Source organism: Gordonia hankookensis (assembly GCF_014673215.1).
Classification (GTDB): Bacteria; Actinomycetota; Actinomycetes; order Mycobacteriales; family Mycobacteriaceae; genus Gordonia; species Gordonia hankookensis.
Window position 1 is genome coordinate 863,314 of sequence record NZ_JACWMS010000001.1, and the last position, 57,671, is coordinate 920,984.

Sequence of the window (57,671 nt, forward strand, 5' to 3'; positions counted from 1 at the left end):
TGAGCAATGCTCCTGCCCGTCCGACGAGTGCCATCCGCCGGATTGCTCCTTCGCCTACACCTCGGGGATGGGTCTGCACAGCATCCCGGAGCTCGCCGTCTACGGGCTCGACGCCTGGACCAGCCGGGAGTTGCTCAACGAGCTCGGTGACATCTTCCACACCTACGACTGGCGGGACGCGGTCGATCGAGGTGTCGAGATCATGGTGAGCTCCCTCGACGTCCCGGTCCGCGTCATCGAGATGATCGACAAGGACGATCTGGTCGTGACGGGCGAGTTGTTCCCGGACGCGCCGGCACTGCAGGCGGTCTGGGCGGATGACTTCGGGAAATACCCGTGGGACGAGGGCTATGCGCTCACCGAACTCGATCAGAAGCTGACAGGCGTTGCCGGCACGGGCGCAGATCGGGTCCGGGCACAGCGGGTGATCAACCGCGGGGCCGGCCCCAATCGGGCGCAGCGCAGAGCAGCCTTGCGCAGGCGCTGAACGCACGAACGGCCCCACCTCTCGCCTGAGAGGTGGGGCCGTTCGAACTGCGTTGTGCCGCTGGTGGTCTCGATACGCCCTTCGCTACCGCTCCGGGCCACTCGATCAGCAGCGAAAAGTCACCAGCTGGACTTCTGCACGCCCGGGAGCTCACCGGCGTGTGCCATCTCACGCAGGCACACACGGCAGAGGCCGAACTTGCGGAACACCGAGTGCGGACGGCCGCAACGGTTGCACCGGGTGTAGCCCCGCACGGCGAACTTGGGCTTTTTGTTGGCCTTGTTGACCAGAGCCTTCTTTGCCATGTCAGTTGTCCTTCACGGAGTTGTCTTTGAACGGGAAGCCCAGCGCGCGAAGCAGTGCGCGGCCTTCGTCGTCGGTGGTGGCCGAGGTGACGACAGTGATGTCCATACCCCGCGGCCGATCGATGTTGTCGATGTTGATCTCGTGGAACATCGACTGCTCGTTCAGGCCGAACGTGTAGTTGCCGTTGCCGTCGAACTGACGATCCGACAGTCCGCGGAAGTCGCGGATACGCGGGAGGGCGATGGACACGAGTCGGTCCAGGAACTCCCACATCCGGTCACCGCGCAGCGTGGCACGGGCACCGATCGGCATGCCCTCACGCAGCTTGAACTGCGCGATGGACTTGCGGGCGCGACGGATCTCCGGCCGCTGACCCGTGATCAGGGCGAGGTCGGAGACCGCGCCGTTGATCAGCTTGGCGTCGCGGGCGGCGTCGCCGACACCCATGTTCACCACGACCTTGACCACGCCGGGGATCTGCATGACGTTGTCGTAGGTGAATTCCTTGTTGAGCGCGTCCTTGATTTCCTCGCGGTAGCGCGTCTTCAGCCGAGGCTGGACATTCTCAGTAGTGGTCATGTCAGATGTCCTTCCCGTTCTTGCGGGAAATCCGGACCTTCTTGCCGGTCTCCGCATCCTCGCGGTAGCCCACGCGGGTCGGAGTTCCGTCGGAGTCGACGACCATCACGTTCGAGACGTGGATCGAGGCCTCCTGGGTCACGATGCCGCCGGAGGCTGCACCACGCTCGTTCGCCGAGGCGGCGGTGTGCTTCTTGATTCGGTTCACGCCCTCGACCAGGACCCGCTGCTCCTTCGGGAAGGCCTGGATGACCTTGCCCTTGGCGCCCTTGTCCTTGCCCGAGATGACGATCACGGTGTCACCCTTGTGCACCTTCATGTCAGATCACCTCCGGTGCCAGCGACACGATCTTCATGAACTTCTTCTCACGCAGCTCACGGCCGACCGGGCCGAAGATGCGGGTACCACGGGGGTCGCTCTCACCCTTGAGGATGACGGCGGCGTTCTCGTCGAAGCGGATGTAGCTTCCGTCCGCACGACGGCGCTCCTTGGAGGTGCGCACGATGACCGCCTTGACGACCTCACCCTTTTTGACGTTGCCGCCCGGGATGGCGTCTTTGACAGTGGCGACGATCACGTCACCAATGCCGGCGTAGCGCCGCGAGGAACCGCCCAACACGCGGATGCACAGAATTTCCTTTGCACCGGTGTTGTCGGCGACCCGCAGGCGAGATTCCTGCTGAATCACTCGTCAATCTCCTTGACCTGGATGTTGATGTCCGCCGGATTGCCGACCCGACGCACACGGTCTGTCACCACCGGACACGCGCCTGCCTGGGGTTTTGCGTCCAACATGGCGTCAGAGCGGCCATCCCAGTGGGTTCACGAGCCGATTCGCGACACATCTGTGCCGCAGGCAACCCCACAAGTGTAGGGGAAACCGCAGGTCGGAACCAAATCTCGGCCGATCCGGTCGTTCTCCCAACGATATCGCGGTTGCCGTCGCCGAGATTTCGGTTGCCGTCGGCGAAATGTCCGTTTCTCGTCGACGCGATGCCGCGACGATCCACGCCGGCCTCGATCCGGACCAATCTGCGACGCCCGCTCACGCGAAACACCGATAGACGGCCGACGCACCGGCAACCCGCCGGGCCAACAGCCGACCAGAGGGAGGACCGCGTGACCACCGACAACGCCATCCGGACCGACATCGGTCACATCGCCCCCCAGGGCGCGATTCCGATGACCGCCGCACAACGCGGCATCTTCTACGCCCAGCAACTCGATCCCGAGGTGCCCATGTCGGTGGCGGCGTTCGCGGAGTTCCGCGACGACGTCGACGCCGATGTGATGGAGCGCGCGGTCGCCGCCACGGCGCACGAGACCGAGTCGGGACGCCTGCGGCTGATCGCCACCGACGACGGCGAGCCGGTGACCCTGGTCGACGACGACCGGACGATCATCCTCGGCCGCCGGGACTTCTCCGACGCCGACGACCCACGGGCCGCGGCGATGGCCTGGATCGACGATCACCGCTCACATGCCACCGACCTCTACAACGACGAGCTGCTGCAGACCTACCTGCTGCGCCTCGGCGACAAACACCACATCTGGTACTGCTGGGGCCATCACCTCGCCTTCGACGGCTACGCCGCGATGTACATGATGATGCGCGTCGCCCAGCATTACACCGCGATCGTCGGCGACGGTGAGGTGCCGCCAGCCCAGATCGCGTCGATGGCACAGATCGCCGGCTTCGACCGCGAGTACCGCTCGTCCGAGGCCTTCGCCGATGACCGGCGTTACTGGGCCGACCACCTTCTCGACGACGCAGGCGCCCTCCCCGAGATCACCTCGCTCTCGACGGCGACCGCGGCGGCGGCTCCCACCGCAACGGTGCGGGCGCACACCCTCCCCCAGCCCCTCGTCGAGCGCATCCGCGAGATCGCCCGCGATCACAGCGTCCGGCCAGCCTCGGTGATCACCGCGGCGGTGGCCGTCTACCTCGCGCGTTTCGCCGATCGCGACGAGGCGATGCTGAGCCTGCCGGTCGCCGCCCGCGACCGCGACATCCTGCGGACGTCGGCAGGCCTGACGTCCAACGTCGTGCCGGTGCGCGCCCGCATCGACGGATCCGGCGAGCAACAGGTCACCCTCGGCGATTTCCTGCGCACGGTGAATGCCGACGTCAAACAGGCTGTGCGCCACCAGAAGTTCCGCCACGAAGACATCACCGGCGACGTACTCGGATCGCCCGGCGGACGTCGCGGCTTCTTCGGGCCGATGGTCAACGTCATGCTGTTCTTCGAGCACATCGACTTCGGCACGCTTCGCGGCGAGCTCAACGTGCTCTCCACCGGGCCCGTCGAGGACGCGTCGATCAACGTCTACGACGGTTTCACGGGCGGCATGCGTCTCGACCTCGAGGCCAATCCGAATGTCTATTCGCCCGAGGAGATCGAGCGCCATCACGACCGGATCGTGTCCTTCGTCGAGCGGTTCGTGCTGGCCGATCCGGGCCGAGAAGTCACCTCGATCCCGTTGCTCGCCGACGACGAGGGACCCGTCGCCCGCCGATTCGCGACCGGTGACGCCGTCGACCTCGGCGACACCACCCTGGTGGATCTGCTCGCCGACTCGTTCGGGAGGCACGCCGCGCAGACCGCGATCATCGACGTCGACGGCGGGACCCTCGACCACTCGGAGTTCGCCGCCCGCGCCCAATCGGTGGCCGAGGGCCTGCGCGCCCGCGGGATCGGGCCCGAATCGGTGGTGGGCGTGGGGCTCCCGCGCAGCGTCGATCAGATCGTCGCGTTGCACGGGGTGACCCTCGCCGGTGGGGCATTCCTGCCGATCGATCCTGCCGAACCGGCGGCACGTCTGCAGCACATCCTCGACACGGCGCGGCCCGCCGTGGTGATCACCCCGGACGGCGCCGCCCTGCCCGACCACGAGGTCGACACCGTCGGACTCGACGAGCTCCGGACCGATTCCCGTCCCGGCCGCGGTCGCCACGCGGTGCACACCCCTCGCGCCGCGCAACTGCACGCCGATCATCCCGCATACGTGCTGTTCACCTCGGGCTCCACCGGAAAGCCCAAGGGCGTCATCATCAGTCACCGGTCAATAGTCAACCGGTTGTCGTGGATGCAATCCCGATACGGCCTCGACAGCACCGATCGCGTGCTGCAGAAGACACCGGCCACCTTCGACGTATCCGTCTGGGAGTTCTACTGGCCCATGATCACCGGGGCGACGATGGTGATCCCGAGCCCGGACGGCCATCGCGACCCGTGGTATCTGCGCGACGTGATCGCACGGCACGCGGTCACCACCACCCACTTCGTCCCGTCGATGCTCTCGGCCTTCGCCGCCGCACACGGCGGGGACGACGGAGTGGTCGACGATCTGCGGTCACTGCGCCGGATCGTCACGAGCGGCGAGGCACTCACCCCGGAAACCGTCGCGGCGATCGGACGTCTCACCGACGCCCCGGTCCACAATCTGTACGGCCCCACCGAGGCGGCCGTCGACGTGACCTTCCACGACCACTGCGCTTCCGATGCCGGCGCGGTACCCATCGGCGCGCCGGTCTGGAACACGACAGTCCAGGTCCTCGACCACCGCCTGGCACCCCAGCCCATCGGCGCGATCGGTGAGCTCTATCTGGGCGGGATCCAGCTCGCCCGCGGCTACCGCAACCGCCCCGATCTGACGGCCGGGCGGTTCGTGGCCGATCCGTACGGCACCGGCACTCGTCTCTATCGCACGGGCGATCTGGTCCGCCGCCGCGCCGACGGCGAGCTGGAGTACCTGGGCCGCAGTGACTCTCAGGTGAAGATCCGCGGACAGCGAGTGGAACTCGGCGAGATCGAGGCCGCGTTGAGCAGCCTGGCCGGCGTCCGCGCCGCTGGCGTGGTCGTCCGAGACGACGTGGTCGCCGACTCGGCGGCGGTCGTCGGCTATGTCAGCGGCGACGATCTGTCTGACCGCACCCTGCGGACCGAACTCGCCGACCGTCTCCCCGAGCACATGGTCCCGACGACGATCGTCGTGCTCGACGAGCTGCCCACGACCGCCAACGGCAAGCTCGACCGGCGCGCGCTGCCCGCACCGCCCCGGCCCGACTCCGCCGAACATGTGACACCGAAGGGGCCGATCGGCGAGCTCGTCGCCGACACGGTCGCCGCGGTGCTCGGCGCCGCCGACGTCTCGATGTCGGACAACTTCTTCACGCTCGGCGGCAACTCGCTGTCGGCGACCCGCGTGGCGGCCCGACTCTCCCGCTCCATCGGACGACGGATCGATCTGCGCACCGTGTTCGACAGTGCGGACCTCACCGGCATCGCCGACGCCATCGCCGCGCTCGGAGTCGACGCGCAGACCCTGCGCTCCGGTGCCGTCCGCCACGATCCGGCCCCCGAGAGCGTCGACGGGCCCATCCCGCTCTCACCCGCCCAGTACCGACTGTGGCTGGCCGCCCGCCTCGACCCGGAAGCCGCTGCCACCTACAACATCCCGTTCACGGTGCGACTGGTCGGCGAGCTGGACGTCGATGCACTGCAGGCGGCATTGAACGATGTCGTCGGACGCCACGAGCCGCTGCGGACGACCGTGTCCGAGCGCGAGGGCATCGCCTGCGCCGAGGTCGCCGACGCATCGGAAGCCCATGTCACACTGGATGTCTTCGACGCGACCGCAGGCGACCGGGCCGAGATCACGAGTGCACGCGAGTATGCCGCGGCGCCGTTCGAACTCGTGCGGTCCCTGCCCATCCGGGCCCGCCTCGTCCGGACCGGCGACGACGACCACCGGCTGACCGTCGTCATCCACCACATCGCCGCGGACGGATGGTCCCTCGCGCCGCTCGCTGCCGACCTGGCCGCCGCCTACCGCGCACGTCGCGACGGGTCCGAGCCCGACTGGCCAGCCCTGCCGCTGACCTACTCACAGGTGAGCGCGGCACGCCACGCATGGCTGACGGATTCGGGTCCCGACTCGCCCGTCGAGGCGGATCTCGAGTACTGGACCGAGCGCCTCTCCCACTCCCCGCGGGAGACCGAGCTCCCGTTCGATCGTCCCCGGCCGCGCACTCCCGATTCTGCGGGTGCCACCCTGCACGCCGGGATCTCGGCACCCCGCCATCGCGGATTGCGAACGCTGGCCGCCGACAACGACGCCACCACCTTCATGGTGCTGCACGCCGCGGTCGCCGCACTGTTGCGCACGCTGTCCACCTCGTCCGACATCGCGGTCGGCACCCCGGTCTCCGGTCGTGGCGACGCCGAGATCGACGGTCTGGTCGGCATGTTCGTCAACACGGTGGTCCTGCGCACCGAGGTGAACAAGGGAGCGGGCTTCACCGACCTCCTCGCCGACGTCCGCGGTCGCGACCTGGAAGCCTTCGCCCACGCGGACCTTCCGTTCGACCGCCTGGTCACCGACCTGAACCCGGATCGGTCCGGCAACATCCATCCGTTCTTCCAGGTCTCGGTCGCCGTCGAGGACAGCTCGGCGATCGAGCTGGAGTTCGCCGGACTGAGCGCCACCGCGTCGCGGGTGGAGATCGGGCAGACGAAATTCGATCTGCAGTTCACCTTCACCGAACACACCGACGCCGACGGCGATCCCGGCGGACTCGGCATCGACATCGACTACGCGACAGCACTGTTCGACCGCGAGACGATCGCAGGGCTGTCGGCACGACTGGTCCGGCTCATCGACGCCGTCACCGCCCGCCCCGAGATCTCCATCGGTGACATCTCCCTCCTCGACCCGCACGAGCAACTCGACCTCGTGCCCGCGGTCGGTGCGGGCAGGCGACCGGTGGAGCACCTGAGCCGCATCCTCGCCCGCGCGGTCGACGCCGAACCCGACCGGGTGGCCGTGAACGACGGTACGTCGGTCCTGACCTACCGCGAGCTCGACGCGGCGGCCAACCGCCTGGCGCGGCTGCTCATCGCGCACGGCGCCGGTCCGGAACGCTATGTGGCCGTGTCGTTGCCGCGTAGCGCCGACTGGATGATCACGCTGTGGGCCATCACCCGCACCGGGGCGGCGTGGGTGCCGGTCGACCCGAACTACCCGCCGGAGCGCATCGCGTTCATGGTCGGCGACTCCGGCGCGCGGCTGCTCGTCACCGACACCGAATCCGCGGCATCCGGCGACGTCGCCGACGATCGCGATCCGGGCCGCGACCTCCACACCGTGATCCTCGACGATCCCGCCACCGATGCCGCGCGAAAGGCACTGCCCCACGGCCCGATCCGCGCAGGCGAGCTCGACGGCCCCACGTCCGTCGACCATCCCGCCTACCTGATCTACACCTCGGGCACCACCGGCACCCCGAAGGGCGTGGTGGTCAGCCACCGCGGTCTCGCGGATTTCGCCGCACAGCAGGTGGTCCACTTCGGCCTCACCCCGCGCTGCCGCACCCTGCATCTCGCGTCCCCGAGCTTCGACGCCTCGGTCCTCGAGGTGCTGATGGCCGTGTCCGCCGCGGCGACGATGCATGTCGCGCCCCCGACCATCGTGGGTGGTGCAGAACTCGCCAACCTGATGCGTTCGGAGCGGATCACCCACGCCTTCCTCACCCCTTCGCTGCTGACCACCATGTCGCCCGAGGAACTCCCCGATCTGGCCGCACTGGTCATCGGCGGCGAACATCCCAATCCAGAAGTGGTGCGGCGGTGGTCGGCCGGCCGGGCGTTGTTCAATGCGTACGGCCCGACCGAGACCACGGTGGTGGCGACGATCTCCGAGGACATCACCCCGGACGCCCGTGCCCTCACCATCGGCCGCCCGATCCGAGGGATCGCCGCCATGGTGCTCGACGAACGGCTCCAGCCCGTCGCGCCTGGTGCCGTCGGGGAGCTGTACATCGCGGGACCCCACCTGGCCCGCGGCTACCACGGTGTACGACCGCTGACCTCCAAGAGTTTCGTCGCCAATCCGTACGGCGACCCGGGTGACCGCATGTACCGCACCGGCGATCTGGTGCGATGGAATACCGACCGGGAGTTGGAGTTCCGTGGTCGCGCCGACCATCAGACCAAGATCCGCGGTCACCGCATCGAGCTCGGTGAGATCGATGCCGCGCTGGTCACCGACGACGCGGTGCGGGCGGCGGTCACCACCACCACCGGTGAGGGCGCACAGGCGCGCCTGGTGTCGTACGTGGCCATCGAATCGGCTCAGACCGACGGCGCCGCCCCGCCGGCGGCCGGGGACACCGCCCGGGCGATCCGCGAACGACTCGCCCGCCGCCTCCCCCGGCACATGATCCCGCACACGATCATCGAACTCGACGAGATCCCGACCACGCCGATCGGCAAGGTCGACATGCGGGCACTGCCGGATCCCGCGACCGCGAACGGCTCGACCGTCGGCGGCGTGGACCATGTCGCGCCGCGTACCGATACCGAACGGACGGTCGCCGCCATCGTCGCCGACCAGCTCGGCCTCGACACCACCGACGTCGGTCGCCACCACGACTTCTTCGATCTCGGCGGGAACTCGTTGTCCGCCACGCAGATCGTCGGGCAGCTGGAACAGATCGGCGGGCGCCGAATCGCGGTCCGCGACATCTTCGACCACTCGACCATCGAGGAGCTGGCCCGACTGGCGGCGCCGGCCGGCACCGACACCGACTACGCCGACCACCGGCCACTGGCCACCCTGAGTCACGACGCCGACCTCGTCATCGCTCCCGGACCGGCACAGCAACAACTCTGGTTCCTCAACCAGCTGGCCCAGGACCCGACCGGTACCGACGCCGAATCGGGGACGGCAGGCCAGTACAACATCGCCTTCGCGCTCGACCTGCGCGGCGACCTCGACGTCGCCGCACTCGACGGCGCGCTGCGCCACGCGATCGACCGGCACGAGCCGTTGCGCACCATCTTCCCGGCCCATGACGGTCACCCGGTCATCGACATCCTTCCCGCCGACGCGGTGTCGGTGGATCTGACGCCGACCGAGATCCGCGGCGACGACTGGGTCACTGCCTCGGAGCAGCTGGCCCGCAAGGCCTTCGACCTCACGGCCCAGGCACCGATCCGAGTGGTGCTGCACCGCATCACCGATCCCGACGGTCAGGATGCGCAGGACCGACACCACAAGCTGACCATCGTCGTGCATCACATCGCTGCCGACGGATGGTCCATGGCGCCGCTCGCGCGTGACATCGCCGGCGCCTACGCGGACCTGCGAGACGGTCGATCACCGTCGCAGGCCGCCCTTCCGGTCGGTTACCGCGACTATCTCCGGTGGCAGGCCGAGAATCTGGAAGGCCGGCTCGACGAGCTGGCCGGGTGGTGGGGTCGAGAACTCGACGGTCTCGACTCCACCCCCATCCTGATCCCCGAGCCCGCACCGGACGCGGAATCCGCGGACGCCGACCCCACCACCGCCGCGGCAGACGTCGTCGAGGTGGAACTCGACGGTGCGTTGCGTTCGGCGCTCGGCGCCATCTCCGACGGCCGGACGACGGAGTTCATGACGATCCACGCCGTCTTCGCGGCGCTCCTGCACCGGCTGCACGCCGACCCCGACACACACATCGGCGGAACCCCGTCGGATGTGGTCATCGGCACCCCGGTCGCCGGTCGCACGGACCCGCGGCTGTCCGATCTGGTCGGCATGTTCGTGAACTCCGTCGTACTCCGCACCCCGGTGGACGGCTCGGCCGGGTTCACCCACCTGCTCGACGAGATCCGGCCCCGCGATCTCGAGGCGCTCTCGCAGGCCGACATGCCGTTCGAGAACGTGGTGGCGACGGTCAATCCGCCTCGCACGGGACGCCATCCGATCTTCTCGATCGCACTCGCATTCGACGCGGTGCCCGGAGTGTCGGACTCGGCGCTGGGCGTCGACGTGCACCTCGACGGACTCGAGGTGACTGCACAAGAGGTCGAGACCGGCGCTGCCCGCTTCGATCTCGAGCTGCGACTGCGTGGCGACACGGCGCGGTTCACCTACGCCACCGACGTCTTCAGCCGCCGACGTGTCGAGGCGATCGCCCGGGGCCTGGTGGAGATCACCCAGCAGATCGTCGCCGATCCCGAGCGGCCGATCGACGATCTCCCGCTGTCGGTCGACGGACCCGAACCCGTTGCGGCACTGTCGGAGCCGTGCCATCTGGCCGACATCCTGCGGTCCGCGGTCGCCGAGCATCCCGACGCGATCGCGCTGCGCGACGGCGATACGGCATTCACGTATGCCGAACTCGACCGACGCGCCGGACGCTGGGCCAATCGTCTGAGCGTGCTGGGAGTCGGCGCCGAGGACGTGATCGCCGTGGCATTGGACCGGTCCGCGGAATCGGTGGTCGCCACGTGGGCGGTCACCCGTACCGGTGCGGCCGTGCTCCCGCTCGATCCTCGTTACCCCTCCGATCGCGTCCGCCACATGCTCGATGACGCCCGGGCCGTCGTCGGGATCACCGATCCGGACCGGTTCGGCGAACTGCCGCATCATCTCTGGTGGCTGACCACCGACGAACTCGACCTGCTGCCCGTGCCGACCGACGGCGGAGACATCGATGCCGACGACGTCCGGCGGAATCCGGACACTGTGGCCTATATCGTCTACACCAGCGGCTCGACAGGGAAGCCCAAGGGCGTCACCGTGACCCACCGCGGTCTCGCAGCCTACGCCGCGGCGCAACAGCAGAACGGCGAGATCGCCGAGGGCGACCGCACCCTGCACTTCGCCTCACCGGGCTTCGACGCGTCCATGCTCGAGTTCTTGATGGCGTTCGCCACCGGCGCGACCATGGTCGTGGCCCCGCCGTCGATCTACGGTGGCGACGAGCTCGTGGACTTCCTGGCTCGTGAGCAGGTGACCCACGCGTTCATCACCCCGGCCGCGCTCGCCGCGGCGACCACGTCCGACCTCCCTGCACTGCGGGTACTCGGCGTCGGCGGCGAGGCATCGAGCCCGGCCCTGGTGGCGCAGTGGGGCGCCGACCGGCGCTACCTGAACCACTACGGGCCCACCGAGACCACGATCGTCTCGACGATCTCCCGGCCACTGCGTCCGGGCGACCCGATCACCATCGGGACCCCGATCCCCGGCTGCAACGCCCTCGTCCTCGACCATCGCCTGCAACCGGTGCCGTCGATGGTGCCCGGCGAGCTCTACCTGTCCGGCCCCGGTGTCGCACGCGGCTACCTCGGCCGCGCGGACATCACCGCATCCCGATTCGTCGCGGCGCCGGACGGCTCCGGCACGGTGATGTACCGGACCGGCGACATCGTGCACCGCGACCCCTCCGGATCGCTCGTCTACCACGGCCGCACCGACAATCAGGTGAAGGTGCGAGGCTTCCGCATCGAACTCGACGAGGTGTCCGGCGCACTTGCCGAACACCCCGACGTCGACTTCGCGACCACGCTCGTCCGGGGCACCGGGGCCGACGCCGTGCTTGCGTCATATGTGACGTTGCACGAGCACACGGATCCGGCGGCTGCCCCCAGCGGTACCGATCTGCGGAACACGGTGCGCGCTCGGCTCCCCCGCCAGATGGTGCCGTCGTCGGTCACGGTGCTCGACCGGATTCCGTTGACCACCAACGGGAAGTTGGACCGGTCGGCGCTGCCCGAGCCGGTGGCCGTCGCCGATCCGGGTGGCCGGGCACCGTCCACCGAGGCCGAGACCTCGATCATCGAGATCCTCGCGGACGTACTCGGCGTCGACGCCGGAGTCGTCTCCGCCGACGACGACTTCTTCGGCCTCGGGGGTACCTCGCTCCAGGCGACCACCGTGGTCGGTCGGCTGAACAACGTGTACCCGTCGGTGGACTGGCGGGTGCGGGACATCTTCGACACCCCGACGATCGCCGGGCTGGCCGGGATGATCCCGGCCGGTGCACCGACCGCTGCGGTGCCCGCACCTGAGGAGCCTGCTGCCGATCGGCCCCGACCGACCCGCGTACCACTGGCACCGGTCCAGCGTCGCCTCTGGTCACTGGCACGCACCGCTCCGGACGCCACCGACTACCTGATGCCCTTCGCGGTCCGCCTCACCGGCACACTCGATCCGGAGATCCTCCGCGACACTCTGATCGACCTCGTGAACCGGCATGCCTCCCTGCGCACCATCTACCCGGTGGTCGACGACACACCCGTCGGCGTGGTGCTCGACGACGCGTCCGGCATCGTCGGCGATCTCACCCCGATCGCGGCCGACGACGCCACACGCGATCGCCTGCTCGCACCGATGGATGTCACCACCGCTGCGCCGATGCGCGCCGCGGTCATCGAACGCGCCCGCGACGAGCACACCCTGGTGCTCGTGATCCACCACATCGCCGCCGACGGCGCCTCGCTGCCGGTGCTGATGGGTGACCTCGTGACCGCCTACGCCGAGCGCGTCGACGGGCGCACACAGATCTGGCCCCCGGCGATCGTCGACTACCGGGATTACGCATCCGAGGTCGCAGGCGCCGGAGACGTCTCGGATTCCGTCGAACAGGACCGGCGCTACTGGGCCGACGTCCTCGCCGGTGCACCGGCCGAGACGACGGTGCCCGTCTCGTCCCCGGCCGATCGACCCGACGGCGGCGAAGGAGCGTCGGTGGTGACAGCGGTGGACGACGACCTCCGCGTCGCGCTCGCCGAGTTCGCCCGTGAACGCTCGACGACACCATTCGCCGTGCTGCACACCGCACTCGCCGTGCTGCTGCATCGCCTGGGACTGGGAGACGACCTGGTCATCGGCACCCCGGTGGCCAACCGCGCACCGCGTGGATCCTCGGCGGGCTACGAGCGTGTGGTCGGTATGTTCGTGAACACCCTGGCGCTGCGCACCCGCCTGACACCCGAGGAATCGGTGACGCATCTGCTCGACGCGACGCGGGCCGCCGACCTCGAGGCACTCGACCATCTCGACGCGCCTTTCGACGACGTCGTCACCGACGTCAACCCCACCCGCGAGATCGGCAGGCATCCCCTGTTCCAGATCGCGTTGTCGGTGCACGACTTCGCCGAGTCCTCGCTCGCGGGTGGCGGGTCGATCCCGATGACCGACGGGCTCACGCTCGGGCTGTCCGAGATCGGCACGCGCACCGCGAAGTTCGATCTGCAGTTCACCGTGACCGGGATGGCCCCGTCGGCGTCTGAGGCGGCCGTCGAGCTGACCTACGCGACCGCACGGTACTCGAAGGCCGATGCCGAGCAGATCGTCACGCGACTGTTGCGCGTCGTCCGCGCCTTCATCTGCGACCCGGGCCGTGCGGTCGGGGACATCCGGATCACCGACCCGCTCGAGGTCGCCGCGGTCAGTCCCGCCACCGGCCCCGATGCGCCGCCGCAGGCCACCTTCGGCGAACTGCTCGCCGACGCCGTACGGCGCAATCCGGAGGGCTGGGCCGCGGTCACCGACGGCGATGCGATCACCTACGCCGACCTGGACGCACGATCGAACCGCCTGGCCCGGGTCCTGCTCGGCCGCGGGGTCGGTGACCGACCGGAAACCGTTGTCGCGATGGCCATCCCCCGGTCGATCCAGGCGATCGTGACGATCTGGGCGATCATCAAGTCCGGCGCCGCCTATGTGCCGGTCGACCCGACCTACCCGCCCGAGCGAATCCGCCACATGCTCGACGACAGCGGAGCATCGATGGTGGTGACCACGTCATCGAGCCGCGTGAGCTTCGGCGACGACCTCCACCTCCCGATCCTGCTGCTCGACGACCTGTCCACCCGGACCCGGTTGGGCCATTCCTCGCCGACCCCCATCCGGGAGAGCGAGCTGGCCGCGCCGATGCGGCCGGATCAGTTGGCGTACATCATCTACACCTCGGGTTCCACCGGCCGCCCGAAGGGCGTCCTGGTGCCGCACAGCGGACTCGCGGCCGTCCACGCGGAGCTCCGGACCCGGATGCACCCGGACAGCGAATCGCGCGTCCTGCACTTCGCCTCGCCCAGTTTCGACGCGTCGGTGCTGGAGTTCCTCATGGCCGCCGCAGGCGGTGCGGCCCTGGCGATCGTGCCGCCGGGGATCTACGGGGGCACCGAACTCGAACGCTTCATCGCGCGCCATCAGGTCAGCCACGCGTTCATCACGCCTGCCGCGGTGGCCACCATGGACCCGGCCGCGGTGCCGCGCCTGCGCGAGCTCGCCGTCGGCGGCGAGGACTTCGGCTCCGAGCTGGTCCGTCGCTGGGCGCCCGGCCGCATGATGTTCAACGTCTACGGTCCCACCGAGACCACCGTGATCATCACCGGCAGTACCGCATTGGACCCGGGCGGGCCACTGACCATCGGAACCCCGAACAACGGGGTCGGCGCCCTGGTGCTCGACCGGCGACTGCATCCGGTGCCCACCGGGGTGGTCGGTGAGCTCTACCTCATCGGCGACCAGGTCACCCGCGGCTATCACCGGCGGCCACAGCTCACCGCCACCAGGTTCGTCCCGGCGCCGATGGTCACCGGCGACGCCTATGCCGGCCGGCGGATGTACCGCACGGGCGACCTGGTGCGGTGGACCGCGGACGGCCGCATCGAGTACGTCGGCCGCGCCGACAACCAGGTGCAGGTCCGCGGGTTCCGGATCGAGCTCGGGGAGATCGACGATGCTCTCGCCGCCCATCCCGCAGTCGATTTCGCGGTCACCGTGGTGGACGAGTCCGCCGGCGCCCCGACGTTGCGCAGTTACCTGACCACCTACCCCGGCGCGACGATGGACAGCGACGACATCCGCGCCCATCTCGGATCGCGGCTGCCGCGGCACATGCTGCCGTCGTCGATCACCCGGCTGGACGAGGTACCGCTCACGCCGACCGGCAAACTCGATCACTCGGCGCTGCCGGCCGCCTCCGGGTCGTCACCGTCCCGCGCGCCGCGTCCGGGCATGGAACAACAGATCGCCGCGGTCTTCACCGACGTGCTGTCGCTCGACGACAACTCGGTCGGCGCCGACGACGGCTTCTTCGACCTGGGCGGCAACTCGCTGATGGCCACTACCGTCGCCGCCCGACTGGGCGACCTGCTCGGCTGCGAGGTGCCCGTTCAGACGTTGTTCGCGGCGCCGACCGTCGCCGAGTTGGCAGCGGTGACCGAGACCGCGGGCCGCCGGGCCGGTGCCGATCCCGATGGCACGCCGTCGATCACCGGCGTCGGTTTCGATCCGCTGCTGACGCTGCGGCGGACACCTGCAGGCCCGGAGCCGGCACAGCCCCCACTGTTCGTGATCCACCCGGCGATCGGCCTCTCGTGGAGCTTCGCATCGCTGCTGCCGCACGTGGCACCAGACCGGGCTGTGCACGGACTGCAGAATCCACTGCTCACCGGTGGGCCTGCGGCACAGACCATCTCCGAGCTGGCCGCCGACTATGTGGCCCGAATCCGCACCGTCGCCCCGCACGGGCCCTATCACCTGGTGGGCTGGTCACTCGGCGGACTGATCGCCCACGAGGTGGCGATCGCCCTGCAGGCAGCAGGCGACGAGGTGGCGCAACTGGTGCTGCTGGACTCGTTCGTGCTCGCCGACCGCCCAGACCTCGCGACCGAGCCCTCGGTGGCGGAACTGCTGGCCGAGTTCGGCATCGCCGCCGCCGACGACGGGCGCGAGCCGTCGGTCACCGAGGCGTGGCAGGCCGTGCGCGCCGCGGGCGGGCCCCTGGCCGGACTCTCCGAGGCCGACTTCGAGGCCGTCCACCGAACGTTCCGGCACGCGACACCACTCGCCGCGCACTGGCGTCCCGGCATGTTCCGCGGCGACATGACGTTCGTGACGGCGGCCGGTGACCCACCGCCGGGGCGACCTGCGGTGGACGACTGGCGCGATCACGTGAGCGGCAAGATCGCCGAGACCGTGGTGCATTGCACGCACGCGCGAATGCTGCTGCCCGAGAACGTGACCGGATTCGCGGCCGCGATCGAGGGGACGGCGGCACCCGCCACCACAGATCTGAACACCGATGACGGAATCGCCAACGAGGAGGAAGCATGACAAATCCGTTCGACGACACCGAAGGGGTGTTCTTCGTACTGGTCAATGACGAAGGGCAGCACTCGCTCTGGCCCGAGTTCGCACCGGTACCGGAGGGCTGGCGCATCATGCACGGCCCCGCCGGGCACGATGACTGCCTCGCCTACGTGGAAGAGCATTGGCGCGACATGCGGCCGGCCAGCCTGATCCGGGCGATGGAGTCGGCCGCCGCAGCAAAGGAGAGCGAGGATCGCATTGGGACGGCACAGCATGATTGACGCCACCGATCACACCGACGACACCGACACCGGGACCGGGACCACCGGTGACGCGCACGCCCTCCGGCTGATGGGCGTCCGGAAGACCTACCGTTCCGGACTCTTCGGGCGCGGGCCGCGGGTCCATGCACTCGACGGTCTGGAGCTGACGGTTCCCACCGGAACCGTCCACGCGCTCCTCGGACCCAACGGCGCAGGCAAGACCACCACGGTCCGGACCGTCGCGACCCTCCTCCGGCCGGACGAGGGCGAGGTGGAGGTCTGCGGACTCGATGCGGTTGCCGAACCCGACGCCGTCCGTGCCCGGATCGGCGTCTCCGGCCAATATGCCGCCGTGGACGGCACTCTCACCGGTTTCGAGAATCTCCGCCTGGTCGGCCAGCTGTACAAGCAGTCGCGCGGCGAGGCCTCCGATCGCGCCCGCGAACTGATCGCGGACCTCGCGCTCGAGGACGCCGCCGACCGGCCGATGCGTACCTACTCGGGTGGCATGCGCCGCAGGCTCGACCTCGCAGGCGCGCTCATCAACCGACCGGAACTGATCATCCTGGACGAGCCGACCACCGGTCTCGATCCCCGTGGCCGGCGTCAGATCTGGGAGGTGATCGAGACCCAGGTAGCGGCAGGCACGACCGTGTTGCTGACCACCCAATACCTCGAAGAGGCCGATGCGCTCGCCGATGCCATCACCGTCATCGACCACGGGCGCGTGCGGGCACAGGGCACCGCCGACGAACTGAAATCGACCACGGCACAGTCACTCCTGACCATCGAGGTTCGCGACACCGACGATTCCGACGAGCGATCCGGCCTGGTCGCCACCACTCTCGCCGAGGTCGGACTCGGGATGCCGAGCCGGCTGGGGCCCAACCGCTGGTCGGTGCCGGTCGCCGACGGCACCCGAAGCGGCGTCGATGCCGTGAAGATCTGTGACCGTGCCGGGATCGACGTGGTCGACGCCGAGGTGACCACGCCGACTCTCGACGACGTGTTCCTGCGTCTGACCGGCAGACCCGAGGACGACGACCCGGACGCAGGCCAGGCCCGGGCCCGCACCGAACGATTGGAGCGAGTGTGATGTTTGCCGACACCGCCGTCATCGTCGAACGCAATCTCCTGACCGTCCGACGTATCCCGACCCTGCTGGTGAGCGCCACGATCCAGCCGCTGATGTTCGTGTTCCTCTTCGCCTACGTGTTCGGCGCCACCTTCGGTGGCGGATCGTATCGAGAGTTCCTGATGGCCGGGATCTTCACCCAGACCGTCGTCTTCAATGCCGCATTCACCACGGTCGGCCTGGCCAACGACATGTCCGATGGCATCATCGACCGACTCCGGTCCCTGCCGATGTCCCGGCTCGGTGTCATAGCGGGCCGGGTCACCTCGGACATGCTGCTCGGGATACTCGGTCTCGGGGTGATGGTGGCCTGCGGCCTGGCCATCGGCTGGCGCGTGCGCGGCAGCGCTCTCGACGCGGCCATCGCATTCGGGGTCCTGTTGCTTTTCGCACTCGCGATGGCCTGGATCGGTGCGGTGACCGGATTGGCTGCGCCGAATGTCGAAGTGGCCCAGAGCATCGGGTTCCTGTGGATGTTCCCGGTCACCTTCTTGTCCAGCGCGTTCATCTCGGCGCAGAGCCTGCCGGGATTCCTCCGGCCGATCGCGGAGTGGAATCCGGTCACCGCCGTCGCCACCGCCTGTCGCCAGAAATTCGGCAATGCCTCGCCGCCCGATTTCCCGGCACCCACCGGCTGGGTGGCCGAGCACGCGGTGAGCTATTCGATCGGCTGCAGTGTCGCCATCCTGGCGATCTGTATCCCGTTGTCGCTCATTCTCTACCGCAAGTCCACCGCGTAGGGGTTCCACCGCGTAGGGGTCCACCACAGCGGACCACATGGGCGTCCCCGCGTCGGCTCACGCCGGCGCGGGGATGCTTCGGTCTCGCACACCCGGGAGTCGCTAGATCGGGATCTGGCTGAGGATCGGCGTGGTGGGCTGAGCCGACCCGCCCCGGGGTTCGATGGTCACCGCCAACACCTTCGAGTTGTCGAGTGCGTCGACGAGCGTCGGTGCGTTCGCCCCGCCGGGCGGGATGTGTCCGGCCGAGACCGGATTGTCCGCCTTGCCGACGAGCCAGAGTTGGTATTCGCGGTCGTCGGGAATCGGATTGCGCAGGTCGCGCAGAAGGGCGACCGCCTGATTGCGTTCGCGCGAGGTCACCACGGACATCGTGCCGCGGTCGTCCTGCAGGTCACCGACGGCCAGTTGGGCGTCGGGCGCCTTGAGCACGTCGAGCACCTGCTGATCCGATTCCGCCACCGTGGAGGCCGGAGGCGTCTCGGGAGCGGTTGTCCGGCCGACGATCACACCGGCACCGAGCGCGACGACGACCGCGGCGGCGGCCGCCGCGACGACGGCCCACCGTCGGCTGCGGCGATGGGCGTCCATCGACACGACATTGCCCGCTGTCGGCGCATCCGGCTGACCGCTCTGCGAGGGTACGGGTTCGACTGGCCCGCCGACCGCGGCGCCACCCGCGTCAGGTGCCCCGGTGTCGACGGTGGCCGCGAAAGCGGCCTCGAGAACGCGGTCGCGCAATGTGTTCGGCGGATCGAGCGCGTATGAGCTCGCGAGATCGGCCATCGCCGAGCGGGTGTCGGCGATGCGGCCGTCGTAGATCCGACGCTCCACCGGCGACAAGCCGTCCAATTCGCGCTGTACCCGGGCGTTCTCGGCTGCGGTGAGGATGTCCACGGCGAAGAGTTCGACGTGGTCGTCGAGCCAGTCGGTGTCAGGCATCGTTCTGGCTCCTCAGGCAGTGGCGCAGCTTACGCAATCCATCCCGGATACGGGATTTGATGGTGGGCAACGGTGTCGAGGTCTGCTCCGCGACCTCGGGATAGCTCATTCCGCTGAAATAGGACATCTCGATGCTATCCCGTTGCAGATCGGTGAGCCGGTTCAGACACGTCCGGAGTTCGTCGTTCTCCTCACGGTCCACCACGATCTCCAGCGGCGCAGGCGTTCCCGCGGGCGACTGATTGGTGGCGCCGTACTCGGCGACCTTGCGGTGCTGCAGCTCTTCGGTCCGCACGCGGTCGACGGCCCGTCGGTGCGCGATCGTCATCATCCAGCTGATCACGGTGCCTCGCGCGGGGTGGTAGTCGGCGGCCTTCTGCCAGAACACAAGATAGGCCTCCTGAACCACCTCCTCGGCGTAATTGCGGTCGCGCACGACGCGGAGGGCCAGGCCATAGATTCGGGCGCTCGTGAGGTCATACAGACGCGCGAATGCACCTCGGTCGCCGCGCGCCGAATCGGCCAGTAGCGTTCGGAGGAGATCGGTGTCGTTACCCGCACCTGTGGAAGTCACTCCACCACGGTAGCCAAAGAGTCCCACCTCATGCGCGGGTTCACCGTGTCCCGAGCGGCTCACGGAACGGTCAGGTTCATCACCTAGACTGAGCAGCCAAGCTCTCGTATCAGAACGGATGTACATCGTGGGTAGATCTCAGCGCCTCCTCGTCGGGGCGATCCTGACGGTGGTCGCAACCGTCGCGGCGCTGGTCGCAGCCGTTCCCGGCATGGCAGCGGCGTCCACGACGTCGCATGTCGTGAGCCGCTACGACGACGATCCCCAACAGGTCACGCTGATGGTCTACTCGGCATCGATGGGACGCACCATCCCGGTCACCGTCCTGACGCCGCGCAACCGATCCACCCCGAGCCCCACCCTCTACCTCCTCAACGGCGCAGGCGGCGGTGAGGACTCGGCGACCTGGGACGCCCGGACCGATTACAAGAAGTACTTCGCCGACCAGAACGCCTACGTGGTGACGCCCATCGGCGGTGCATTCTCCTACTACACGGACTGGCAGCGCGACGACCCCGCACTCGGGCGCAACAAGTGGCAGACCTTCCTCACCAAGGAACTCCCACCACTCATCGACGCCGAGTTCGACACCACCAAGCGCAACGGCCTCGCCGGGATCTCCATGGCGGGTACCTCGGTGCTCAACCTGGCCATCGCGGCACCCGGCCTGTACAAGTCGGTCGCGGCCTTCAGCGGCTGCGCGCGGACCAGCGATCCGATCGGGCAGGAGTACATCCGCCTCGTCGTGCAGGATCGCGGCGGCGCGAACATGACCAACATGTGGGGACCGCTCGACGGTCCCGGATGGCGTGCGAACGATCCCTACCTCAACGCCCAGAAGCTGCGCGGCACCAAGCTCTACATGACCGCAGGCACAGGGCTGTCCGGACCGCATGAACGACTCAACGATCCGGGTGTGAAGGGCGATGCGTTGTTCCTCGCGAACCAGGCCGTACTCGGCGGTGCGATCGAGGCCGCCATCGACCAGTGCACGCGAGCGATGGCCACCCGACTGGCCGACCTGCACATCCCGGCGAGCGTCAAGCTGCGACCGACCGGTACCCATTCATGGGGTTACTGGCAGGACGACCTGCACCAGACCTGGCCGCGGATGGCCGCCGACCTTCGCTGACGACGCGGTCGACGACCGCAGGCCGTCACCACCGATCGAGGCTGGTGTAACCGTCCTGCAGCGCCCGGGCGAGCAGATGCGTCTTGGTCGGGGCATCGCGCCCGACCGCCGAGTACTTCGCCCGGATGCGTGCGAGATGCGTGCTCACCGTCGATGCCGAGATGAACAGGGCCGTGGCCGCGTCCTCCTTCGACTCGGCCGCCAACCAGGCGAGCAACACCTCGACCTCACGCGCCGAGAGCACCGGTCGTCGGTGCGGCGTAACCCTGCCGTCGAAATTCCGATGGTCGGAGATCCTGGCGACACTGCGATCCGCCCTCTGCTCACCGGACGTGAGGTTCTGCGGCGCTGGTACGCCGATCTCGCCGCGGCGGGCATCGGCGCCCCCCGCCAAGTGAATGGGCACTTGTGAAATGGCGGTCACTGGTCTTCCTTCGCTCTGCACGACCGCACGTGTAATACGGTCTGTTGTCCCACGGAGCGCCCCAGCCCCCCCGACAAGACCGCACCACAGGTAATGAACATTAGGCACTCGTCGCCGTGATCGTTAGACCCAGAACTGGGGACATCGCGTGTACACGTGATGGTGCACGGCGCGTGCAACTGGTACGACCTGGCCGATTCGGCCGCGGCGGGTCACTCGTCGGATCGACCGGGCCCGTCACGGCGCGATTGCCGGTCCACGGCGGCCCCCAGGCCGGGCACCGGCAACCAGCCGTCCTCGACCGCTCGCTTGAACAGGTCGAGCTTCGTCCTGGTCGGCCTGCCCGCGGCCGCGTACTTCTGACGGATACGTTTCAGGTACTCGTTGACCGTTTCCGCGGTCACCCCGAGCGCCGCGCCGACCCCGGCCGACGTCTCACCCGACGCATACAGGGTGAGGACGCGCTGCAGTTGCGGACTCAGATCGACGGCCGCGAGCTCCGGATCGGCATCGATCGCGGCCGCCCACTCGGTTGTCAACACCTCGTATCCCGAACCTGCCGACCTGATGGCTGCGACGATCTCGTCTTCGGATGCCGACTTCAGGACCACCCCGAGCGTGCCGGCCCGAGCCGCCGAGCGCAGCAGAGAAGGGTGTTCCCCGGAGGTGTACACCACTGTGCCGATCCCCGCCTCAGTGAGCCGGGTCACGTTCTGGCCAGGTGTGGTCCCGTCATCGAGGCGCAGATCCAGGATCACGATGTCGGTCTGGATTCCTTGTTCGAAAAGGCCGCTGACGGTGGACGCCGAGCACACGAGATCCATGTCGGATTGGCGATCCAGGATGCGTTCGATGCCCCAGACCGGCGAAGGGTGATCGTCGACCATTCCGACCCTGAGCACGGCCGGCACATCCGGTGTCATCGCCATCCCTTCCGGTCTACCCTCCTCCGTCGAGGATATCGGCATCCCCGCCCGCAGTCCTGCGCACCTGAGGACCTGGCGGCCCTGTATCCATCGACCCACTGGCTCCGCGACGACCGACCTGGCACCATGAGCAAACGAGAACGTGTTCTAGTGACACCCGATTACCGGTCGACCCGAGGAGAACCCCGTCGATGGCTTCCGCCGCATCCACTCACGACGTACTGGGCACCACTGTCACCATGCCGGTCGAGATCCGGCATGCCCGGTGCTTCGTCGCAGGCTTCACCGCCGACAGTGACGCCGTCGAACGCGCGATCCGCGCCGGTGGCGACGCGGGCGACGCCCACCCGCGTCCGCTGCGCATCCGGCCCGGACGCACCATGTGCATGCTGGTGTTCGTCGACTACGTCGACGGCGACCTCGGACCGTACAACGAGTTCGGCGTCTGTTTCCTGGTCGAGGACCCGACCCGGCCCCCCTCGTCACCGATCCGTTCACTCCGGTCGCTGATCGGCGGCGATGCCCGTGCGCTGATCCATCACCTGCCGGTGGACGGTGACTTCACCCTGGCCGCGGGCCGCGGCATCTGGGGTTTCCCCAAGACCCTCGCCGACTTCGAGGTCGATCATGATTCGTCGACCAAGCACGGCCGCGTCGTCGCGGACGGACAGCTCGTCGCGGACCTGACCGTCCGCCCGGGGATACGGGTCCCCGACTCCTCCCAGGACACCGTGCTCAACGCCTATTCCCAGCTCGACGGCGTCCTGCGGATGACGCCGTGGCGGCTCACCTCGGCATCGGGCACCCGCACCCGCATCGGTGGTGCCGACCTCGTGCTCGGCACTCACCCCATCGCCGACGAGTTGCGGTCCCTGAAGCTGAGCAGGCATGCGCTGATGGCGTCGTCGGTCTCCCGGGTCACGATGGCCTTCGAGGACGCGACGGTCATCTCCGCCACACCGTGACCACCCTGTAACACTTCGCCGTCGCGGACCGACTACTTTGTGAGTTCGTCCGCCCGCCAGCTGTGGGCCGCCCGCCACCCGTGGGCCGACCGACCGTGCCGAGCCCGCCACGGTCGCATCCCCGACCAGAGGAGTGAATCGCACTGTGAGCCTGCTCAGGCGCTGGACAACGGTCCTGTTGATCGTCGTCGGCTCGGTGGCGTCATTCCTCGCCACCACCGGCACCGCCCAGTCCGCGCCGGCGAAGCCGTCGCAGATCGTGAAGGTCGTCCATGACGGACCACAGCAGGACACGCTCACCGTCTACTCGGCCGCGATGGGCAAGTCCTTCCCGGTCGAGGTGCTCACCCCGCGCGACCGCAGCACGCCGTCTCCGGTCTTCTACCTGCTCAACGGCGCAGGCGGCGGCGAGGACGGGGCGACATGGGCGGCCCGCACCGATTACAAGAAGTACTTCGCGGACAAGAAGACCTTTGTCGTCACCCCGGTCGGCGGCGCAGCGTCGTACTACACCGACTGGATCCATGACGATCCCGAGCTCGGTCGCGTGAAGTGGCAGACCTTCCTCACCAAGGAACTCCCCCCGCTGATCGACCGACATTTCTCGACCACCGGGCGCAATGCCATCGGCGGCATCTCGATGTCCGGGACGTCGGTGCTGAATCTCGCGATCGCCGCACCGAAGCTCTACCGGGCCGTCGGGGCGTTCAGCGGTTGTGCACGCACCACCGACCCCCTCGGTGAGGCCTACGTCCGGATCGTCGTCGAGAGTTTCAGCACTCGCAAGGTCTCGAGCATGTGGGGCCCGCCCGGCGGTCCGGTGTGGCGCGCGAACGACCCATACCTCAATGCCGCCAAACTGCGGGGCACCAAGATCTACATGACCAGCGGCAACGGATTGCCGGGTCCGCACGAGACCCTCCAGGATCCGTCCGTCAAGGGCGACGCCGCATGGCTGGCCAATCAGACCCTGGTCGGTGGAGTCCTCGAGAGCGCCGTCGGCCAGTGCACCGGTCAGATGGCCCGACGCCTCGCCGATCTCCACATCCCGGCCGACGTGTCGGTGCGTCCCAACGGCACCCATTCCTGGGGGTACTGGCAGGACGATCTCCGCCGGACATGGCCGAAGATCGCCCGCGACCTGGCTTCCTGACCACGCACCTGCGTCGGGATGACACCCGCCCGTGCCGAATGCGGCGTCAGCGCCACTCGGCGGTCATCGGTGACGCCCGCTCGTCCTCGCGCGCGAAGAGTCGCCACGGGCGCCACGTCCGCGTCTGCGGATCGAACGGCTTCACCCGCAGCCACCAGATGAACAGGGACGTGTACAGCAGCGGTGACTGCGCCACCATGACGGCCGCCTGGCGGCGGCGACCGTGGACCCTCGTGGTCTTCACCGCGGCAGCCCGATACTTGCGATTGGCCCAGGGGCTCATCCGGAATCGACGAGGCGACACCGCTGCCAGCATCGCCGGCACCACCCACACGACCGCATCCTTCTCGCGCAGTGTGAAGAACAGATCGATGTCCTCATGGGTACCGGGAAGATTCGGCACATCCGACCTGACCGAACTCCACGCGGTACGGCGAATTGCCATGTTGTTCCCCGACAGCGTGAACGCCTCCCGACCGTCTGCGAAGCGTTCGGCGTTGCGGCGCTGACGCTTCTCGAACCGATGCTCGAGCGGGACGTCGTAGAGATAATCGAAGCCGGTGACCGCGGCGACCTCTGGTCGCGCGGTCATGAACTCGACGAGGGCTGCACACCAGTTCGGGTCCAGTCGCGTATCTGCGTCGATCCGGCCGATGACGTCGGTCGACGACGCGTCGAAACCGGCATCGCGAGCCCACACGACGCCTTGGCGCGGCGCGGTGACGACGCGGATGGGGAGCCGATCGGAGAACGACTCGGCGATGGCGATCGTCCGGTCGCTGCAGTTGTTGTCGACGACGATGCATTCGTCCACCGGAAGCGTCTGGGCCACGAGGCACTCCAGACACGCGCCGATGACATCTTCTTCGTTGAAGACCGGGATCACCACACTGACGGTCACCATCTCGCCTCTCCCTCGCTGCCGGTGCTCGTCGCATGTTAACCAGAGCGGCCCCATGCCGCGCCGGCAGTGCGGCGAATCAGGTGACGGATTCACCCGTCCGAACCCGTCATCCGAGCACCGACATCGACCGATCAGTACCAGGGTTTCTCTAGACTGAGACCACCAGCCCATTCGTCGAAGGATGCCCATGAGCAATCTCGAGGCCCAGCCCGCCGAGCTCGACTGCCGTTCGGGTGCAACAGATTCCTCGCGGGAGCAGGGCAGGCCGGCCGTGGAGGTGCTGACCGCACGCGACGTCCCGCTCGGCGGGCCGCGGGCGATGACGGTGCATCGCACGCTCCCCCAGCGCAGGCGATCGCTGATCGGCGCATGGTGCTTCGCCGACCATTACGGCCCGGACGACGTCTCGACGACCGGCGGGATGGACGTCCCGCCGCATCCCCATACCGGCCTGCAGACCGTGAGCTGGCTGTTCTCCGGCGAGATCGAGCACCGGGACACCATGGGCAATCACGCGATGGTCCGGCCCGGCGAGCTGAACCTGATGACGGCGGGTCACGGGATCGCGCACACGGAGGTCTCGACCCCGGACACGACGCTCCTGCACGGTGTTCAGCTCTGGATCGCGTTGCCGGCCGCCGCAGCCGACACGGCCAGGGATTTCGCGCACCACGTACCGGACGTGATCGAGCGGCAGGGTGTTTCCGTGCGGGTGTTCCTCGGGGAACTGCTCGGCGAACGTTCGCCCGTCGAGACGTTCACTCCGCTGATGGGCGCCGAGATCACCATGGCACCGGGCGCCGAGATCGACCTGCCGGTGTCACCATCGTTCGAACACGGGATTCTGGTGGACGCCGGGCGTATTCGACTCGTCGACTCCGCAACCGAGCCGCTCGAACGCACCGAATTGGGATACGTCGGCGTCGGAGCGACACATCTGCGGGTGCGTAACGATGCCGAAGAGGATGCGCGCCTGGTGATCCTGGGCGGCACCCCCCTCGAGGAGGAGATCATCATGTGGTGGAACTTCCTCGGCCGCAGCCACGACGACATCGTCCGATACCGGCAGGAGTGGACCGATCACAGCAACCGATTCGGTCAGGTCCAGGGCTATCAGGGCGAGGTGCAGCACCTGCCGGCGCCGGCCCTGCCCACCACGCACCTGCGGCCCAGGCGCAACATTCCCGGCCGCGCCTGAGGCCCGCTCAGTCCTGCTCCCCCAACAGCTTTGCGAAGTTGGCGATGCCCGCCTGCTCAACCGCCGACCGGTGGGACCCGCGGCGATCGAACCCATCGGTGTCCGACCGGTTCGCCGGCACACGGCCGCCGGGGGCGACCTGTGTTGACCGCAGAGCGGCGACGAGTTCGGTTGCCGCACGACGGATTCGGTCGGAGAGCAACGCGGTGTCGCCCGAAGTGCCCGCCCAGTCCTCGGCCGCCGCATAGACCGCGGTCGGCAGGACCACCGCACGGAGATAGGCGAACAGCGGGCGCATGGCGTGGTCGAGAACCATCGAGTGCCGCGGGCTGCCGCCGGTCGCGGCGATGACCACCGGTACGCCCTGCATCCGATCCACCTCGACGAGGTCGAAGAACGACTTGAAGAGCCCACTGTAGGACGCGTTGAAAACCGGTGTCGCGACGATCAATCCGTCGGCCGCGTGGACCGCATCCACCGCCGCACGCACGCCGCCGACCGCGAATCCGGTGGTGAGCGAACGGGCGACGTCGACAGCGAGATCCCGGAGGTCGATGACCTCGACGTCGACGGCCGGCCCGTCACGGACCGCGCGCTCGGCGACGGCGTCCACGAGCCGGTCGACGAGCAGCCGGGTCGACGACGGGTCACCGAGTCCAGCGTTGACCGCGACCACACGCATGCTCACGAGCGCACCGCCTCCGGCCGTGCCGGGTCGGCATCCTCGGCGGTCGCCGCGTCACGGGCGGCCAGCAGCGACGCGTGCGTCGGCGCGTCTGGGACATCGGCCGGGCGATCCTGGGCGAAGCCGGCCCGCAGATCCGGCAGGACCTCGCCGAGCAGGTCGAGTTGCTCGAGCACCGTCTTGAGCGGGAGACCGGCGTGGTCCACCAGGAACAGCTGACGCTGGTAGTCACCGAAGGTCTCGCGGAAGGAGAGCGTCTTGTCGACGAACTCCTGTGGACTGCCGACGGTCAACGGTGTCTCAGAGGTGAATTCCTCCAGAGACGGACCGTGTCCGTACACGGGTGCGTTGTCGAAGTACGGACGGAACTCGCGCACCGCGTCCTGCGAGTTCTTCCGGATGAAGAACTGCCCGCCGAGACCGACCACGGCCTGATTCGCCGCGCCGTGCCCGTAGTGCTCGAACCGCTCGCGGTAGAAGCCGATCAATTGCTGGAAGTGTTCCTTCGGCCAGAAGATGTTGTTGGCGAAGAAGCCGTCACCGTAATAGGCGGCCTGCTCCGCGATCTCGGGGCTGCGGATCGATCCGTGCCAGACGAACGGGGCGACGCCGTCCAGCGGCCGCGGAGTTGAGGTGAAGGAGGTCAGCGGGGTGCGGAACTTGCCCTCCCAGTTGACCACGTCCTCGGTCCAGAGCCGGTGCAGCAGATGGTAGTTCTCGATCGCGAGCGGTATGCCCTGCCGGATGTCCTGACCGAACCAGGGATAGACCGGCCCGGTGTTCCCCCGGCCGAGCATGAGGTCGACCCGACCGTCCGCGAGATGCTGGAGCATCGCGAAGTCCTCGGCGATCTTCACCGGATCATTGGTGGTGATCAGGGTGGTGGCAGTCGACAGCTGGAGCGTGCTGGTCTGGGCTGCGATGTATGCGAGCGTGGTGGTCGGCGACGACGAGAAGAACGGCGGGTTGTGGTGCTCGCCGAGCGCGAACACGTCGAGGCCGATCTCCTCGGCCTTCTTGGCGATCTCCACCACTGCCCTGATCCGCTCATGCTCGGTCGGCGCCACCCCCGTGGTGGGATCGACCGTGATGTCACTGACGCTGAAGAGTCCGAACTGCATGTCGCGCCTCCTGTGTCTGATGCTGGTGGGAAACCTCATCCCATCTAACCGGACCGCGGTCCGATTAATTCCGCGATGGAGCTCCCAACTGCGTAGGTTAGTGTTGGCTCATCCAAGAGGAGGAGACGAAATGAAGGTTCGGAAGTCCGTGGCCGCAGCGCTGCTCGCGGGAGCGACGATGCTGGTCGTAGCCGGCTGTTCCGACGAGACGAACGACACCGTCAGCAGTGCGGCCAGCGGCGCGTCGGCCGCGGTGGCGTCGGCCGCCAGCGATGCCAAACAGGCCGTCGTCGGACTGAGCACCGACGATGCCCAGGTGATCCTGCGCAAGTCGGTCGACCCGGCGACCTCGTCGACGGAACTCGACGCGGTGGTCGACACCACGAACCCGCTCACCAAGGCCGCGATCCAGGGCTACGCGAAAGCCTCGAACATGGCCGGCTACACCCCGGAGGTGTACACGGTCAAAGAGGTGAAGGCCGACGGCGACGACAAGGCGGTCGCGACCGTGTCGATCAAGAGCCCGCATGCACCCCAGCCGGTCGACGTCACACTCGCCTACGTCAAGGCCGATGGTGACTGGAAGCTCGCCGGAAGCGCGGTGACCCAACTGACGTCCATGGGTGGCCAGCACGGCGGCTGATCCCAAGACATCGGACGAATCTCGCCGCATCCCGCTCGGGGTGCGGCGAGATTTCTGTCTGATGGACCGTGCGCATTCGTGACCTGCCCACACACTCGGTCACCGGCGGACGCGAGGGTAATCAGGAACAATGGACCGGCGGCCCGGAATCTGCTCGCCGCGCGTCAGGAGGTTCGCCATGCGGGTGACCGAACACCCAACCCAGCCGATCGATGCGCCGGTCACCGACCGCCACCTGCGGTGGCCACCGCCCGAGGACGCCGACCTGCCGTCCGCGGAGGATCTGCCGATCGCAGACAACCCGCCCACCGGCGAGACCATCGGACATGTGCCCGATCAGATCATCGCCGCGCCGCAGGTCCACGCACCGTTACCGAGAGTCGGCGAGATCTGGGATCTGCCGGTGCACACGGTCGACCCGGCCTGGGCGGATCCCGCATGGACCGCGGCCGCATCCACGTACGGAACGAGCTACCGACCGAAGAAGCGGCCGGCACCGGGCTCGGCGACGGCCGCCGTGGTGGCCTCATCGGTGTCCCTGCCACTGGCGCTCCTCGGAGTCGGCGCAGTGCTCGGGTTCCTCGGCGTCGTCCTGGGTATCGCGGCGCTCGTGCAGATCGGATCGGGCGCGCAGCGACGTCAGGGAACAGGTCGAGCGGTGGCCGCCATCGTCATGGGCACCGCGAGCGTCGTCGTGGGCACGCCGATCCTACTGGTGATCCTCGCCGTCCTCGCCATCATCTGAGGACGCCGTCATCTGAAGACGCTGACGACCCGGGTGTCTCAGCCGACGGCACGCAACCCGTTGTCGGCGCCACCTTCGATGTCACGTCCCAGCCAGGCGACCACCTCGCCGACCACACGATTGCGCTCGGTGGTGCCGTCGATACGAGTCAGGGACGGCATGCAGTGGAGCAGGCCTGCATGGAATGCAGCGTCGCGGGACAGACCGTGGCGGTCCATCACGGACTCGTAGGACGAGATGCTCTCGTCGAGTGCGCCATAGGTGACGACGTCGTCGCCGAAACGCACGGCCGTCAGACGCGGCGTCACCTGCGCCCGCCTCTGAATGTCGTTCAGCACGTCAGTCATCGTCACAGCCACTCCCCCGACCTTGTGATGTCGACCCTGGCCACTCTGCCTCCCAGTTCGAGCTGGCACCGGGTCCTTCTTATATAGCTTGCCTTGCTAACGGCAATTTGGAAACCGGTGACGCGGTATCTGTCGGCGATTCCACAGAAACTCTGTGTTAATTGCCATGCTCAGATGTTACGTCCGGGATCAAAGTTATTGGAGTGACCAATGAGCTTGATGTGCAAGCGTTATCGCTGCGACATTTCGCTGCGATCTCACTCCGTCGATCTCACTCCGGGGCCGAGCCGCCCTGCGCAGCCTTGTCCGCCTCCATGGCGTCGATCAGGCTCTTCGGCCGCAGATCGGTCCAGTTCTGCTCCACGTACTCCAGGCACGCCGCACGGCTGTCCTCGCCGAAGACCTTGGTCCAGCCGGCCGGGATGTCGGCGAACGTCGGCCACAACGAATGCTGGTTCTCCTCGTTCACCAGGACGAAGAAGCGGCCGTTCTCGTCATCGAAGGGATTCGTCATAGTCGGTCCTTTCCACTTTCACCGGTCACGAACTCGTGACCATCATCGGTCGATAGTCAACCACTGGTCCAATTCGGGCCCGATCACCTCCAGCGCCGAAGCGTTAGCCAGACCGAGGTGGTCGGCGTCGACATCGACGTTCGCGATCGAACCGTTGACGTAGGGTTCCCAGCCGCGGGCGACCGCGCTCGGGTCCTCTTTGTCCCTGGTGGCCGTGAACACCAGCAGCGAACCGTCGAACAGTGCTGGTCGGAACTGTTCCACGAGTGCCTCCCCGGTGGCAAAACTGTCCATGACCCACTGCACCTGATCGGAGCTCAACAGGCCCATCGACGATATCTGCTGCCGGATGATCTCCGCGACGTCCTCGGCGGACTCGGCATGGACGTCCTCGCCCAGGTCGAAGAGGTCCCGCCAGCCGCCCAGGAAGTCGCCGACAAAGTCTCCACCGAGTCGGACGCCTGCGGATTCCCCGTCTGATCCCGGTACCGGTTCGGGTGTCGGTGAGGAGTCCATCACGCCGAGGAATGCCACCTCCTCGCCCTCGGACTGCAGCGCCGTGGCCATCGCGTAGGCGACGTAGCCGCCCAGCGACCATCCGAGCAGGTGATACGGCCCCTCCGGAGAGATCCGGCGGATCTCGGCGAGGTAGCGCTCGGCCATCTCCTCGATCGATTCGGCACTCGGTTCCCCCGCCACCGCGTGTGGATCCTGCACGCCGTACACCGGACGATCCTGGAGATAGGGCACGAAGCCGCCGTAGAACCATGCCAGCCCGCCTGCCGGATGGATGCAGAACAGCGGCGCCCGAGAACCCTGGGCGTTCAGCGTGATGACCACATCTCCCCCGGCTCCCGCCGCCCCACCGATCCGGGCCCCGAGACCGCGCGGAGTCGGATCGTTGAACAGCCAGGCGAGCTCGACCTCGGCACCCCGCTCACGAAGCCGTCCGATCACCTGGGTCGCCGACAGCGAGTTCCCGCCCAGGTCGAAGAAGCTGTGGAGCGCCCCGACCGCGTCCACGCCGAGGACGTCGGCGAACACACCGGCCACCAACCTCTCGTCGTCGCTCGCGGGTTCCACATACTGTTCGGCATCGGTCCCGATCACCGGTTCCGGCAGCGCGCGCTTGTCGAGTTTGCCGACCGGCGTCAGTGGCAGCGAGTCGAGTACCGCGATGCTCGCGGGCACCATATGCGAGGGCAGCCGCCCTCCGACGAACTCACGCAGCATCTGGACGTCGACCGCGGCGTCCGCGACGACATAGCCCGCGAGCGCCGTCGTCACCGATCCGCCCACACCCAGCACCACCGCGGATTCGACCGACGGATGCGATGCGAGGACGGCCTCGATCTCACCCAGCTCGATGCGGAGCCCGCGCAGCTTCACCTGATCGTCGGAACGACCCGCGTACTCGACCACGACGTCACCGGCGCCGTCGCGCCGCCACCGCACGACGTCGCCGGTCCGATACATCCGGGCGCCGGCAGCCCCGAACGGGTTCGCGACGAATCGCTCGGCGGACAGTCCCGGTCTGTCGAGGTAGCCGCGCGACAACGCGCGACCCACTGCATACAGCTCGCCGGGGACCCCGACGGGGACGGGATGCAGCCGACTGTCGAGGACGAGCAGTTCCACCCCCGCGAGAGGCCGGCCCAGGCGGACCGGCCGGCCGGCCTCCATCGCGGTGCTGAGCGTGATGCCGATCGTCGTCTCGGTCGGTCCGTAGAGGTTGTGCACCGGTACATGTGGCGACCACGCCTCGACCAGTGACGGCGGCACCGCCTCACCGCCGGCCATCAAACCCTCGAGGTCCGGCAGCCCGGCCGGGTCGAGGGTCGACAGCACGGTGGGTGTGAGGAACGTGTGGGTCGTGCGGTGTTCGCGCATGAAGTCCTGCAGTACCGGACCACCGACGGCATCAGCGGGCCGGTAGGCGACCGTACCGCCGTTGACGGTCGCGAGCAGATACTCGAGCACCGACGCGTCGAAGCTCGGCGAGGCGAAGCCCAGCACCACCGGGGCATCACCCACCGACAGTCGCTCCGACTCCTGCGCAGCGAAGTTGGCCAGCCCGGTATGGGTCACCGCGACGCCCTTCGGACGTCCTGTGGAGCCCGAGGTGTAGATGACGTACGCAACGTTCTCCGGCCGGACCGGTCCACCCTTCTCGCCGGCGCCGAGCCGATCGTCGCGCAGGCTCCCGATCTCGGCGCCCACCGCGTCGTCGTCGAGACGCACCCAGGCGAATCCCTGGTCCGGCAGGTCGCCGGTGGCGATGGTCAGACCCAGGATCGCGCCGGAGTCCTCCACCATGGTGGCCACCCGCTCGGCCGGATAGCCCGGGTCGATCGGCACATAGCCGCCGCCGGTCTTGGCGACCGCCCAGATGGCGGTGAGCAGTTCCGCCGAACGTCCGATCGCCAGCGCCACCAGGGACTCGACACCGATCCCGCGCGAGATCAGCCACCGCGCAAGCCGATTGGACCGGCGGTCGAGCTGATCGTAGGTCAGAGACGTGCCGGAGCCGTCGATCACCGCGACCCGGTCCGGGTGCCGGGCGGCCACGTCGGCGAACATCTCGGCCAGCAGACGTGGCTCGGTGCCGATACCGCCGGCGACAGGTGCCAGAGCTCGTCCGTCGACGGCACCGACGAGTGAGATGTCGGCGGTGAGCATGTCCGGCCGGGTCGCGACGGTGCGCAGGATCTGCACGAGCGCATCGATGAAGACCTGGATCTGGCTCTCGTCGAACGCCGCGGGCAGATACTTGAGGGTGAGCGAGATCCGGCCCCCGGGGACCGGTGACGTGGACATGTTCAGCGGATAGTGCGTCGCATCGGTGCCCTGGAAGTCCTGGATCTCGAGGCCACCGGTCAATGCCGCGTCCGTGGTGGACAGCGAATCGGAGTCGACCGGATAGGACTCGTGCACCGTCAACGTGTCGAACAGGGCCCCAGCGACTCCCGACAGCGCCGTCAGCTCCGGCAGCACCAGATGCTGATGGTCGAGCACCGACACCTTCGCCTCCTGCAGGTGCCCCAGCACGTCCGAGATGGGCGCAGTCGGATCCACGTCCACCACGGCCGGGAGCGTGTTGATGAAGAGCCCGACCATCGACTCCACCCCCTCGAGGTCGGCGGGCCGCCCCGAGACCGTCTCGGCAAAGGTCACCACTCGGTTGCCGGTCAGACGCGACAGCAGCACAGCCCACGCGAACTGCAGCACCGTCGCCACCGTGGCCCCCTCGGCCCGCCCCACCGCGTCGATCCCCGCGGTCAGTTCGGCGTCCAGGATCGTCGAACGGTCCTGCGGCAGCGATTCCGCCGTGGCCTCGACGCCGGGCGCGAGGAGGGTCGGTCCCTCCAGCGGAGCCAGCACCTCCCGCCAGGCCGCCAGCCCGGCAGTCCGTTCGACCTCGGCGAGACGACTCAGATGGTCCGCGAAATCTCCACTGCCCCTACCGATCTGACCCGTATAGGTAACACCTCCGGCGTAGAGCGCCAGCAGGTCGGCGAGCACCAACGGACCCGACCATCCATCGATCAGGATGTGGTGATTGGTGACCACCAGGTGTGCGGTGTCGCCATGGCGAACCAGAGCGAACCGCATCAGCGGCGGTGCCTCGAGGTCGAACGGCACCGAGCGCTGCCTGTCCGCGATCTGCCGGACCACCTCGTCGACAGGTCCGCCTTCATCCACGTCGTCGAGGTCGATGACCTGCCAGGGCAGGTCGACCGACTCCGGGATCACCGCGACGACCGCTCCGCTGCCGGTGCGGACGAACCCGGACCGCAGCGCACGATGATGCGCGAACAGGGCTTCGGCCGCGCTCTGCAGGCGGGAGATGTCGATCGTGCCGCCGAGCTTCAGGATCGACTGCACCACATAGACATCCACCGGGTCCTCGGTGCGGTCGCGGCCGGCGATCTCCGACTCGAAGTGGAGTCCCCGCTGCAACGGCGCCAGTGGCCAGATGTCCGCGCGGGGATACCGCAGGGCGAGGGTGTCCAGGTCGCCCTGAGTGACCCCGGTACCCGGCACATCCGACGGCGACAGCCCCGGATCGTCCTCGTGCACCGACTCGACCACGGCCGCCAATTCGATCGACCATCGCCGGGCGAGGTCGGCGGCGTCCTCCGCCGATATGATCCCTTGCACGAACAGGAAGTCCGCCACCAGTTCACGGCCCTCGTGGGCGGTCCCGGCGCCGGGAGTGCGCGAGCGGGCGGCCTGGGTGCCAACGTTCACCGACAGCACGTTCATCGCCGTCATCGCCCCCCTGACCGACGCAGGCAGCGACGGAGCATCCGCGTCGACCATGAACGGGAGTTCGATCTCGTCTCGGGTGCCACGGGAACCTGCGCCGAAGAAGTTGAAGCCGATCGACGGCAGCGAGCACCGGGCCAGTCGTGGATCGCCACCAAAGCGCAACAGTCCGAAGCCGATCCCGCGGTCGGGCTGGCTCAGCCTCTCCTCCTTGGCCGCCTTCACCGCGTGCACGATGCTGCCGGACGGGTCGATCGTCATCGGTGTGATGGCGGTGAACCAGCCCACCGTCCGCGACAGGTCCGCGGCCCGCGGGTCCGAGCTCCGCTCCACGACCTCTTCGTACCGGCCGTGTCCCTCCATCAGCACCGACACCGCCGCGTCGTCCGTGATGTCCCGTGACCGCTGCCAGGATCGGACCGCCCGCGCCAACGCCGCGACCAGAGCATCGTTCACATGACCGGCGAACGCCTCCGGTACCGTCGTGAGCAGCGCCTCCGTCACCGTCGAATCGATCCGCACGCGTTCCGCGGCAACGGAATCGAAACGATCCCGGGTGCGGTCCAACGCCGCGCCGAAACTGGTCGGCTCCCGTTCAACCCGGGCCAGCCAATGACCCACCTCGGACTCGCGGGCGGCGACCTGTGCCCCGAGCGCCGCGTGCCACGCGCGAGCAGAGGTCACCTCGGCCCGAACCGACGGCTCCAGACCTGCCTGCAGCTGGCTCCAGACGGTCACCACGTCCTCGATCAGGATCGGCCACGACACCGCGTCGACGGCGAGATGGTGGATCGCCAACACCACGCGTGCACCATCCGCGGCCCTCACCAGAACCGCGGACACCAGCTGTCCGACAGCCGGATTCAACTGTTCGAGCGCGACCGCGTGCGCCGCGTGCAGCGCCCGGTCGAACCCGGCCGAGGGGACCGCGGCGTCGGTGCTCGTCTCGGCGACCGCACACCCCGGACCGTCACCGGTGGTCGCCACCCACCCGGCCGAACCGAGGACGAGACGTGCCGACATCGCGGGATGCGCCGCCACCACCGTCCCCAGCACCCGGCGCAGGCCTGCGATGTCGAGCCGATCCGGCGCCACCAGCACGACCGACTGGGAGAAGTCGGCGAAATCCTCTGCGGAGTCCGACAACTCGAGCATCCAGGAAGCGACCGGACCGATCACGCTCTCGCGCTGGTCACCGGCAGGCTCTTCCAGGAGCGCCAGTTCCTCGCCGCCGGCGGCCACGGCTGCCGCCATCGCCCGTACCGACTTGTGTTCGAACACATCTCGCGGCGACACCACCACACCGGCCGCGCGGGCGCCCGACGACACCTGGATCGCCAGGATCGAATCCCCACCGAGCGCGAAGAACGATTCGACGACACTCACCCGGTCCAGGCCGAGCACACCGGCCACGACCTGTGCGAGCGTCTCCTCCACCGACGACTCGGGTGCCACGTAGCCTTCACCGCCGCCGGCGATCTCCGGCATCGGCAGGGCACGCCGGTCCAGCTTGCCGTTGGCCGTCAGCGGCAGATGACCTATCCCGACGATCAGCGCCGGCACCATGTACCCGGGCACCGCGCGTGCCACGGCGTCACGCACCGACTGCGGGTCCGGTGCCACATCGGGCTCGGTGACCACATAGCCGATGAGCTGTTCACCACGACCGGGCAGGTCGACGACGGCGGCGGCAGCCGCGGTCACACCGTCGACCCCGAGTAGGGCCGCCTCGATCTCGCCGAACTCGATCCGGAATCCGCGCAGCTGCACTTGCGCGTCGCCGCGTCCCAGGTACTCGATGTCGTCGCCCACCCGGCGGGCCAGGTCGCCGGTCCGGTACATCCGGTCTCCGTCGTGCCCGAACGGGCTCGCGACGAACCGCGTCGACGACAGGCCGGGCCGTCCGAGGTAACCCTGCGCCAACTGGCCACCGGTGACATACATCTCGCCGACCACGCCGGGCGGTACCGGATGCAGTCGCGCGTCGAGGATGTGGACGGCGAGCGAATGCAGCGGGCGACCGATCAGCGAGGCGTCGCCCGCGGCGACCAGCGCACGGTCCAGTGGGCGGAAGCTGACATGCACGGTGGTCTCGGTGATCCCGTACATGTTCACCAGCTGCGGGGAGTGCCCGGGGTGATCGTCGAACCATCGACGCACCTGATCGAAACTCAGTGCCTCGCCGCCGAACACGAGATAGCGCAGCGGGAGATCCACGGTGCTGCGGCGGCGCGCGTCGATCAGCTGATAGAAGGCCGACGGCGTCTGACTCAGGATCGTGACGCCCTCGTCTGCCAGCAGCTCGACGAACGCGTCGGGATCACGGGCCAGCTCGCGGTCGACGATGACCAGCCGACCACCCGACAGGAACGGCCCCCAGAGCTCCCAGACCGAGAAGTCGAACGCGTAGGAATGGAACATCGTCCACACATCCGTTGGCTGGAAATCGAAATCGCCTGCTGCGGTGTCCATCAGGGTCACCACGTCCCGATGGGTGATCTCCACGCCCTTCGGCAGCCCCGTCGACCCGGAGGTGTAGATCACGTACGCCCGCGCCGACGGCGGGATCTCGACCGGCGGAACGGCCTGGGCGGCACCCTCGGCGACGAGATCGGCCACGTGGACCGTCGCCACGTCTGCAGGCAGCACCGTGAACAGGTCATGCCCCGCGGTGGCCGCATCCGTGATCACGGTGCCCACCGCGGCGTCCGAGACGATGAACGCCAGGCGTTCGGCGGGATTCGTCGTGTCGAGCGGTAGGTACGCAGCCCCCACCTTGAGCACACCCAGCACGGCGGACACGAGATCCACCGTGCGCGCGGTGGCCACCCCGACCAGATCGCCCACCCCGACACCACGGGCATAGAGCGCGGCGGCGACCGCGTCCGAACGCGTCTGCAGCGCCTCGTACGAAAGGGTGACCCCGTTCGCCGTGACCGCCTGTCGCCCGCCGTGTGCGTCCACGGTCGACAAGAACAGATCGACGAGCGAGCGAGCGGCGTTGACGGTGTCGACGACGGGTGCGGGCAGCGCCGACAACTCGGCGACCTCGGAGACCGACATGAGGGCGACGTCACCGACCGGGCGGTCGACCGACTCGGTACACCCCGCCAGGACCCGCACGAACCGGTCCGCGATCGTCTCGATGGTCGACCGATCGAAGAGGTCGGTGGCATAGACGATCTGGGCCGGCCAGTCCGTGGCCGACGCATCGGCCGCGATACCGAAGGTCAGGTCGACCTTGGCCGGGGTCTCGGGGGCCTCCACGGGCGAGATCGTGAGGCCGGCCACCGTGGTCGGGCCGACTCCCGCCGCGAGCTCCGGCAGGTTTGCCTGGTGGAAGGTCAGGAGGATCTGGGTCAGTGGCGCGAACGCCTCCGACCGGACGGGGTCCAGATGGTCAACCAACGCCTCGAACGGAACATCCGCATGGGCGAAGGCGTCGAGATCGGTCACCCGGACCTGGTCCAGGATCTCGGCGAAGGACATCGTCGCGTCGATCTGAGTGCGCAACACGAGGGTGTTGACGAACATGCCGACCAGCGCGTCGAGCTCAGGCCGGCCGCGGCCCGCGACCGGCGTGCCGACCGCGATGTCGTCGGTTGCCGACAGCCTCGCCAGCAACACCGACAACCCGGCGTGCACCACCATGAACGGGGTCACGCCGAACTCCGTCGCCACCGTTGCGATCCGTTCGACCACCTCGGCGGGAACACGGAAGGGGACCTGGTCGCCGCGTTGGCTCGCCACCACCGGGCGTGGGCGGTCCGACGGCAGTTCGAGGACGTCGGGCACGCCGGACAGCTGCTTGGACCAGTACGAGAGTTGTTGCGCCACCACGGAATCTGCATCACCCGGCGCGCCGAGTACCTCATGCTGCCAGATCGCGAAGTCCGCGAACTGCACCGCGAGCGGCGCGAATTCCGGCGCAACGCCTGCCGAACGCGCCGCGTACGCGGCCATCACGTCGCCGATCAACGGCGCCATCGACTCGCCGTCGGCCGCGATGTGGTGGACCACCAACGCGAACACCCACTCGTCGCCGCCGACGTGCCACAGCCGCACGCGCAGGGGCCGGCGCGAAGTCACGTCGAAGCCCGTGGTCACGTCCGCGTCGAGCGCCGCGGCGGAGTCGACGATCGCCCAATCCAGCTGTTCGGAGATGTCGTCGACGGGAGCGATCTGCTGGATCGGCGCCCCGTCCACCGACGGGAACGTGGTGCGCAGCACCTCGTGTCGCGCCACCACGTCGACCAGCGCCGAGCGCAGCGCGGCGACGTCCAGCGCACCCGTCAGCCGCAGTACCACCGGGACGTTGTAGGTCGACGCCGAGGGATCGAACTGATTGATGAACCACATGCGCGACTGCGCGAACGACAACGGCACCCGTTCGGGACGTGGAACCGCCGCGGTCACCGGTGCCAGACCCAGCCCCCGACCGTCCAGGGACCTGGCCAATGCACGGACCGACGGCGCCTCGAAGACGTCGCGGACGGACACCTCGACCCCGGACACGTCCGAGACACGGGCCGCCACCCGGGTCGCGGAGAGCGAGTTGCCCCCGAGGTCGAAGAAACTCTCCACGACGCTCACCGGCCCGATCCCCAGCACGTCGGCGAACACCCGCGCCACCGACTCCTCCGCCCCGGTGGTGGCGGCCACGAACTCACGGCGGCCGTCGGTCTCCGGCTCGGGCAGAGCGCGCTTGTCCAGCTTGCCGACCGGTGTCAACGGCAGCGCGTCGAGCACCGTCAGACTCGACGGCACCATGTGCGATGGCAGGCGTTGCGCCACAAAGGCCCTCAGCTCGTCGGTGTCGACGTGATCCCGGAGTACGACATAACCGGCCAGAGCCGTGGCCACCGAACCGCCGACGCCGATCACGACCGCCGATTCGACCGCCGGATGGACGCCGAGGACGGCCTCGATCTCTCCCAGCTCGATGCGCAGACCACGGAGCTTCACCTGATCATCGCTGCGACCCAGGTAGTCGAGCGCGAGCACGTCGTCACCGTCCCGTCGCCACCGCACGACGTCGCCGGTGCGATACATCCGCTCACCGTCGACACCGAAGGGGTTCGCGACGAACCGTTCCGCGGTCAGGCCGGGCCGGCCCACGTACCCGCGGGCGAGTACCGCACCGGCGATGTACAACTCACCTGCGACACCCACCGGCACCACGTGCAGCCGCGAATCAAGAACCAGGAGAGCGACTCCCGGGATGGGTCCGCCGAGCGTCGTCGGCACGCCGGGTCGCATCGCGTCACTCATCGCCACGACGATGGTCGTCTCGGTGGGGCCGTACATGTCGTGGAACGCGACCAGCGATCCCCACCGATCGACCATCGCCGGCGGTACCGCCTCGCCACCGGCGGCCAGCACCCGCAGATCCGGCAGTCCCTCGGGTTCCAGGGTGGCCAGGACCGTCGGCGTCAGGAACGCGTGCGTCACCCGCTGCGCACGCATGAAGGCGGCCAGCGGTTCCCCGCCGAGCGCGTCTTCCGGACGATAGACGAGTGTCGCACCCGCACCGACGGCCATCAGCCATTCCAGCACCGAGGCGTCGAAGCTCGGTGAGGCGAAACCCAGCACCCGTGATTGATCGGTGACGCCGAAACGGTCGACCTCGGTCAGCGCGAAATTCTCCAGTGTGCGGGCGGTGAGTTGCACACCCTTCGGTGTGCCGGTGGAACCCGACGTGTAGATCACATAGGCGACGGCATCCAGATGGGGCGTGCCGATCAGTTCGTGCTCGGCAATCGGGGCCGGACTCATCCCGTCGATCACCGCCTCGATCTCGGCGGAATCCACGGTGGCCCAGTCGACCATCGTTCCCAGGGCACCTCGATGACGCTCGGCGGTGAGGCCCACCCGAACGCCGGAGTCGGCCAGCATGTGCTCGATGCGCTCGATGGGATAGCCCGGGTCGATCGGCAGATGGCCGGCGCCGGTCTTGGCCACTGCCCAGATCGCGGTCAGCAGCCCAACCGATCGGCCCACGGCCAGAGCCACCAGCGATTCGACGCCGACGCCCTGCGAGATCAGCCACCGGGCAAGCTGATTGGATCGGGCGTCGAGAGCGTGGTAGGTCAGCGCCGCCCCCGTCGCGTCGACCACCGCGACTCGGTCGGTGTGGTTCTCGACGACATCGGCGAACATCGCGCCGAGCAACCGGGGTGGTGCGGCGGGTCCACCGCTGACCGGCACCAAGTCGGTCACCTCACCCGCTGCCAGCAGATCGATGTCGCCGACCGCGATACCGGGATCGTCCACCATCGACTCGACGATCCGCAGCAAAGACGCCAGCAACCCTCGAACCGTCGACTCGTCGAAGATCGAGCGCGCGTAGACGACGTCGACGGTCATCGGCGAATCGCCCACCCGACCGGTCACCGCAACCGACAACTCGAACTTGGCCACCTGTTCGGCCAGTTCGAGTGGTTCGGCACGCAGTCCCGCCATCTCCAGGGCCGCCGTTCCAGGATCGGCGTCGACGTGGGTGTACGCGATCTGCGCGAGGGGCGGGAAGGCCGTCGATCTGGTCGGCACGATCTCGTCGATGAGCTCCTCGAACTGGACGTCGGCGTTGGCGAACGCGTCGAGATCGTCGATGCGCACCTTCGCGACGAGGTCGGCGACCGTCTGTGCCGGGGCCACCGCGGTGCGCAGCACCAACGTGTTCACGAACATGCCGACCAGATCACCGAGCGCCGCATCCGTGCGGCCTGCGATCGGCGTACCGATCACCACGTCGTCGGTCGAGGCCAGTCGTGCGATCAGGATCGCCAGTGCCACATGCATTGCCATGAACGGGGTGACACCCTCGGCGCGTGCGAAGTCTTCCACCCGACGGGCCAGATCGTCGTCGACGGTCATCGACACCACCCCGGCCGCGGTCTGCATCACCGCCGGGCGCGGGCGATCCATCGGCAGGTCGGTCACCGACGGCAAGGCCCTCAGGTGCTCACGCCAGTAGCCGAGCTCCTGTGCCACTCGGCTCGTCGCGTCGTCGACATCGCCGAGCATCTTCCGTTGCCACAGTGCGTAATCGGCATACTGCACCGCGAGCGGACGCGCGGCCGGGACGGAACCGTCGACCCGTGCGAGGTATGCGGACAACAGGTCGCGGACGAACACCGCGGTCGAGGATCCATCGAACGCGATGTGATGAGCAGTGAGTACCACGTCGTGGGTGTTGTCGGCGCAGCGGCGCACACACCCACGGATCGGCAGGTCGACGGTCACGTCGAAGCCCTTCGCCGCCGAGGCCATCACCTCGCGTTCGTCGTCCACCACACGCCAATCGAGCACATCGCGGGCCCGATCGGCGGCGAGAACTCGCTGGACGGGTCCGTCGCCGTCGAGCGGGTACAGGGTGCGCAACACCTCGTGGCGTTCGATCACGTCGCCCAGCGCGCCCATCAGATCGTCCAGGTCGAGATCGCCGGTCAGACGCAGCGCCATCGGGATGTTGTACGCGGGCGACGCGGGGTCGAACCGGTTGATGAACCACATCCGCGACTGTGCCATCGACAGCGGCAGCCGATCCGGCCGCCGGGCCGCCACCAGGGGCGCCACGGTCTGTGCACGACCGCCCACCGCCTCGATCAGCGCCCGCACCGACGGGAACTCGAAGAGGTCACGTACCGACACGTCGACACCGAGGTCGTCGGCGACCCGCGCGGCGACACGCATCGCCGACAGTGAGTTCCCGCCGACCTCGAAGAAGGATTCGGTCACACCGACCCGCTCCACACCGAGCACCTCACCGAACACCTCGGCCACCATCACCTCGGCCTCGGTGTCCGGTGCCACGTACTCGCCGAGCTCGAACACCGGGGCGGGCAACGCCTTCCGGTTGAGTTTGCCGGAGCTGTTGAGTTCGATGTCGTCGAGGAGCATCCACACCGTCGGTCGCATGTACTCCGGCAGTGCCTCGGCGACAACCCTCTTCACCGCGGCCTCGTCCACAGATGCGGGTGCCACATACGCGACGAGATGGTGACCGCCGATGGGTGCGTCGACCACCGCACATGCCGCGTGCACCACGCCGGGTGCCGAGGCGATCACCGATTCGATCTCGCCGAGCTCGATGCGCTGCCCACGCAGTTTCACCTGGAAGTCGGTGCGGCCCAGGTACTCGATCTCGCCGCGATGATTCCAACGGACGAGGTCGCCGGTGCGGTACAACCGCTCACCACCGCGGCCGAAGGGATCGGCCACGAACCGTTCTGCCGTCAGCGCGGGGCGTGAGGAGTAGCCGCGAGCCAGTTGCATACCACCGAGATAGAGCTCACCCGGCACGCCCTGCGGGACCGGACGCAGGCGCGGGTCGAGCACATACGTCGACGTGTTCCACTCCGGCCTACCGATCGAGACCTCTTCGGCGCCGGTCACGTCGACGGCCGTCACGTCGACCGTGGCCTCGGTCGGACCGTAGAGGTTCACGATCTGCACGCCCGGGAGTGCGCGGTGCGCGTGGGACGCCACCGAGACGGGCAGCGCCTCACCCGAGGTGAGCAGCCAGCGAAGCGTTCCGAGCCCGTCCAGCTTCTCGGCGGGGACGACGTCCAGGAAGACCGACAGCATCGACGGCACGAAATGGACCGACGTCACGCGTTCGTGCGCGATGAGATCAGCGATGTAGACCGGTTCCAGGTGGCCGCCGGCGCGCGCCACGATCGTCGTGGCCCCGGTCATCACAGGAGCGAACAACTCCGGCACCGACACATCGAAGGTGACCGGCGTCTTCAGCATCACCCGCTCGCCTGCGGTCCATCCGAAGATCTCCACGCACCACCGCATCCGGTTCACCAGCGCGCGGTGCGACACGGTCACCCCCTTCGGGCGGCCTGTCGATCCTGAGGTGAACAAGGTGTACGCGGCATCATCAGCACGCAAGGGCGCCAACCGATCCGCATCGGTCACAATCGGTACCGACCGGTCGACCTCATCCGACGCGTCCACCTCGATGGTCCGCACGCCGTCGACCGTCGCGGCGACGGCTCGTCCCGCACCGACGACGAGCAGGCGGACGCGGGCGGTGTCGATCATGTATTCCACGCGGTCGACCGGGGTGTCGGGATCGATCGGGACGTACTGCGCGCCTGCGGCGAGGACGGCATTCACCGCGACCACCATCTCGACCGAACGCTCCAGCGAGACACCGACGGCCACACCCGGTCCCGCGCCTGCGGCAATGAGATCGCGGGCCAGCACGGCGATCCGCGCACCGAACTCGGCATAGGACACCGTCCTGCTCCCGAACACCAGGGCAGCCGCATCGGGTGTGCGGAGAGCTTGCGCGGCAACGACGTCCGGCACCAGATCGGCGGGCACGTCGACGACGGGCCCCAGCGACCAGCCCTCCACGACGGCCCGCTCGTCGGTGGAGATCAGATTCACATCGCCGACCGCGGTGGCCGGGGTCGCGACCAGTTCGGTCAGCACCGACACGAAGCGGTCGGCCATGATCTCGACGGTCGGGTGGTCGAACAGATCGGTCGCATAGACGATCGAGCAGGCCCAGTCGTCGTCGGTCGCCGAGCTCACCGTCACCGACATGTCGAGCTGCGCGGCAACCCACGACGGTTCGATCGACTGCACCGACAGACCGCCGACCGACAGCTCGGCCGACTCCGCCGACGCGGCCGGATCGAAGGACAGCATGACCTGTGCCAGCGGCGCGAATGCTTCCGAACGCGTCGGATTGAGGGCCTCGACGACGGTCTCGAACGGGACATCCGCATGTGCAAAGGCATCGAGATCTGTCAGTCGGACATCGTCGAGCAGTGCAGCGAACGTCGTCGCGCCCTCGACCCGGCTCCGCAGGACCAGAGTGTTCACGAACATCCCGACGAGCGGGTCGAGCGCTGCCTGGCCGCGCCCCGCGACCGGGGTCGCGATGGTGACGTCGTCGGTTGCCGAGAGCCGCGCCAGCAGGACGGCGAGACCGGCGTGCACCACCATGAACGGCGTGACCCCGAACGCCGTGGCCACGACGCGGATCTGCCGGCCGAGTTCGGCGGGCAGATCGAACCGGACGCGTGCGCCCCGATGCGACGCGACGGCCGGGCGTTCCCGGTCCGTGGGGAGTTCGAGTACGTCTGGCGCGTCGGCGAGTTGATCCCGCCAGTACGACAGTTGCCTGGCGATCACCGTGTCCGGCGCATCCGGCGACCCCAGCACACTGTGCTGCCAGATCGCGAAGTCCGCGAATTGGATTGGCAGCGGCGCGAAGTCGGGTTCCCGGCCCGCTTCCCGTGCGACATATGCGGATACGACATCGGTCACCAGCGGCAACATCGACTCGCCGTCCGATGCGATGTGATGTGCGATCACGACGAGCAGGTACTCGTCGTCGGAAACCGTGAGCAGCCGCACCCGCAGCGGCCACTCGGCGGTCACGTCGAAACCGGTCGTCAGCGCCGTCTCCACGTCGGCCTGCCCGGCAACCACGGCCCAGTCCAGCCGTTCGGCGACCTGGTCGGCGGGATCGACCACCTGTACCGGCAGACCGTCGACGGCCGGGAAGGTCGTCCGGAGCACCTCGTGACGCTCGACGGTGTCGACCACCGCGGCCCGCAGGGCATCCACGTCGAGAGCGCCGGACAGACGCAGAACCGCCGGGATGTTGTATGTTGCCGTGCCGGGCTCGTACCGGTTGATGAACCACATGCGGGTCTGCGCGAACGACAATGGGATGGGGGCCGGACGCGGGGTGACCGCCACGAGGGGCGCCAGACCCGCGCCACGCGACGAGACGGCGGCCGCCAGGCCACGGACCGTCGGGGCGTCGAAGATGTCACGGACCGACACCGCGGCACCGAACTCGTCGGCCACCCGCGCCGCCACCCGCATCGCCGACAACGAGTTGCCGCCGGCGGCGAAGAAGGATTCGGTCACGCTGACCTGCGCCACACCGAGTACCGTCGCGACGATCGCCGCGACGGATTCCTCGGCACCGGTGGCCGGCGCAACGTACTCGGCGGCCTCGAAGACCGGGGCAGGCAGCGCCCGCCGGTCCAGCTTGCCGGCGCTGTTGAGGGCGATGTCGTCGAGCAGCATCCACACCGAGGGGCGCATGTACTCGGGCAACGCCTCGGCGACCGCCGCCTTCAGCGCACCCTCGTCGACCGTGGACGGGGCGACATATCCGACGAGATGCTGCCCACCGCCGTCGGTCTCGATGACCGTGCAGGCCACGTGCACCACTCCCGGCGCCGAGGCGATGACCGACTCGATCTCACCCAGCTCGATGCGCTGCCCACGCAACTTGACCTGGAAATCGGTGCGCCCCAGGTACTCGATCTCCCCGGTGTGGTTCCACCGGACGAGGTCACCGGTGCGATACAACCGCGCCCCCGGGGCACCGAAGGGATCGGCCACGAAACGTTCGGCCGTCAGTCCGGGCCGCGACTCGTAGCCTCTCGCCACCTGGACACCACCGAGGTAGAGCTCACCCGGGACGCCGGGCGGCACCATCCGCAGGCGGGCATCGAGCACCAGCGTCGACGTGTTCCACACCGGCACACCGATGGGTACCACGTCGGGCGCGTCGGTCACGTCCACGTACGCCACCTCGACGGCGGCCTCGGTCGGACCGAACAGGTTCACTATCGCGGCCTGCCCGAGCAGCCGGTGGGCGTGTGCCACGACCGGCGGCGGCAGCGCCTCACCCGAGCAGAACAACCACCGCAACGAATCCAGCGCGGTGATCTTCGCGGCCGGCACGACATCCAAGAACACCGAGAGCATCGACGGCACGAAATGCACCGACGTCGCGCGCTCGCGGGCGATGAGGTCGGCGATGTACACCGGGTCCGCATGCCCGCCCGGACGCGCCACGATGATGGTGGCACCCGTCATCACCGGGGCGAACAACTCCGGCACCGACACGTCGAAGGTGAACGGCGTCTTCAACACCACCCGGTCGCCGGTCGACCACGGATACTGATCCAGGCCCCACCAGAGCCGGTTCACCACCGAGCGATGCGAGACCGTGACGCCCTTCGGACGGCCGGTCGACCCCGAGGTGAACAGCGTGTAGACCGCGTCGTCGGCGCGCAAGGGGGACAACCGATCCGCATCGGTCACCGGCACGGCCGACAGGTCGGCGGCACCCGAGGCGTTCACCTCGATCACGGTGGTGCCCGGGCCGAGGGCGTCCACCGACGCGGGCGCACCATCGCCACCGACCAGCACCACACCGACGCCCGCGGTGTCCACCATGTACTGCACGCGATCCGCCGGGATCGCGGGATCGATCGGCACGTAGTGCCCGCCCGCCGCGACGACGGCGTGGATCGCGACCACCAGCTCCACCGAGCGGTCCAGCGAGACCCCCACGGCCACACCCGGAGCCACGCCTGCCGTGATCAGCTCACGCGCCAGCACCGACACCCGCGCACCGAACTCCGCATAGGTGAGTGCGCGGCCGTCGAAGACGAGTGCGGTCTCGTCGGGTGTTCGAAGAATCTGCGCGGCAACGGCATCGGCCACCGAACCAACCGGGACGCGGACGTCGGCGCCGACCGACCCGCCGGCGATCACCGCCCGTTCACCGTCGGTCAGCAGAGGCACGTCGGCGACGAGCGTCGCAGGCGTGGCGGCAGCGGCACGCAGGATCTCGACCACGGCGTCGGCGAACACGCGGATCTGGTCGTCGGCGAAGGCATCCGGCAGATACTTGATGGTGATGGACAGCCGATCACCCATCGGCGAGGTGATCATGTTCAACGGGTAATGCGTCGAATCGCTGACCACGGCCTCCTGGATGTCGAGGCCGCCGGTGAGAGCGGCGTCGCTGGTCGAGAGCGACTCGGTGTCGACCGGATACGACTCGTGCACGGTCAGCGTGTCGAAGGAGCCCACAGAATCTGTCAGGGCCATCAGTTCCGGCAGCCCCAGATGCTGATGGTCGAGAACCGACACCTTCGCCGCCTGCAGGCGCGCGAGCACCTCCGAGATCCGGGCCTGCGGGTCGACGTCGACCACCGCGGGCAAGGTGTTGATGAACAGTCCGACCATCGACTCGACACCCTCGAGGTCGGCCGGGCGGCCCGACACCGTCTCTCCGAAGGTGACCACCCGGTTGCCGGTCAGCCGGGAGACCAGCACCGCCCACGCGAATTGCAGCACCGTCGCCACGGTCGCGCCCTGCGCCCGCGCGAGCGCCTCGACGGCCGCAGTCAACTCGGCATCGACCACCACGACGTGGTTGCGCGGCAACGACTCCCGGGTCGCCACGATGCCCGGCGCCACCAGCGTCGGACCCTCGACCGGCGCCAGGACCGCACGCCACGCGGCGAGGCCTGCATCGTTGTCGATACCTGCGACGTGCTCCAGGTAGTCCTCGAAGTCGCCGCCGCCCGTGCCGATCCGGCCGGTGTAGGTGGCGCCCGAGGCGTACAGCGCCAGCAGGTCGGCGAGCACCAGCGGACCGGACCAGCCGTCGAACAGGATGTGATGGTTCGTGATGACGACACTCACGCCGTCGGCATCGCGGGCGAGCACGACACGCAACAGCGGCGGCCTGGACAGATCGAACGGCTCGACCCGCTCCCCCGCGGTGATCTCGTCGACCCGAACCTTTCGCTCGTCGTCGTCGACCGCACCCAGATCGACCGTGCGCCAGGGCACCCGGACCTCGTCGGGTACCACCGCGACAACCGCACCGCCATCGGTCTGCACAAAGCCCGACCGCAGCACGCGATGATGGGCCACCAGGCTCTCCACCGCTGCCCGCAGACGCGACTCGTCGACGTCGCCGCCCAGTCGGAGGACCGCCTGGCTCACGTACACGTCGACGTCGTCGGTGCCCGCACCCGAGGAGAGGGCGGATTGGAGGTAGAGCCCCTTCTGCAGTGCGGACAGGGGCCAGACCGGTGCACCGGGATGACGCTCGGCGAGCACATCCAGGTCGGCCTGTGTCACCCCGGAACCCGGGACATCCGACGGCGAGCGCCCCGGATCCTCACCACTCGTGACCACATCGACGATGGCCGCCAGCTCGGCCGACCACCGGTCGGCGAGATCCTCGACATCCGCCGCGGACACGATCCCACCGGCGAACAGGAAGTCCGCCGACAGTTCACGGCCGCCAGGCGTGAGCTGCGTCCCGACGTTCACGGTGATCGTGTTCATCGCGGTCATGCCGCCGGTCGCCGACGACGGCAGTGCCGGAGCATCGGTGTCGACCATGAACGGGACCGCCACCGTGGCGGCGTCCGCGCCGCGGCCGCCGGCACCGAAGAAGTTGAATCCGATCGATGGCAACGGTCGTCCGGCCAATCGCGCGTCCCCGCCGAATCGGAGGGCCCCGAAACCGATTCCGTGATCGGGCTGGGCGAGCCGCTCCTCCTTGGCCGCCTTCACCGCGTGCACCACGTCGTCGGCCGGGTCCAGGAGCATCGGGGCGATCGAGGTGAACCATCCCACCGTCCGCGACAGATCCGCGGTCCGCGGGTCGGCACCGTGCGCGAGCACGTCCTCGTACCGGCCGTGCCCTTCGACCAGCACACCGACCGGCGCGGAGTCGGAGATCCCCCGCGCCCGTTGCCAGGAGCGCACCGCACGCGCCAGGCCCGCCAACAGCGCATCGTTCACATGACCGGAGAACGCCTCGGGGACCACTGTCACCAACGCCTCGGTGACTGCCGCATCCACTCGATGCGACACCGAACCCACCGTCGAGAATCGGTCGCGCGCAGGGTCGATGGCAGCGCCGAGGTCGGTCGGGTCACCCGACCGCGCCAACCAGTGGCCGACCTCGGCCGGACGATCGGTTCGCCGGTGCGCCAGCGCCGTGTGCCATGCGCGCGCCGAGGTGACCTCCGGCCGCACCGTCAGCTCGTCGCCGGACACCAGCTGTCCCCACACCGTGATCACGTCTTCGATCAGCACCGGCCACGACACCGCGTCCACGCCGAGATGGTGGATGGCCACCACCACCCGCGCACCGTCGGCACCGGCCACCAGCACAGTCGAGACCAGCACGCCGTTCGACGGATCCATCCGGCCCAGGGCCTGGGCATGCGCGGAGCGCACCACGTCGGCGAACTCCGGTGTCCCGGTCGCCGCTGCCGTCCTGACCTCGGCGACCACCGGGGGATGACCGACTCCCGCGGTCTGGCACCACCGGCCCCCGGTGAACACCAGGCGGGAGGACAACATCGGATGCGCGTCGACGACTGTGCCGAGCACCGCACTGAGCACGGCGGCGTCCAATGCATCCGGCGCCACCAGCACCACCGACTGCGAGAAGTCGGCGAAATCCTCAGGCGTGCCTGCCGACTCGAGCATCCAGGACACCACCGGCGACAGTTCCACCTCGCCGGTGGCGCCGCCTGCCGGTTCGTCGATCATGGCCACCCGGTCGCCACCGGCCGCGAGCGCGCGGGCCATCGCACGCACGGACTTGTGTTCGAACACCTCTCTCGGCGACACCGACAACCCGGCAGCGCGGGCCGCCGAGGACAGCTGGATCGACAGGATCGAATCACCACCGAGCGCGAAGAACGACTCGACGACGCTCACCCGATCGACGCCCAGAACTCCCGCCACGATCGCTGCCAGCGTCTCCTCCACCGACGACGACGGCGGGACGTGGTCGTCGGCTCCGGTGGCGATCACCGGTGCGGGCAGGGCGCGCTTGTCCAGCTTCCCTGCGGGGGTCAGCGGCAGGGCGTCGAGCACCGTGATGCTCGACGGCACCATGTGCGACGGCAGGCGTTCGGCGACATGATCGCGGAGCGATGCGACGTCGACCGACCCGTTGGCGACCACATAACCCGCCAGCGCACTCGCCACCGAGCCGCCGACGCCGACCACCACGGCAGACGAGACGCTCGGATGCGACTCCAGGACAGCCGCGATCTCCCCCAGTTCGATGCGCAACCCGCGCAGCTTCACCTGGTCGTCACTGCGTCCCACGTATTCGAGCACCAGCTCGTCCGCCTCGGTGCGGCGCCAACGGACGACGTCGCCGGTGCGATACATCCGATCGCCCCGGTCGCCGAACGGACTCGCCACGAAACGTTCCGACGTCAACGACGGGCGTCGCAGATAGCCGCGGGCGAGCGCCACGCCGGTCGCATACAGGTCACCGGGCACTCCGACGGGCACGGGATGCAGCCGGCCGTCGAGCACCAGCAGACCCACACCGTCGATCGGCCCGCCGATGTGGACGGGCGACCCGGCGGTGAGCGCACGACTCATCGCCACAGCGATCGAGGCCTCGGTGGGACCGTAGGCGTTGAAGAAGGACGGCCCGGCCGACCATCGGTCGACCAGGGTCTGCGACACCGCCTCGCCACCGGACATCAGGACGCGGAGGTCCGGCACCGACTCCGGCTCGAGTGTCGCGAGCACCGTGGGGGTCAGGAACACGTGGGAGAGTCTCTGGTCGCGTATCAGCGCCGCCAGCATGTCGCCACCGAGCACACTGTCCGGCCGGTACACGAAGGTCGCGCCGGACGTCGACGCGAGCAGCCATTCGAGGATCGACGCATCGAAACTGGGAGAGGCGAATCCGAGAACCCGAGACGATGAATCGACGCCGAACCGGGCGACCTCCGCGACCGCGAAGTTGTGTATTCCGCGATAGGTCACCGACACCCCCTTCGGGGTGCCCGTCGAACCCGACGTGTAGATCACATAGGCGATGGCGTCGAGGCGCGGTGCGGCGAGCAACTCGTCGGCCCGCAGCGGCGCGTCGTCGAATGCACCGAAGCCCCCGGACCCGATGTCCTCCACCGGACTCCACCGCACCTCCGTCGGCAACGCCGACCGCAGCCGCGTGGTCGTCAGGCCGGTCCGCACCCGCGAATCGGCGAGCATGTGCTCGATCCGCTCGGCCGGATAGTCCGGATCGATCGGCAGGTAGCCGGCACCGGTCTTGGCCACCGCCCACATCGCCGTCAGGAGTTCGACCGATCGCCCGATCGCCAGCGCCACCAACGATTCCGTGCCGATTCCCTGGTCGATGAGCCATCGCGCCAGCTGGTTCGAGCGGGCGTCCAGCTCGGCATAGGTCAGTTCGGCCCCGTACCCGTCGGACACCGCGAGCCGACCCGGGTGTGCTCGGGCGATCTCCTCGAACACCTCCGCCAGCAACCGCGGGGCAGCCATCGGACCGCCGGTCACCGGAAGCAGCGCCGATGCCTCGTCGTCGGCGAGCAGAGGGGTGTCACCGATGGGCAGAGCGGGATCGAGGGTCAGCTGGTCGAGCAGCCGGACCAGTTGTGCGGCCATGCTCTCGGCGGTCGGGGCGTCGAACAGATCGACCGCGTAGATCAGCGAGCCGTGCCACCTGTCACCACCGTCGGTGATGCCGACGGTGAGATCGACCTTCGCCGGAACACCCTCGACAGCAATCGAACTCACTTCCAGGCCGGCGACGTCCTCGGCGAGGACGCCACCCTGGGCGAACTCCGCGAGCACCGACTGGTCGAAGGACAGCAGGACCTGCGTGAGTGGGGCGAACGCCTCCGACCGTACCGGTTGCAGATGCTCCACGACAGTCTCGAAGGGCACATCTGCGTTCGCGAATGCCTCGAGATCGGTGAGTCGCACCTGATCCAGCAGGTCGACGAACGACATGGCCGCGCCGACGCGCGTCCGCAGCACCAGCGTGTTGACGAACATCCCCACCAGAGGGTCCAGCACCCGCTGACCGCGACCCGCGATCGGCGTGCCCACCGCGATGTCGTCGGTCGCCGACAACCGGCCCAGCAACACCGCCAGCCCTGCGTGCACCACCATGAACGGCGTCACGCCGCGCTCGCGTGCCAGCACCGAGATCCGGTCCACCACCCAGGTGGGCACCTCGAACGAGACCTCAGCGCCACGCTGCGACGCGACCACCGGACGAGGCCGGTCCACGGGGAGTTCGAGCACGTCGGGCACCCCGGCGAGTTGCAACGACCAGTACGCGAGCTGACGTCCGACCACCGAATCGGCGTCGTCGGCAGAACCCAGCACCTCGTGCTGCCAGATCGCGAAGTCCGCGAATTGCACGTCGAGGGGCGCGAACTCGGGTTCGGCACCCGACACCCGCGCCGAGTAGGCCGCGACCACATCGGCGACCAGTGGCCCCATCGACTCACCGTCGGCGGCGATGTGGTGTGCCACGACACCGAACACGTACTCGTCTGTCGCAGTGCGCCACAGTCGTGCCCGCAGCGGCCAGTGCGACGTCACGTCGAAGCCGGCCGCTATCGCGGCCTGCAGTTCGTCGCCCGAATCGACCACCGCCCAGTCCAGTCGTTCGCCGACGGTCTCGGCCGGATCGACCACCTGCACCGGAACGCCCTGCCGCGCGGGGAACGTCGTGCGCAGCACCTCATGCCGGATCACCACATCCGTCAGGGCGGCGCGCAGCGCGTCGACGTCCAGAGCGCCCGCCAGGCGCAGCAGCACCGGTATGTTGTACGTCGACGCCGACGGATCGAACTGATTGATGAACCACATCCGCAGCTGCGCGAACGACACCGGCACCTCGTCCGGTCTCGGCTGCACGGGCGTGACGGGCGCGAGCGCGACGCCCCGACCGCCGACCACGTCGGCCAGGCCGCGCACCGACGGCATGTCGAACACATCGCGCACCGACAGATCAACGTTGAAGGCCTCACCGGCGCGCCCGACGATGCGGGCCGCGGCCAGGGAGTTGCCGCCGAGATCGAACACCGAGTCGGCGACGCTGACCCGTTCCAGACCGAGCACGTCCCCGACGATCTCGGCGAGGATCTTCTCGGTCTCGGTACCGGGTGCGACATACTCGGCCACCGTGAGGATCTCGGGCTCGGGCAATGCCCGGCGATCCAGTTTTCCGTTCACGGTGAGCGGCAGCTGATCGATCAGCATCACCACGTCGGGCACCATGTAACTCGGCAACGCTCCCGCCGCTGCGATGCGGATCTCGGATGCGGCGACGTCGGTGTCGGCCTCGAGCACCACGTAACCCACCAGGAGTTCGTCGCCGTTGTCACGCTGCCGGACCGCCACCGCGGCCGCGTCGACCCCCTGGGTGGCCAGCAGCGCCGACTCCACCTCGCCGAGCTCGATGCGGAAGCCGCGCAGCTTCACCTGCGCATCCGAACGGCCGAGATACTCCAGGGTCCCGTCCCGCCGGATCGCGAGGTCGCCGCTGCGATACATACGCGTGCCGTTGCCGGCGAAGGGATCGGCGACGAATCGTCCCGACGTCAGCCCCGGCCTGCCGAGGTAGCCCCGCGTCACCTGGGTGCCACTGACATAGATCTCGCCCGGCACTCCGTCGGGCACCGGACGGAGCCGGTCGTCGAGCACGTGAATCGTCAACGCGGGCAGGCCCTCACCCACATCCGAGCCTTTGGCGGACGCGACGAAGCCGGGGTCCAGCGCCCGGAACGTGGAGTGCACCGTGGTCTCGGTGATCCCGTACATGTTCACCAATACCGGGCCAACTGCCCCCTGCGCGTCGAGCCGGTCCTGGTACCACCGGCGCACCTGCGTGAAATCCAGGGCCTCACCGGCGAACACCATGTACCGCACACTCTCGGGCAACCGGTTGCGCGACGACGGTCGGACCGCCGCGGCCAGCTGGTAGTAGGCCGACGGCGTCTGCGAGACCACCGTGACCGACTCCGTGTCGAGCAGCTCCGCGAACTCGTCCGGACTACGGGTGGTCAGGAAATCCACCACCACCAACCGTCCACCGAACAGCAGCGGTCCCCACATCTCGAAGACCGACACGTCGAACGCGTACGAGTGGAACATCGTCCACACGTCGGCCTCGGTGAACCCGTAGTGCCGCTGAGCCGCCGACATCAACGCGATCACGCTACGGTGTTCCACCACAACCCCTTTGGGGCGACCGGTGGAACCCGACGTGAAGATCAGGTAGGCGGCTTGCCGCGGGTCGATCGATGCCGGGAGCGAGTCGGTCCCCGCCGCGCGTGCCGCCATCAGTTCGTCGACGGTGCTGCGCTCGACGTCGAGGAAGCCGAGTGTCTCCCGTCCGTCGTGGTCGGTGATGATCAGCGACGGTGCGGCGTCGGCGACGACGAACGCGAGACGCTCGGCCGGATGGGACGTGTCCAGGGGCAGATACGCCGCGCCGGACTTCAGGATGCCGAGGATCGCGACCATCACGTCGACGGTCCGTGGGGTGGCCAGTCCGACGACGCCCCCCTCCCGCACCCCGGCAGCGAGCAGCCCGGCGGCGACGGCATCCGATCGCTGGTCGAGCTCGCGATAGGTCAGCGCAGCGCCGTCGAGGTCCGTCACCGCCACGCGCTCGGGGAACCGGTGGACCGCCGAGCGGAAGACCCCCGGCAAGGATCCCCAGTCCGAGGTCCCGGCCACCGCGCAGGCGCGGCTGCGGATCTCCTCGAGCGCATCCTGTGTCGCGGTGGCGATCCCCGCCGGGTCGAGACCGTCGCGAGGGATCAGTGCGGTCACGATGGCACTCACCGCGGCCTCGGTGTCGAGGCCCCGGGCGGCGAACACCGCGGCGGTCGCACTCACACGCGTGTTCAGATCGGCGAAGGTGGTGGCGCCACCGGCATCCGACAGCGCGACGGTCTCCGGCTCGATCTGCGCCGCAATGGTGATCAGGTCTCGCGTCGGCGGACGCCGCCCCCATCCCGTAGAAATGTCCACCGCGTCCACACCGGTCCCCGTCACGTCCGTTCGCTACCTTCCGCCTCAGCCGAATCCGTAGGGTTTGCGCGCGCGGCGTCCCGGTCCCGGCGGGCACCGGCGATCACGCCGTGGGCACGCTCACGAAGCTCGGCCAGGAGTCCGTCGAAACCCTCCGGGCCGGATTCCGCCAGCCCGGGAACAAGTGTCATGAGAGCCATCGTCAGCGCCGAATCCGCATCGGATGCTGCAGGATTCATCGCGCTGGTCATCATCTCCAGGTCTCCGAAACCGAGTGCCGCACGACCACCGACCGCGGTGGCGGTGCGATCGATTGCGGCGGCCTCGAAGACCAGTGCGGCCAGACTCTCGTCCGCATCGTCCACCGGCGATCCGGCCGCGGCCACCACCTCGTCGTCGAGGCGAATGCTCACGTCACCGACCACACATTCCGGATCGTCCGCGACCGCCTCGAGCAACTGCAGATATCGTTGGGCCATCCGCTCGATCGTCGCCCGATCGAAAAGATCTGTGGCATAGAGGAATTGTGCGCGCAGCGCACCCCCGTGCTCGTCCCGTTCCGGATCGTTCGGGAAGAGGGTGAGCTGCAGGTCGACCTTGGCCGATGCCAGCTCCTCGTGGATCGGTTCGACAGTGAGCCGATCGAACTGCAGCGTAGGGAATTCCACGTCCTGGAAGGCGAGCATCACCTGATAGACCGGGTTGTAGGAGGTGGGGGGTTTGGGCAGCACCCGGGACACGATGTTCTCGAATGCGACATCGGTGTGCGACATGTCGGCGAGATCGTCGTTGCGCACGCGCTCGAGCAGATCGACGAACCGCTCACCCGGGCGCACCCGGGTCCGCAGGGCCAACGTGTTGACGAACATCCCCACCACATCGTCGAGGCTCTGCTCGCCGCGGCCGGCGAACGGTGTTCCGATCACCAGGTCGTCGCGTCCGGAGATCCGATTCAACAGCATCGCGAACGCGGCGTGGATCACCATGAACGACGTGGTGTGATGCTGCCGCGCAACGATGTCCAGATTGGCCACCACAGACGCGGGGACCTCGAAGTTCACCGTGTCACCGCGGAAACTGGGCGTCTTCGGCCTGGAGTGGTCGTGGGGCAGCTCCAACCGCTCGGGCGCCCCCGCCAACCGCTCGTCCCAGTACGCGAGTTGACGCTCCTCCTCGGTGACGCCGTCGCCGTCGGTGACCGCGAGACGTTCGGACAGCCAGAGGCTGAAGTCCGCGTACTGCACCGGAAGGGGTTTCCATGCCGGCTCGGCCCCCGCGCTGCGCGCCGCGTACGCCGTCATCAGATCCCGCGCCAGTGGCGCCATCGACGCCCCGTCCGCGCTGATGTGGTGGACGACGAAGACCAGGATGTGCTCATGCGCCGAGACCTTGAGCAGCACGGCACGTACCGGCGGCCTGGTCGTGATGTCGAATCCCTCGCCGGTGACCTGACCGACGGCCGACTCGATCGATGTCGTGACGGTGCGCTCCTCGATGGTCAGTTCACTCTCGACCACGTCGGCAGGCATGATCACCTGGATCGGCTCGTCCTTGATCATCGGATAGGTCGTACGCAGCGATTCGTGCCTGCGGACGATGTCCGCGGTCGCGAGTTGCAGCGCGACGACATCGAGATCGCCTGCCAGCCGCAGCGCCATGGCGACGTTGTAGGCCGCGGACCGGGGATCGGCACGGTTGACGAGCCACAGTCCACGCTGCATTCCGGACACCCGAACGAGCTCCGCGCGACTGCGCGCGAGCAACGGCGGGGCGCCATGGCCGGTCGGGCCACCGGCGAGAGCATGCGCGAGCGACGACACCGTCGGACGCTCGAACAGCAGCTTCACCGGTACTTGTCGGTCCAGGAGCGCGGAGAGCCGGGAGGTCACTTTGGTCGCCGAGAGTGAACTGCCACCGAGGTCGAAGAAATCGGCATCGGCACCGACCCGATCCTGGCCGAGTACCTGGCCGAAGATGCCCGCGACGACCGCCTCCATCTGCGAACTGGGCGCCCGATACGGCGCGGACACGGTGAAGTCCACGGGCGGAAGGGATTTCCGGTCGATCTTGCCGGCCGTGGTCAACCGGAACTCCTTCACGATCA

General features: G+C 68.4%; 26 protein-coding genes (2 of these 26 only partly in view). 11 read left to right on the forward strand and 15 right to left on the reverse strand.

Going from position 1 to position 57,671, the window contains the following annotated elements:
* Positions 1 to 487 carry the 3' portion of a DUF4262 domain-containing protein gene (locus IDF66_RS04130; protein WP_164308706.1) on the forward strand. Its footprint begins 113 nt before the window's first position, so the window shows 487 of its 600 coding nt (coding positions 114-600); its start codon lies beyond the left edge, outside the window; the stop codon is at positions 485 to 487.
* Positions 488 to 606: 119 nt separating this feature from the next.
* Here IDF66_RS04130 and IDF66_RS04135 read toward each other — a convergent pair whose 3' ends face one another.
* The 4 genes from IDF66_RS04135 to rplN are packed head-to-tail and all read right to left on the reverse strand — an operon-like array spanning position 607 to position 2,061.
* The gene (locus IDF66_RS04135) at positions 607 to 792 is read right to left on the reverse strand and encodes a type Z 30S ribosomal protein S14 (RefSeq protein ID WP_161062092.1); all 186 of its coding nucleotides are present in this window, start codon (positions 790 to 792) and stop codon (positions 607 to 609) included.
* 1 nt (position 793) lies between these two features.
* Complete coding sequence (gene rplE / locus IDF66_RS04140; protein WP_164308705.1) at positions 794 to 1,372, reverse strand: 50S ribosomal protein L5; 579 nt, start codon at positions 1,370 to 1,372, stop codon at positions 794 to 796.
* A 1-nt stretch (position 1,373) separates the two neighbouring features.
* Positions 1,374 to 1,691 (reverse strand): 50S ribosomal protein L24, encoded by a 318-nt coding sequence (gene rplX / locus IDF66_RS04145; RefSeq protein ID WP_164308704.1) that lies wholly within the window; start codon positions 1,689 to 1,691, stop codon positions 1,374 to 1,376.
* Between the two features lies 1 nt (position 1,692).
* Entirely contained in the window at positions 1,693 to 2,061 is a 369-nt protein-coding gene (gene rplN / locus IDF66_RS04150) for a 50S ribosomal protein L14 (protein WP_161062089.1), read from the reverse strand.
* A 431-nt stretch (positions 2,062 to 2,492) separates the two neighbouring features.
* Between rplN and IDF66_RS04155 the strand changes: the two genes are divergently transcribed.
* Genes IDF66_RS04155 through IDF66_RS04170 form a run of 4 tightly spaced genes read left to right on the forward strand, consistent with a single transcriptional unit; the run spans position 2,493 to position 18,382 of the window.
* Positions 2,493 to 16,268 carry a non-ribosomal peptide synthetase gene (locus tag IDF66_RS04155; protein WP_317628584.1) on the forward strand — a complete coding sequence of 4,592 codons (13,776 nt, stop codon included), beginning with the start codon at positions 2,493 to 2,495 and terminating at the stop codon, positions 16,266 to 16,268.
* Positions 16,265 to 16,525 (forward strand): MbtH family protein, encoded by a 261-nt coding sequence (locus IDF66_RS04160; protein ID WP_190265806.1) that lies wholly within the window; start codon positions 16,265 to 16,267, stop codon positions 16,523 to 16,525. Before IDF66_RS04155 ends, IDF66_RS04160 begins: the two co-directional genes overlap by 4 nt.
* A complete protein-coding gene (locus tag IDF66_RS04165; protein ID WP_190265807.1) occupies positions 16,518 to 17,603 on the forward strand; it encodes an ATP-binding cassette domain-containing protein in 1,086 nt (361 codons plus the stop codon). The genes IDF66_RS04160 and IDF66_RS04165 overlap by 8 nt, the downstream gene beginning before the upstream one ends.
* Positions 17,603 to 18,382, forward strand: coding sequence for an ABC transporter permease (locus IDF66_RS04170; protein ID WP_164308701.1), 780 nt, complete (start codon positions 17,603 to 17,605; stop codon positions 18,380 to 18,382). Before IDF66_RS04165 ends, IDF66_RS04170 begins: the two co-directional genes overlap by 1 nt.
* A 102-nt stretch (positions 18,383 to 18,484) precedes the next feature.
* On the opposite strand, the gene IDF66_RS04175 is transcribed toward IDF66_RS04170, so the two are convergent.
* Positions 18,485 to 19,324, reverse strand: coding sequence for an anti-sigma factor (locus tag IDF66_RS04175; RefSeq protein ID WP_190265808.1), 840 nt, complete (start codon positions 19,322 to 19,324; stop codon positions 18,485 to 18,487).
* The gene (locus tag IDF66_RS04180) at positions 19,317 to 19,898 is read right to left on the reverse strand and encodes a sigma-70 family RNA polymerase sigma factor (RefSeq protein ID WP_203588675.1); all 582 of its coding nucleotides are present in this window, start codon (positions 19,896 to 19,898) and stop codon (positions 19,317 to 19,319) included. Before IDF66_RS04180 ends, IDF66_RS04175 begins: the two co-directional genes overlap by 8 nt.
* Positions 19,899 to 20,016: 118 nt before the next feature.
* On the opposite strand from IDF66_RS04180, the gene IDF66_RS04185 reads away from it, so the two are divergent.
* The gene (locus IDF66_RS04185; protein ID WP_190265809.1) at positions 20,017 to 21,030 is read left to right on the forward strand and encodes an alpha/beta hydrolase; all 1,014 of its coding nucleotides are present in this window, start codon (positions 20,017 to 20,019) and stop codon (positions 21,028 to 21,030) included.
* Between the two features lie 25 nt (positions 21,031 to 21,055).
* Here IDF66_RS04185 and IDF66_RS04190 read toward each other — a convergent pair whose 3' ends face one another.
* A complete protein-coding gene (locus tag IDF66_RS04190; RefSeq protein WP_321189460.1) occupies positions 21,056 to 21,454 on the reverse strand; it encodes a LuxR C-terminal-related transcriptional regulator in 399 nt (132 codons plus the stop codon).
* Positions 21,455 to 21,666: 212 nt separating this feature from the next.
* Positions 21,667 to 22,377, reverse strand: a complete 711-nt coding sequence (locus IDF66_RS04195) for a response regulator transcription factor (protein WP_203588676.1) — start codon at positions 22,375 to 22,377, stop codon at positions 21,667 to 21,669.
* A 194-nt stretch (positions 22,378 to 22,571) separates the two neighbouring features.
* Between IDF66_RS04195 and IDF66_RS04200 the strand changes: the two genes are divergently transcribed.
* A complete protein-coding gene (locus IDF66_RS04200; RefSeq protein ID WP_164308696.1) occupies positions 22,572 to 23,345 on the forward strand; it encodes an acetoacetate decarboxylase family protein in 774 nt (257 codons plus the stop codon).
* A gap of 151 nt (positions 23,346 to 23,496) precedes the next feature.
* Positions 23,497 to 24,498, forward strand: coding sequence for an alpha/beta hydrolase (locus tag IDF66_RS04205; RefSeq protein WP_223309295.1), 1,002 nt, complete (start codon positions 23,497 to 23,499; stop codon positions 24,496 to 24,498).
* Between the two features lie 46 nt (positions 24,499 to 24,544).
* Here the strand turns inward: IDF66_RS04205 and IDF66_RS04210 are convergent, their stop codons facing one another.
* Positions 24,545 to 25,402 (reverse strand): glycosyltransferase family 2 protein, encoded by an 858-nt coding sequence (locus IDF66_RS04210; RefSeq protein WP_190265810.1) that lies wholly within the window; start codon positions 25,400 to 25,402, stop codon positions 24,545 to 24,547.
* A gap of 187 nt (positions 25,403 to 25,589) precedes the next feature.
* On the opposite strand from IDF66_RS04210, the gene IDF66_RS04215 reads away from it, so the two are divergent.
* Entirely contained in the window at positions 25,590 to 26,600 is a 1,011-nt protein-coding gene (locus IDF66_RS04215) for a pirin family protein (RefSeq protein ID WP_190265811.1), read from the forward strand.
* A 7-nt stretch (positions 26,601 to 26,607) separates the two neighbouring features.
* On the opposite strand, the gene IDF66_RS04220 is transcribed toward IDF66_RS04215, so the two are convergent.
* Positions 26,608 to 27,282, reverse strand: a complete 675-nt coding sequence (locus IDF66_RS04220) for a CE1759 family FMN reductase (RefSeq protein ID WP_190266308.1) — start codon at positions 27,280 to 27,282, stop codon at positions 26,608 to 26,610.
* A gap of 2 nt (positions 27,283 to 27,284) precedes the next feature.
* Positions 27,285 to 28,406, reverse strand: a complete 1,122-nt coding sequence (locus IDF66_RS04225) for an LLM class flavin-dependent oxidoreductase (RefSeq protein ID WP_190265812.1) — start codon at positions 28,404 to 28,406, stop codon at positions 27,285 to 27,287.
* 130 nt (positions 28,407 to 28,536) lie between these two features.
* On the opposite strand from IDF66_RS04225, the gene IDF66_RS04230 reads away from it, so the two are divergent.
* Together IDF66_RS04230 and IDF66_RS04235 are read left to right on the forward strand one after the other, a co-directional pair.
* Positions 28,537 to 29,049 carry a DUF4878 domain-containing protein gene (locus tag IDF66_RS04230; protein WP_164308692.1) on the forward strand — a complete coding sequence of 171 codons (513 nt, stop codon included), beginning with the start codon at positions 28,537 to 28,539 and terminating at the stop codon, positions 29,047 to 29,049.
* A gap of 184 nt (positions 29,050 to 29,233) precedes the next feature.
* Positions 29,234 to 29,794: a DUF4190 domain-containing protein gene (locus IDF66_RS04235; RefSeq protein ID WP_190265813.1), complete on the forward strand. Its 561-nt coding sequence runs from the start codon at positions 29,234 to 29,236 to the stop codon at positions 29,792 to 29,794.
* A 38-nt stretch (positions 29,795 to 29,832) separates the two neighbouring features.
* On the opposite strand, the gene IDF66_RS04240 is transcribed toward IDF66_RS04235, so the two are convergent.
* From IDF66_RS04240 to IDF66_RS04255, 4 genes are all read right to left on the reverse strand, one after another.
* On the reverse strand, positions 29,833 to 30,141 hold the full coding sequence (locus tag IDF66_RS04240) for a hypothetical protein (RefSeq protein WP_164308690.1): 309 nt from the start codon (positions 30,139 to 30,141) through the stop codon (positions 29,833 to 29,835).
* A 271-nt stretch (positions 30,142 to 30,412) separates the two neighbouring features.
* Complete coding sequence (locus tag IDF66_RS04245) at positions 30,413 to 30,655, reverse strand: MbtH family protein (RefSeq protein WP_190265814.1); 243 nt, start codon at positions 30,653 to 30,655, stop codon at positions 30,413 to 30,415.
* Between the two features lie 42 nt (positions 30,656 to 30,697).
* The gene (locus IDF66_RS04250; protein ID WP_190265815.1) at positions 30,698 to 55,567 is read right to left on the reverse strand and encodes a non-ribosomal peptide synthase/polyketide synthase; all 24,870 of its coding nucleotides are present in this window, start codon (positions 55,565 to 55,567) and stop codon (positions 30,698 to 30,700) included.
* A 20-nt stretch (positions 55,568 to 55,587) separates the two neighbouring features.
* Positions 55,588 to 57,671: the end of a non-ribosomal peptide synthetase gene (locus IDF66_RS04255; protein WP_190265816.1), read on the reverse strand. It continues 5,995 nt past the right edge of the window; only the last 2,084 of its 8,079 coding nucleotides appear in the window; the start codon falls outside the window, past its right edge; the stop codon is at positions 55,588 to 55,590.

Bases quoted from the DNA above. Each gene is read 5' to 3' on its own strand.
- IDF66_RS04200 (WP_164308696.1), top strand. From the start codon at position 22,572: ATGGCTTCCGCCGCATCCACTCACGACGTACTGGGCACCACTGTCACC.
- IDF66_RS04245 (WP_190265814.1), bottom strand. From the start codon at position 30,655: ATGACGAATCCCTTCGATGACGAGAACGGCCGCTTCTTCGTCCTGGTG.
- IDF66_RS04210 (WP_190265810.1), bottom strand. From the start codon at position 25,402: ATGGTGACCGTCAGTGTGGTGATCCCGGTCTTCAACGAAGAAGATGTC.
- IDF66_RS04185 (WP_190265809.1), top strand. From the start codon at position 20,017: ATGTACATCGTGGGTAGATCTCAGCGCCTCCTCGTCGGGGCGATCCTG.
- IDF66_RS04175 (WP_190265808.1), bottom strand. From the start codon at position 19,324: ATGCCTGACACCGACTGGCTCGACGACCACGTCGAACTCTTCGCCGTG.
- IDF66_RS04195 (WP_203588676.1), bottom strand. From the start codon at position 22,377: ATGACACCGGATGTGCCGGCCGTGCTCAGGGTCGGAATGGTCGACGAT.
- IDF66_RS04230 (WP_164308692.1), top strand. From the start codon at position 28,537: ATGAAGGTTCGGAAGTCCGTGGCCGCAGCGCTGCTCGCGGGAGCGACG.
- IDF66_RS04240 (WP_164308690.1), bottom strand. From the start codon at position 30,141: ATGACTGACGTGCTGAACGACATTCAGAGGCGGGCGCAGGTGACGCCG.
- IDF66_RS04135 (WP_161062092.1), bottom strand. From the start codon at position 792: ATGGCAAAGAAGGCTCTGGTCAACAAGGCCAACAAAAAGCCCAAGTTC.
- IDF66_RS04170 (WP_164308701.1), top strand. From the start codon at position 17,603: ATGTTTGCCGACACCGCCGTCATCGTCGAACGCAATCTCCTGACCGTC.
- rplX (WP_164308704.1), bottom strand. From the start codon at position 1,691: ATGAAGGTGCACAAGGGTGACACCGTGATCGTCATCTCGGGCAAGGAC.
- IDF66_RS04215 (WP_190265811.1), top strand. From the start codon at position 25,590: ATGAGCAATCTCGAGGCCCAGCCCGCCGAGCTCGACTGCCGTTCGGGT.
- IDF66_RS04160 (WP_190265806.1), top strand. From the start codon at position 16,265: ATGACAAATCCGTTCGACGACACCGAAGGGGTGTTCTTCGTACTGGTC.
- IDF66_RS04165 (WP_190265807.1), top strand. From the start codon at position 16,518: ATGATTGACGCCACCGATCACACCGACGACACCGACACCGGGACCGGG.
- rplE (WP_164308705.1), bottom strand. From the start codon at position 1,372: ATGACCACTACTGAGAATGTCCAGCCTCGGCTGAAGACGCGCTACCGC.
- IDF66_RS04220 (WP_190266308.1), bottom strand. From the start codon at position 27,282: ATGCGTGTGGTCGCGGTCAACGCTGGACTCGGTGACCCGTCGTCGACC.
- IDF66_RS04225 (WP_190265812.1), bottom strand. From the start codon at position 28,406: ATGCAGTTCGGACTCTTCAGCGTCAGTGACATCACGGTCGATCCCACC.